Below are 57,671 nucleotides of genomic sequence, written 5' to 3'. Positions count from 1 at the left end.
AGTTTAGAATCTGATAGCAGATTACCAACATCACTTTCTAAAAATGTAACAACAGATTTATTACAACACAAATTGGGTTTTAACGGGTTGATTATTACCGACGGATTAAATATGAAAGGTGCTACCAATTATGCTACCTCTGCAGAAATAGATTTGGCAGCGATACAGGCAGGAAATGATTTATTGTTAATACCACAAGATGTTCCGGCTACGGTAAATTTAATTAAAAAAGCAATAAAACTAAAAACGTTATCAACTCAACGAATAGATATTTCTGTTAGAAAAATATTAAAAGCAAAGTATTGGGCAGGTTTAAACAATTATAAACCTATTAAAACCGAAAACTTACAACAAGATTTAAATAAGCCTGCAGATGAGTTACTACATAGAAAATTGATTAAAAATTCATTAACAGTAATAAAAAATAGAAAAGCAGATATACCTGTTAGTAATTTGGAAAAAAGAAATATTGCGTATGTAAAATTAGGTGATGCTTCAGGGAATCATTTTGTAAAAATGATGAGAAATTATACTAAGATAAATGTTGTTTCCGATAAAAATTTGGATGGTTTGTTAAAAAAGTTAAAACCTTATAATTTGGTGATTATTGGTTTTCATAAGTCAAATGCACACCCATGGAAAAGTTATAAATTTAAAGATAAAGACTTAGTTTGGTTGCAAGAAATTGCTCGAGAAAAAAGAGTGATTTTAGATGTTTTTGCAAGCCCATATAGTTTGTTGCAAGTAAAAACTTTTGCAAATATAGAGGGTTTAATAGTGTCTTATCAAAACAGTAAATTGGCCCAGGAAATTTCTGCACAACTTATTTTTGGAGCATTTAAAGCCAATGGTAAATTACCTGTATCGATTAAAAATTTTTTTCCAGAAGGTTCAGGTTTATTAACCACAAATTTAAGTCGATTTGAATATACTATACCTGAAGCTGCAAATGTGTCTTCAGAAAAACTAAAAAAAATAGACTCGATAGCAAATGTTATTCTAAAGGAAAAAATGGCTCCTGGTTTTCAAATTTTTATAGCAAGAAACGGAAAAGTTCTTTTAAAAGAAAGTTATGGTTATCATACAGAAAAAAAAATAAGAAGAGTCAGAGATTCAGATCTTTATGATTTAGCATCGCTTACAAAAATTTTAGCCTCTTTACCTTTAATTATGAAAGCTGAGGAAGAAAAAAAGATGTCTTTAAATACTAGGTTAAAAGATATTTTACCAAGCTTTAAAAAATCGAACAAAGCTGCAGTTTCAGTAAAACAAATTTTATCTCATTATGGTCGTTTAAAAGCTTGGATTCCATTTTATAAAAGTACTCAAGATAGTATTACTGGAGAGAATCTATCAGAGTTTTACAATACAAAAAAATCAGGAAAATATACTATCAAGGTAGCTAAGAACTTATACCTTAATAAGAATTACAAAGACAGTATTTACAAATACATTAAAGAAGTAGATCAAAGAGAAAGAGCTGGTTATAAGTATAGTGATTTGGGGTATTATATTTTTAAAAAAATAATAGAAAATAAATATGAGAAACCTTTACATAAATTGGTTGATGAAGAGTTTTACCAATCTTTAGGTGCAAATAGAACAACTTATTTGCCTCTTCAAAAATTTTCTAAAAGAGAAATTGTTCCAACTGAAAAAGATGATTATTATAGAAACCAATTATTACACGGTTACGTGCATGATATGGGAGCTGCTATGTTAGGTGGTGTTGGTGGTCATGCAGGTTTATTTGCCAATGCAAATGATGTCGGTAAAATAATGCAAATGTACTTGCAAAAAGGGTTTTATGGAGGTAAACGTTATTTAAAGACTAAAACTGTAGAAAAATTTAATAAAAGATATTACTCTAATAAAAAAGTTCGTAGAGGTTTAGGTTTTGATAAACCGCAGCTTAACGAGCGTGTAAAAGCTACTTGTGGTTGTGTTTCTGATGAAAGTTTTGGGCATTCGGGCTTTACCGGTACTTATGCGTGGGCAGATCCCAAAAGTGGCTTGGTTTACGTGTTTCTCTCTAATAGAGTATATCCTACTATGGAAAATAGGGGTTTGATAAAAAGTAATATGCGTACAGAAATTCAGCAAATTATACAAAATGCTATTATAGATTAGAAGCTGTTTTTTTTCTATTCGCACTCGCTTTTTATTTATACAGAATAAAAGAGATCAAACAATTGCTGTTATCTAAATTAAGCTTATTTGCCAACTTTAAACTTCTGAGTTTGTGACAGAAAATTTACTATGTATTAAGATTAGTAAAAGTGAAATAAAAAAATAAACTCCTGCAATTCTCCATCCCCAAAAAGATTGAATAATCAAAGATTGAAATATATAAAACACAGGAAAAGTTACAGCATTTAATCCAAATCGAAAAGTATCAATAAATTCAATTTCATCAATTTTTTTAGAGGTAATTTTCCAAATTATATATGGCAATAAGCTATTAATAATTATCAAGTAAAATAAAGGTTTTAAGTAATGGGTAGTTTTAGGTTTTAATTCAAGAAAACTTTGGTTTACAATCATTTTATTGACAGATTCTACTTGTGTAAAATCCACATTAGCTTTGTTGAGTTTTGCTAAAACTTCTTTATAGGATTCATCATCAGGAATATGAACACTCAATTTTTTTAACTGAAAACTCACCTCGTTTTTTAATTGAACCACAGAAATATTTGTTTTTTTGGGATTGTAAAAATCATTTACTAAAATTGGTGTTCCATAATTAATTGCAACTTTAGCTGGGTATTGAGATGCATTTTGATAGGTTAATCCTACAGGGATAATAGTAATCTTTAAATCTTTATATTTATCTAAAGCTCCAAAAACGATTCTTGTAAAACCTTTACTTAAAGGTCTTATGGTTCTTTTTCGATTGTGACTTCCTTCTGGGAAAATCATCAAGGTTTGTCCTTTTTTAAAAATTTCAAAACAATTTTCGAAAATTTCTTGGTTTTTACCTAGTTGACTTGCTCCATCTCGAATTCTGTATATTGGCATTAGGTTTAAGGTACCCAAAAACTTTTTTATCAAAGGTTTTTTAAAAACAGCAGCTCTAACTAAATAATGATTTATTCTTGGCAAATGTGTGGTTACCATTAATGGATCTATTAATCCATTGGGATGATTTACCATAAATAAAACGGCTCCTTTTTTAGGGATTTGCTCTTTACCAGAAACTATTATTTTTTTGGAATAAAAATGTAGGCCTATTTTTAAAAATAATTTCCAAAAGTAATACCAAATTGTTTTCAAAATTATGTGGTTATTTATCTGAATTAGAGATAGCGATTTTAGCTTCATTTTTTGCTTTATTTCCCCAGTATGTAGCCAAAGCCATACCAGAAAAAACATCCCAAATTCCCCAAAATGCAGCTAATAAAGCCATTCCTCCTAAGCCTTCAAAGAAGCCAAAAATTAATAATAAACCTAAACCACCATTCTGAATTCCAGTTTCGATTGCAATAGTTTTTCTATCTTTTTTATCTAAGCCAAAAATTCTTGCTGTATAAAACCCTAAGATAAAAGCAAAAATATTATGAAAAATGACTAAAAATAAAACATGATGAATATGATTTACAAAAACATCTAAGTTTTGAGAAAAAGCAATAAAAATAAGCGCAATAAAAACCAACATAGAAAGTGGTTTTAATACTTTTTCAATTTTACCGGCCATTTCAGAATGGTAATTTTTAATAAGCATGCCTAAGATTAAGGGGATTCCTAAAATTAAAGAAACTAGTTTAAATAAATCATATGGATTTAAAGAAACTGTTTTTAGAATATCGTTGGTTGGTTCATATAAGCTTCCCCAAAACTGTAAGTTAAAAGGTGTCATAAAAATGCAAATCAATGTAGCAAAAGCGGTTAAACTAACTGATAATGCTGCATTTCCTCCAGCCATTTTGCTGAAAAAATTAGATACATTTCCTCCAGGACAAGCCGCAATCATCATCATTCCTAAAGCAAAACTAGGATGAGGTTTTAGAATTAAAATCGCTAAAAAAGTTGCAGCTGGCAATAAAAAAAATTGAGATAAAACCCCAACAAAAACAATTTTAGGATTTTTAAACAATCGCTTAAAATCATCGGTGGTAATACCCAAAGCCACACCAAACATAATAATGGCAATAGCAATGTTTAAAACCCATAAACCTTCTGTATCAAAGTTTATTTTAATGTCATCAATATCTATATATGGACTAATTTTTAAAAGCATATTCAATAATGTTTGCACCCATTTTTAGTGCTTTTTCGCGAACACTTTTTGGATTGTTGTGTATAATTTCATCTTCCCAACCATCACTTAAATCGGTTTGGTAGTCATAAAAAACAACAAGTCTACCTTGGTAAAATAAACCAAAACCTTGTGCAGGCTTTTTGTCGTGCTCATGAATTTTTGGCATTCCGTTAGGGAATTTAAATGTCTGATTATAAATAGGATGATTCGTTGGGATTTCTTTAAACTCAAGAGTAGGAAATACCTTTTTGAGTTCTCTTCTAATAAATTTATCCAAACCATAATTATCAGAAATGTGTAAAAATCCGCCAGAAATTAAATAGTTTCTAAGGTTATTTACTTCGTCATCAGAAAATAATACATTTCCATGACCTGTCATAAATAATAGTGGAAAGTTAAAAATGTCTTCACTACCCACTGTTACAGATTGTGGATTTTTAGAAATATTTGTTTTAATGTTTTTATTTGCAAACTCAACTAAGTTCGGAATTGCAGTTGGGTTTGCATACCAATCTCCACCACCATTGTATTTTAAAATGGCAACATCTTGGGCGTAACTAAAAATAGAAAATAATATAAAAAGTAGAAATAAGATTTGCTTCATTTATTATTCTGAATAAGAATTGAAAGCAAGATAAGGAAAAGTTACTGATTGATAAAAGAAACTATATTAACAGCAACTAAGCCAGCAGTTTCTGTGCGTAATCTACTTTCGCCTAAAGAAATAGGAGTGAAGTCTTTTTCTAAACATTTTTTTATCTCTTCAGAAGAAAAGTCACCTTCTGGACCAATTAAAATTGTTATTTTTTCTGATGGTTTTAAAACAGATTTTATTAAGTTTTTATCTTTACCTTCTTCACAATGTGCAATACAAACTTTTCCATCAAACTCTTGATTTATAAATTGACTCAACTTTATTGGTTTATTTAATTTTGGTAATGTAAATTTTAAAGATTGTTTCATTGCAGACTGAATAATTTTTTCAAATCGTTCTAATTTTATAATTCTTCGTTCAGAATTTTGGCAAATTATAGGTGATATTTCATCAATACCAATTTCTGTGGCTTTTTCTAAAAACCATTCAATTCTGTCATTATTTTTAGTTGGAGCAATAGCAATGTGTAAATAATAGTTCCAAGGTTTTTGTTTTTCTTTAAAATTGATAATTTCTGCCAAACATTTTTTGTCGCTTGCAATTACAATTTTCGCATCAAACAAAAACCCTTTTCCGTTGGTAATTTTTAGAATATTATTTTCTTTTTTACGTAAAACACGAACAATATGCCTACTTTCTATTTTATCGAAAGTAATTTGTTTAGTTTTTAAAGAAATATCAGCATTATAAAATAGTTGCATTTATTTATTAGTTGCAAAGTTTTTAAAGTTTCAAATGTACAAAGTTTTAAAGTTGAGAGTTCTCTATCGTTTAAAAAAAAATATTTCGAAATGACATTTTTTGGTAGCGTTTTTCATTTTTGTAAACTTCCAACTTCCAACTTCCAACTTCCAACTTCCAACTTCCAACTTCCAACTTCCAACTTCCAACTTCTACTGAATTACTGAATACTCATTCTATAAGTTCTTCTTCTTTTGTGTGTAACAGGATTAAAATCTTTCCAAAGTTTATTTATAGCTTCATTGTCTTCTAGTTCAGGGGTTCTTATACAGTTGTCTATTCCTAGTGGCTTAAAAGTTTTTGTGTATTGATCAAAAATAATAGCATGAACACCTTTGTTTTGGTAATCTGGATGAACACCAATTAGGTAAAAAGTAACATCTTTAGCGTGTTTTCTAGCTTTTAACAAATGAAATAATCCAAAGGGAAATAATTTTCCGTTTGCTTTTTGTAATGCTTCAGAAAAAGAGGGCATCACAATAGCAAAAGCAACTAGTTTTTGGTTTTCATTAACCACAAACTTTATGTATTCTGGATTGATAAATGAAATGTATTTTTTCTTGAAAAAAGCAATTTGGGCGTCAGAAATAGGAACGTAAGTAGATAGTTTTGAGTAGGTTTTGTCAAAAACTTCAAACATTTCATCTACATAAGGCATAATGTCTTTAGTTTTTGTGAAATCTAAGGCTTTTAGTTTAAAACGTCTTTTAATGATGTTGCTAATTCTATCAAAATAAACATCATCTACATTTTTAAATTTAAACTTATTTTCTAAATATTCTTTCTCTTTTACAAAGCCTAATTCTTCTAAATGATCTTTATAATAAGGATGATTATACCAAGTAATCATGGTTCCTAAATGATCAAACCCATCAATTAGAACACCTGTTTTGTCTAAATTATTAAAACCAACAGGACCTTCTATATATTTAAGATTATTCTCAAGGCCTATTTCTTTTACTTTGTTTAAAAGAACTTTTGTGACTTCAATATCATCAATTACATCAAACCAACCAAAGCGCATTTTTTTAATTTGTTGTTTTTCAACTTCAAACCAATTGATAATTGCCACAACACGACCAACAATTCTTTTATCTTTAATAGCTACAAAAAATTGTGCATCAGCATTTTCGAAAACAGGATTTATTGTCGGATCAAAATTATCAATTTCGTCTTTTATAATTGGAGGTACCCAATATTTATTATTCTTGTATAAAGAAAAAGGAAAGCGAACAAAATCTTTCATTTCTTTTCTAGAAGTAACTTTTTTTAGTGTAATCATAAATTATACAAGTTAATTTCTTTTTCTCTTCCTTTTAGGCCTTTTTCTATTTCTTTTCTTCTTAAAAATACTAAAAAGCCGTGAGAAAAAACCAGCTTTTTGTTTTTTATTGTACCTCGTTATTGGTGTATCTTTTATTTGTTTACCTTTTTCATCTAAGTTGATAAAAGAGTCTTGATGTTTGTCTACTCGATAAGATACGCCTAATCCACCATAAAAACCTTTAGCATTTCCTTCAATTAGATATCTTCCAGAGGCATTAATTTGAAGGTTTTCCGTGAACAAATATGCTAAACCTGTACCTAAATTATTAGCAGTTAGGAGTTTTTGATAAATACCTTGATTTTCTAAAAAAGCAGACCATCTATCACTAAAATTTTGAGTAGCTGTTACGATATAAGAAAACGAAGCAAAATCTGTCCCAGCATTATCATAGTAAAAATTGGTTATTATATTCAAATCATTACTTAGGTTATTTTGTAATAGAATTCCGATTTTTGGTGTAATACTACCAGTTTTGTAAACTTCGGAAACAAAATCTGTATTCATGCCCAAATAAAGAGCCACAGAGGGTATTAATCGTTTTTTATCAAAAGCATTTCTTCTTTTCCAACTTCTTACCTCTTTTGTTTTATCGGTGTATTCTTGTTGATAAAGTAAATATTTTGCTCCGATAGTAAATCGACTAAAACCCGATGAAAAATAATGAGAAGTAAAAATATTTTTAAAAGCAATTTTATCTCTTTGGTAAGTAACTTGAGCATTAAATTCTAGTTTTTCTAACAAAAAACTTGTTCTAAATAAAAAATCTGCACCAAAAGACTGTGGTCTCGAAAAAGTAGGTTCAATCGAAGTGTTTCTAAATAAAAAATTACTTTCTAACTGGTAAATACCTTTACCAACACTATAAGGGCTCTCAGAAAAACCAGGTTTGTTAGAGTTGATTACATCTGTATATTGTGCTTGTATAGATGAAAATCCGAATAAACAAAAAGTAAAAAAGAGATTTAAAAAAAAATGCTTCATAAATTTATGATACGTTTTTGTAAAATGCTTATCATTTGTCACAAACATAGTTTAAAAATGCTATTTTTTAAAAGCAAAACATACTTTTTTCGGTTTGTGAAAGTTTTATAGATTGATAACGCATCAATTGCGTTCAAAATTGTTATTTTTGATTGATTTTTATAAATAAGATTATGTTGGCAGGATTATTTAAAACGATTCTTTATATTTTTATATTTTATTATGCTTTTAAGTTTTTAGCTAGATTATTTGCACCTTTCTTAATGAAAAAAGCAGCAGAAACTATTCAGAAAAAAGCGCAACAACAATATAGAGGGCAGCAACAAAAATCTTCTGTACCAGAAGGAGAAACCGTAATAGATAAAAAACCAAGAAATCAGCAACAAAGTAAAGATTCTGTTGGAGAATACGTTGATTTTGAGGAAATTGATTAACTATGAAATTCACTAAATTTATACCTTATATAGTTGCTATAACAGTTTTTGTTTTGGCTTCTGTAATTTACTTTCATCCTATTTTAAAAGGACAACAATTAAATCAGTCCGACATCACTCAGTTTAAAGGAATGGTGAAAGATATTAATGATTATAGAGCAGAAAATAATAAAGAACCTTACTGGACAGGGGCTTCTTTTAGCGGGATGCCAGCTTATCAGATAAGCGCTTATTACCCAAATGATTTTGTTCGAATTATAGACAGGTCATTACGTTTTTTACCAAGACCAGCAGATTATACATTTCTTTATTTTTTAAGCTTTTTTGTGTTAATGATTGCTTTAAAAATTGAATGGAGGTTAGCAATACTAGGCTCATTGGCTTTTGGTTTTTCTACATATTTAATCATCATTTTTATTCCTGGTCATAATGCAAAAGCACACGCAATTGCATATATGCCTTTAGTTTTAGCTGGTGTTTTATGGGTTTTTCAACGGAAATATATATTAGGGTTTATTGTTACAGGATTAGCAATGGCTTTAGAAATCTATACTAATCACCCACAGATGACATATTATCTAGGGTTTTGTTTGTTAATTTTAGGAATTGTAGAATTAATATATGCGATTAAAGAAAAGAATACATCGGTTTTTGTAAAGCAAGCTGTTGTTATAATTGCTGCAGTTGTTTTGGGTATAGGGGCTAATGCACCTCGATTAATGGCAATGAAAGAATATGCTGACAATAGTACTCGAGGAAAATCTGAATTAACAATCAATCCGGACGGGAGTAAAAAGAAAGCTACAAAAGGGTTAAATAAAGCATATATTACCGAATATAGTTATGCAAAATTAGAAACATTTAATTTGTTTGTACCGCGTTACATGGGAGGAGGTACTATAGAACAATTAGATGAAAACTCTAATTTCTACAAATCTATAGAGAAGAAAGCAGGAAAAAAAGCGGCTAAAGATTATTCTAAACAGGTATTTACTTATTGGGGAGATCAAACAATTGTAGAAGCTCCTGCATATATTGGTGCTGTAGTTTTCTTCTTATTTTTCTTAGGAATTTTTTTAATAAAAGGACGATTAAAACAATGGTTAGTATCTGCTACTATTTTTTCGATATTAATGAGTTGGGGACGTAATTTTGATGTGTTAACCAATTTTTTTATTGATTATTTTCCTTTATACAATAAATTTAGAGCAGTTTCATCGATACAAATTATTGCCGAATTATGTGTGCCAGTTTTAGGAATTTTGGCATTAAAAGCATTTTTTTCATCAAATGTTACTTCTGCTGAAAAGCAAGAAGGATTAAAAAAAGCAGTTTATGCTTTTGGAGGGGTAATTATCTTAGGATTTTTATTAGCTCATGGTTTTTCAACTTTTGAAGGTATTAGAGATACTCAATACGGCCAGTTATTAGGGCTAAAAAATGCTATAATTGCTGACAGAAAATCGATGTTGTTTGCAGATACTATTCGTTCTTTAATTTTAATGTTACTCTCTGCAGGTATTTTGTGGATGTTATTAAAAAATAAATTAAAACAACATTATGCAATATTTGCTTTAGCAGTTATTCTTTTGTTTGATTTAATATCAGTGAATAAAAAATATTTAAACGAAGATGATTTTAAATTATCTAGAAAAGTAGAAAAACCTTTTGTAGCTTCTCAAGCTGATAAAGTTATAATGCAAGATAAAACACACTTTAGAGTGGGTAATTTTACAGTAAATCCTATGAATGATGGAAGTACTTCTTATTTTCATAATTCTATTGGAGGTTATCATGCAGCGAAGTTAGGTAGGTATCAAGAATTGTACGACCATCAAATATTAAAAAATAATATGGAGGTTTTAAATATGTTAAATACCAAGTATTATATTGTTCCAGATAAAGGAGGTAAGGTAAAAGCTCAGTTAAATACTGATGCAAATGGTAATGCATGGTTTGTAGAGCGTGTTCATGTGGTTAAATCTGCTAATGATGAAATACAAGCTTTAGATACTCTAGAAACTAAAGATATCGCAGTTTTAGATAAAAGTAAAATCAAAAGAAAAATTCAATTTAATATTTCTAAAGACTCAACTGCATCAATAAAATTAACAGATTATAAAATTACCTCATTAACTTACCAATCAAAAACTCAAAAAGAACAGTTTGCTGTTTTCTCTGAAATTTATTACAAAGATGGTTGGAATGCCTATTTAGATGGAAAATTGACACCACATTTTAGAGTGAATTATGTTTTAAGAGGAATGAAAATTCCTGCTGGAGAACATAAAATTGAGTTTAAATTTGAGCCAAAAGTGATTCAGAAAGGAAAGTGGATTTCATTATTTTCTTACACCTTATTGTTTTTAGGTTACATTTTATCTATTTATCTTTGGCGAAAAAAAATAGTTTAAATAAAAATTATGAAAAAGATTATTTTAATTTTAGTGGTTTTATTTTTGAGTTATAATACTATTTCTCAAAATAATATAACCGACGGACTTTTATTGCACTATAAGTTTAATAATAATGTAAAAGATTCAAGTCTTAATAATCATGATGGAAATGATAATGAAATAATTTATGTCAAAGATAGAAAAGGAAATGATAATTCATCAGCCTATTTTAATGGTATAAATTCGTTTATAGATTTACCCAACTTATCTGAATTAAAACCAGAATTACCCCTTTCTGTTGCTTTGTGGATTAAATTTGATAATTTGAGTAACGAAGAATCTGTCTCTTTTACTACTGACTTTGCAGAAGATAATCATACTGGTGTATGGTCAAGCTTATCGGGAGGTAAAATTGCTATTTCTTATGGTGATAATACAGGGAATACTACAAGTGTGAATAGGAGAAGTAAAGTTGGATCTTCACAATTGATGGCAAATTTATGGTATCACTTTGTCTTCGTAATAAAAGATAAGCATGATATGGAAATTTATATTAACGGTGTAAATGATCAAGGTCATTATAGTGGATATAGTAATTATGGATTAAGGTATTCTAAGAATTCGGGAAGTTTGGGAAGAAAGGATTCTAATACGAATTTATCTCCTTACTTTTTTAAAGGAATGTTGGATGATTTCATTTACTGGAATAGAGCTTTGACAGAAAAAGATGTTAAATCATTATATAATTTACAAACTTTATCGAAAGTTTCTCTTTCTTTACAAAAAGATAATAATATTTCAATATTTCCAAATCCAGTAAGAAATAAATTTCAAATCGAAACGTCTAAAGTTATTCATCACCTAAATCTTTATGATATGAATGGAAAGAAATATCGGTTAGATTATCAAATGAATCAGAAAGAATTTGATGTTAAAAAATTATCTAAAGGAATTTATATTTTAAATCTTATTACGAGTTCAGGAATCGTTAATAAAAGACTAATTATTGAATAGAAATAAAATTTATTGATTTAAGCCCTTAATAAACTCTGAAGGAGTAATGCCTTTATACTTTTTAAAAGCTCTTGTAAATGCTGAAGCATTAGTGTAACCAACTTCTTCAGCTAAAGATTTAATGGTGAATTTTTTATACTCTTTATTAGTTTTTAATTTCTCAATGAGGTATTCAATTCTAAGTTGTATTAGATATTCTTTAAAAGATTTATTGAATTCCTTATTAATAATATAAGATAAGTATGATGTATTTGTATTCAATTGATTGGCTAAATTTTGAATATTAAAGCCTGTCTCCAAAAAATAGTTGTTTCTCTTTAAATCTATTATCCCTTTTAGTATTTCTTTTTCTAGTTGATTGTCAATATTGTATTCTTTTTTTTGAGTAGAGTTCTGCTTTTTTATAGCATTTAAATTTTTAGAGATTACTCTATTTTTTTTTAACATAAAAGAAAAAAACAACACGAAAATTAATATAATAATGGAGATAATAAAAATAGATGTATTAAAACTATTCTTCTCTTTTTCTAGAATACTTCTATTCAGCTTTTTAATATCATTGTAATTATGCAAATAGTGAGATTTATTGATTTCATTTTTGCTTTTATCTAAAAGTTTTAATTCAGCTATAGTTAATTCAGAATATTTAAAAGCACTATCTAATTGTTTTCCTATATAGTATTGATTTGATAGGATATTATAGATCGCAATTAACCTTTTTTTATTATTGTTTTTTTTGTCAAAATTTTGAAGGTATAATTTTGAATAATGAAGTGTAGAATCTTTTACTTGTAAATTAAAAAAACAAATTGCTTTTAAAGAATTTATGTTCTGAGAAGTATTAAATTCTTTAGAATTTTTACTATACTTTTGAATAAGATTTAGAGATTTTCGATATTCTTTTTTTGCGATGAAAACTTCAGCTTCTCTAAGATAATAAAGTGTTTCAGTATTTTTATGAGGAGGTACAAATGTTTTAGCGACTTCAAAAGCTTTTCTAAAATAATAACTAGCTGAGTCAAGGTATTTAAAATTATTAATGCTTGATTTTAAATATGACTCTGCAATTAGATTAAATGTTGAAGATTTAAATAATTTATGGTAATAATCTCCATTATTTAAATTACTATATATTTTAGGTAATAAAGGAATCATATCCTTTAATATTTTTCTCGATTCAACATGAAACCCCAATACAGATTTAATAATTGCTAAGTTGTTTTGAGTTGAAAGATAATTTGCGTGATAATAATTGTCTTTTATGTCAAGACTTTCTAAAACATTGATTTTTTTTATTATTGCATCAAATGCTTTTTGATACTGTTTTTTATTTTTATAAATCCAAAATAACCTAGTTAAAGCTGTGATTTTATTCTTCTTAAAGCAATATTCATTCTTGTGGTCTATTTCATTTAATACCAAATTAACTTTTTTTTCGGCCAGAACTATTAAACCTTTTTGGTAAAATGCCTTAGCTTCCATGTTTAAAGCATGATAAAAGTTGCAAGGTTTTTTAGATTTCTTAAGTTTTTTAGCGTAAAACAAGATACTATCATTATTTGTATCTGTAAAAAAAGATAATTTATCTAAGTGAAATTGATCTATTTTATTTGTTTGGTTATAACTAGACTGTATATAAATAAAAAAGAAAAATAATGCAGAATTCTTTCCTAAAAATCTAATTATGTATTTAAACGTAGTCATTTCTACAATGATAATTAAAAAAGGTGATTATAGAATATTTTTTATTGATAAAAGTATGCTTTTTATAAAAAGAACAATACAATAAATGTATTCTTTAATAAATGTTAACTTTATTAACTATCTTTGAATAGTAACAGGAAATAGTTGTTATGAAAAAGAAAACTTATTTAAAAAAGAGAGCCTTGTAGGCTCTCTTTTTTATTGTTTTTTATTCTATTCTTCAATTTACTTTTTCTATATTTACTTTGGTTATGAAGATAGGTATGATACTTGACGCTACTTTTCCAACAGATCCTCGAGTAGAAAATGAAGCGATTTCTTTAATAGACAAAGGGCATGAAGTTTACCTCTTTTGTTTAAAATATTTTGATGAATTAGATTCGGAAATAATTAATAAAATAAAAGTTAAGAGATATTTATCTAACAAATTTGAGTATAAACTATCTGCTTTATCATATACAATACCTTTATACGGTTGGTTTATGAAAAAAAAGATTCATCAATTTATTGAAGATACTAAAGTTGAAGTAATACACATTCATGACATTAGAATAGGAGCAGCTGTTTTTAGCGTTAATAAAAAATTTAAATTACCTGTTGTTTTAGATTTACACGATAATATGCCAGAGGTAATGAAGCTATATCCTCATCTTCAAAAATTCCCTGGAAAATATATTATTTCTCCTAAAAAATGGAAAATGAAAGAAGAGGAGTTTATTGAGAAATCAGACAAGGTAATAACTGTTTCTCCAGAATTTTTAGAAACTATAAAAAAAAGAATTCCTTCTTCCGTTAATAAGCTAGTTTTAGTTCCTAACACAATTAGAGAGTCTTTTTACAAAAATTACAGATTAGAAGAATCTATATTAAAAAAATATAAAAACAAGTTTGTTATTCTTTATTTAGGAGATACCCATTTAAGAAGAGGTTTGCAAACAGCTATTTCTGCTATCGTAAATTTAAAAAATAACATTAAAAATATAAAATTAGTTATTGTTGGCAAAAATACTACAGATGTTTTTTTAAAAAAACAAGTGCAAGAGCAAAGTTTAGAAGAGTTTGTAGATTTTGAAGGTTGGCAAGATGTTTCTTTATTTCAATCTTACATAAAAGCAAGCCAAATTTGCATCTCTCCCCTGCATAGAAACAAACAGCATGATGTCGCATACGCTAACAAAATTTTTCAATATATGAGTTTTGGGAAACCTTTGTTAGTAAGTAATGCAATTGCTCAAAAAAAAATAGTAGAAGACAACAAAACTGGGCTTGTTCATAAAGAAAAAGATATTGAGGATTTTTCAGAAAAAATAATGATGCTTTACAATAATAAAAAATTGAGTGAAGAATTAGGTGAAAATGGTAAAAATTTCATAGAAAATAAGTTTTCATGGAAGCATACATCAAAAAATCTCCTACATTTATACGATAATTTATCTTCTTGAAAGTTTTAATCATTACATATTATTGGCCACCAGCGGGTGGGTCTGGAGTTCAGCGTTGGTTGAAGTTTGCAAAATACTTAAAAGCGTATGGTGTTGAGCCAATTATTTATACAATAGATAATCCAAATTATCCTAAGACTGATGATTCTTTATTAAAAGAAATTCCAAAAGATATAATGGTTTTAAAAAAATCTATTTGGGAACCAACAGATCTATTGTTTTGGAAGAAAAATAAAATAGATGATAAAGGAATTTCTAACGTTAGTAAAGGAGGTTTACTTTCATTTATTAGAGGTAATTTTTTTATTCCTGATCCAAAAATATTTTGGGTAAAACCATCAGTAAAATTTTTACAGAGCTTTTTAAAATCTAGTGAAATTGATGTAATTATATCTACAGGACCACCACATAGTATGCATTTAATTGCGCAAAAATTACATCAAAAGAGTAAGATTAAATGGATTGCGGATTTCAGAGACCCATGGTCAGATTTGTATTATAATAAAGATTTTAACCAGTTTTCTTTTACTAAAAAAAGAAATAGAAAACTAGAAAAATCAGTTTTACAAAGTTCAGATTGTATATTAACTGTTAGCAATACATTAAAAAATGAGTTTTCTAAAATTGCCAATAGAGTTGAGGTTATTACAAATGGTTTTGATAATGAAGTATTAAGTTTAAAACCAAATTTTTTAGATAACGAATTTTCTATTTCTTATATTGGTTTATTGCCCCAACAAAGTAACCCTAAAACTTTTTTAAATGTTCTAAAAGAGATTTGTTTGGAAAACACTGCTTTTAAAAAGGACTTAAGATTGAATTTGATTGGAGATATTTCTGATGAAGTAAAAAGAGAAATTCAAAATAACAATTTAATAGAAAACTCTAATTTCATCGGTTATGTTCATCATCAAAAAGCAATTAAATACCAGAAAAAAGCACAAGTATTATTATTGTTAATACCAAATGTAGAAAAATCAGAAGGCATTTTAACAGGTAAATTATTCGAGTATTTAACTGCAAATAGACCTATTTTGGCTTTGGCACCAACTCAAGGAGATGTCTCAAAAGTTTTAAAAGATACCAATACTGGAGAAGTTATTCATTTTGATGATAAAGTAAATTTAAAAACAAAAGTTTTAGAACTCTATCAACAATATAAATCAGGAAAATTAGTTGTAAAATCAAATAACATTCAACAATTTCATAGAAAAGAATTAACAAAGCAATTGGCAACAATAATTAAAAGTTTACATTCGTAACATGGGAATTGTATTAAAACAATCGTTTAGAAATACCATCATAATCTATGGTGCTTTTTTAATAGGAGGTATTAACACGATTGTGTTTTATCCAAGAATTCTAGAATCTGAATTCTATGGGATGGTAACTTTTTTACTATCAGCCTCTAATTTAATAATGCCGCTAACTGCTTTTGGTGTTCAATATACTATTGTAAAGTTTTTCTCATCTTATCAAACAAAAGAAGAAAAAGATAAATTTTTATCCTCAGTAATTTTTATCCCACTTTTTATTGCATTACCGCTTGGTTTTTTATGGGACTATGTTCACGATTGGATAATGAATAGAATTACAGAAGAAAATAAAATTATTGAAGACTATACATTTTCTATCTATTTAATAGCAATAGCTTGTGCTTATTTTGAGCTTTTTTATTCTTGGACAAAAGTACAGTTACAAACCGTATTTGGAAATATATTAAAAGAACTATGGAATAGAGTTGTTGTTATGCTACTCTTATTAGCAGTTTTTTTGGGTTTAATAACTAAATCTGGTTTTATCTTTTATCTAACGGGTGCCTATCTTTTAAGGGTTTTGGTAATGATGTGTTATGCATTTTATATGTATTTTCCAAAATTCTATTTCAAACTACCCAATAATTTTAATGAAATTCTAAAATATTCTCTTTACATCATTTTAGCTGGAAGTGCAGGTGCAATTTTGTTAGATATTGATAAAATAATGATACCAGGAAAAGATACTATCGAGAAAGCTGCTTATTATTCAGTAGCAGTTTTTATTGGTTCTTTTATTGAAGCACCTAGTAGGGCAATGACACAAATCTTACAACCTTTAACTTCTAAATCGCTTAATGAGTTTAAAAACAAAGAAGTTGAGAATCTTTACAAAAAAAGCTCGATAAATTTATTTTTAGTTGGTGGTTTGTTTTTTTTATTGGTGAATTGTGGTGTGACCGAATTATTTAAAATAATGCCAGAAAAAGGTTATGCAGGGGGTGAATGGGTTGTTTTAATGATTTCTGCCGCAAAATTATATACTATGTTTTTAGGAAGTAATGGAGCAATTATAAGCAACTCTAAATTCTATAAAATAACTTTACCATTAGCAGTTGGTATGTCATTAACGGTTTATCTTTTAAACAAATTGTTTTACTTTAATCTTGGTTTTGGTACAGATGGTTTGGCTTTAGCAACATTAATAACAATTTTATCATTTAATACTATAAAATTGTGGTTTGTGCATTATAAATTTAAAATTACACCTTTTACACCAAAATCTTTAAAGATGTTTTTCATCATCTTAATTTTATTCTTTTGTTTTTACTTTTGGGATTTTAATTTACCAATACTTAAAATTGCCGATTTTTCTATTACACCAATCATTAATATTATTTTAAAAAGTATTATTATTTTGATATTATATGTGTTTTTGGTCTTAAAACTAAAAATTTCCAATGAGTTCGATAGCTTATTAAAAAGGTTTTATAGATAACAGTCTATATAGTCTGTAATCATATGAAAAAGTAAAGCAGAACATAAGATTCTTGTTTTTCTAAAAAATAATCCTAAAAAATAGATTCCGATTGCTATGTATGAATGTAGAGGATGAAAATTAAGACTACATCTGTTTTTATCAAAAATTGGGTTTGCTAATAAATGATCCAAATCCACTAACATCGAAAAAAGAAAAATCAGATATACAGTTTTCCATTTGTCTTTAAATAAATAAAAAGCAATAAAAAAAGGAATTACAAAATGTAATCCATAATGAATAATAAACTTAGTTGTCATAAAATAAAAAAAAGGCTTATTAAAAATAAGCCTTTATATAAATTGTTAGTATAACAATAAATTGGGGGAAATAATATGTAGCAAAAATAGTACTTTATTTATTGTTAGAAATTAACATATGTTAATTGAATAATTTATTTAGAATATATTTCTTTACGTATTCTACTTAATTGAACTGGTGTAATATTTAAATAAGAAGCAATATGATATTGAGGTATTAAGTTTTCTATATCCGGAATTTGATTTTTTAATTTTAAATATCTTTCTGTAGCATTTAAAACTGATAAATTATAGATTTTTGATTCTAAAGTAAGAAAAATGATTTCTAAAACAGAACAGTATAAGTTAGAAATTTCTTTATCTTTTTGGGTTAGTTCTTTAAATTTTTTAAAATTTATTGCATACAATTCACAATTAGAAAGACAATCGTAAGATAATCTTGAGGGTTTGTCTAAAATTAATGCTCCAAGAGCCCCGGTTGCTCTAAAGGATGTAAATATATGTCTGATGTATTCTTTTCCTTTTTCATCAGTATAAAATGATCTTACTATACCTTCTTTTAATATGTAAATATCTTTTGGGATTTCACCAATTTTAGCAATAGAATCTCCTTTCTTTAACTCTATAATTCGAATTAAGGAGAATAATTTGTCGGTAGACTTTTTGGGAATACCTCCAACAGAGTCTATAAAATCAGTTAAAAACTTCATAAAAAACGTTTTACTCTTTACAGAGTGTTTTTTAAGGGGGGATATTGAGTATAAAGTTAGTGATTTTTTATTAGAGATAACTTATCGCATTTGGACCTTCCATAAAAAGTAGATCTAAAATAGATAAATTAGGAATAAATCCATATTTATTGTCAAACATTTGAATGTAAGGATTCACTAATTTTTCAGGTTGTTTTTTTACATCTGATAAATTCCTGAAATCGTTTTTAGAATTCATTAAGTATTCTTCTGTTCGATTGTAATTTTGGTTAATTTGTAGGGCATCAGTAATAAATAAATACGTGTCAATATTTACATCTTGTAAAAAAGTATATTTTTTTGAAAAAATTGGAAGCAAATCATCTTCATAAAACTCATAAAAAGGAGAATTTCTATAGGCGTTTTGTAAAGATTTTAGATGATGATCTTGCCAAGAAACATCATTTTCTACCAACATGTCTTTAGTTTTTTTTCTTTTAGAACTACCTTTGGTTTTATCTTTTACAGGTATGTTTAACAATTGTTTTCCATTAGAATTATAGATATAACAACGATTTCTATAACTCTGTTTCTGAAAATTGTCTTCCATTTCAAAAATTACTTCTTCATTTTTTACTATTTCAGAGTATTGAGAAATAGGAGAGAAGTAAGTAGGAATAAATAAGGACATCTCTATTTCTTAGCAGATTTCTTTTTTCCTTTAAAGAAACTATAACCAATGTAAATCGCAATTAATGCAAAAACCAAATATCTATAAGAAACAGGTTTTCCATCACCATGAACAGTGGTAAACATTCTATCCCAACGGATTGATTTTAATTTTGCACCAAAAGAAGGTGCATCAGCATCCCAACTAAACCAAACCATTACAGGTTTTCCTAAAACGTGATCAAAAGGAACATAACCCCAATAACGAGCGTCTAAAGAGTTGTGTCTATTGTCTCCAATTAAGTAAAAATAATCCTGCTTAAAAGTATAAGAATCTACTTTTTCTCCATTGATAAAAATATTATCACCTACAACCTGTAAATCATTGTTTTCATAATTCTTAATGATTTGCTCATAGAAAGGTAAAGATTTTGAGTCTAAATTTACAGTTGCACCCGCTTCTGGAATATAAATAGGACCAAAATTATCTTGACTCCAACCTAGTGCTTTAACATGCGGGAATATGGCATTATCTGCTCCATGATTAACTTTTATAACAGATTTTGTTAAAGGATATTTCTTTAAGCGACTAACTTCTTCATCTGTTAAGTTAATGTTGATTTTATTATCAACAGAAATCATTTTTAAACGTCTTGCAAAACTTGGGTTAACTCCTCCAACAACTTCGGTATATAAAGAGTCAGATCCTATTTTAGATAAACTTCCATTTTGTTTAATAGCATCTTGTACTTTTGGATTATCCCAATATTCGCTTAAAATTTTATAAACACCAGTTCTTTCTTTATCCATTAAAAACTTAGGATAAGTATTTTGATTGATAGGTTTTTTAGATTCATAAGTATAGTAAAACTGTAATTTAGCTCTATCTGGTAGGATATTCTTTTTACCATTTATGTAAAAATACCCATCTATCATTTGTATAGAATCTCCAGCAATACCCACACAACGCTTTACATAGTTGGTTTTCTTATCTACTGGCTTGTAAGTAAATTTTCCTGAGGTATCACCCCACATGGTGGCTAAAGTATCAGCAGGCCAATTAAAACAAACGATATCGTTATTTTTAATTTTTTGTAAACCAGGTAAACGTGTGTAAGGTAGTTGAGGTTTTTTTAAGTAAGATGCTGTTCCTGTATAAGGTAATGAATCATGTACCATCGGTGCAGCAATTACTGTTGATGGAACTCTTGCTCCATAATGAAATTTACTCACAAATAAGTAATCACCAACCAATAGTGATTTTTCTAAAGAAGATGTTGGTATGGTAAAAGGTTGCATAAAGTAAGTATGTACTAAAGTTGCAGCAATAATAGCAAATGCAATAGAACTTACCCATTCACCTAATTCAGAACGAGGTTTTAAACTTCTTTCTGCATTGTATTTTGTGTCAGTTGCGTAATTGATGTAAAAAATATACAAACCTAAAGTAGCAATTACTAAAAGTGAATCTAACTTCTTGTAAAAACCAAAAGTCCTAAGGGTTTCAATCCAAATAACTGGAAACATCAAAAGATTTACGATAGGAATAAATAATAAGACAATCCACCATTTAGGACGATTTATTATTTTCATTAATACCATTCCATTATATATTGGAATTGCAGCTTCCCAAGATTTTCTACCTGCTTTTACGTACAGTTTCCAAGTTCCCAAAAAATGAATTACTTGAACTACTATAAAAAATATAAACCATTGTGTAAATGTCATAATCTTATACTTTAATTTTCTCTAAAAGAGAGGGATATTAATTTCTGTAAGACGGTAAATCGTCTAATTGTTACTTTTTTTAACGGATGTTTAACACATCTTTCATCGAGAAAACACCTTCTTTTCCAACAATCCATTCTGCTGCAACAACAGCACCCAAAGCAAACCCTTTTCTATTATGTGCCGTATGTTTTATTTCAATAGAATCTACTTCAGAATCATACCAAACTGTGTGAGTTCCTGGCACGTCAGGAATTCTTTTGGCTACAATTGGGATATTCTCCTTAGATGTTTTATCTCCTAATTCCCAGCCACCTTTGGTTGTGTTTTCTATAACACCTTTAGCAAGTGTAATTGCTGTTCCACTTGGTGCATCTAATTTTTTGGTATGATGAATTTCTTCCATAGAAATATTGTAGTCTTCTAGGTTACTCATCATTTTAGCGAGCTGTTTATTTAATTCAAAGAATATATTTACACCCAAACTATAGTTAGAAGCGTAAATAAAAGCGCTATTTTTTTCTATACAAAGATTTACAGCTTCATCATACTTATCTAACCAACCGGTAGTCCCAGAAATAACAGGAACATTATTATTTATACAATTGGTAATATTATCAAAAGCAGAAGAAGGAACACTAAAATCGATAGCCACATCGGCTAAATTAATGTCAATAATATCATCAACATCTTTTCTAATTACAATTTCGTGTCCGCGAGATATAGCAATCTTTTCGATTTCTTTTCCCATTCTTCCGTAACCAAGTAAGGCAATTTTCATTTTAAAAAGTGTATTTTATTGTTAGACCAACTTTAGGAGCATCAAATTGAATTGGATCTTGAACTAAAGTAGGCTTAAATGTTAAATTATCGTCAGTATTAAATTGGAGTAAATGTGCATTAACACTTGCTTCAACTATTTGCAAAACATATAAAATAGTTGCAGATAATAAAGACATATCTCTATTTTCTTTTAATTGCTCCTGAGCCCTTTCTAATGTGGCTAAAGAGGCAATCTCAGTTCCGTTGTCAAGAGTAAATTCATCTTGCAAACCTTGTTTTCTTAGTTTATATGCTCTTCTGTATCGCTTGTATTCACTGTTGCTATCTAAATAGTAATAAATACTTGTACCTATTGCACCCCAAACAATCGGTGCTTTCCAGTATTTTCTATTATAAATTTGCCCCATTCCAGGAAAAATAGCAGAGTAAAATGCAGCTTTAGATGGAGCTAAAGGGTTGTATACTCCTTTTTTATTTTTCGTAAATCTACCTTTCACCTTTACATCTTTTACCGCAGTAGAATCTTTTTGAGAAAAAAGGATTGCAGATGAAAAAGCAAAAATAAAAACAAGTATAATTTTTTTGAAAAGCACTTATTTTAATAAGTTTTTTATTCTATTAAAATCTTCTTCAGAATGAAAAGGAATCGAGATTTTCCCTTTACCATTATTACTTACAGTAACGTCTATTTTATGGCCAAAGTATTCACTAAAACTTTGAATACTATTTTTGATATAACTCGGAATTGGTTTCTTTTTGGTTTTGGGTGCTTTACCAGTTTTCAAGATTTTTACCAAATCTTCAGTTTGTCTAACCGATAATTTTTCTCGTAAAATCTTCTCGTAAATTGCTAATTGATCTTCTGTATTTTCTACATTTATCATAGCCCGACCATGTCCCATAGAAATAAATCCATCACGCATACCTGTTTGTAAAATTGGATCGAGCTTTAGTAATCGTAAATAGTTAGTTACAGTAGAACGTTTTTTACCCACTCTTGTACTCAATTCTTCTTGAGTTAATTGAATTTCTTCAATTAAACGTTGATAAGACAAAGCAACTTCGATAGGGTCTAAATTTTTACGCTGAATATTTTCAACCAATGCCATTTCTAGCATTTCTTGGTCGTTTGCAATTCTAATATATGCAGGTATGGTTGTGTTGCCAATTAATTTTGATGCTCTAAAACGGCGTTCACCAGAAACCAATTGAAATTTATTTCCTTCTAATTTACGAACAGTAATAGGTTGAATTACCCCCAATTCTTTAATAGAACTTGCTAATTCTCTTAATGCTTCCTCATCAAAATAAGTTCTTGGTTGATAGGGGTTTACATCAATACTGTTAAGGTTTATTTCTATTATACTACCAACAACTTTGTCTGCATTTTTATCTGATACAGAATTGATGTTGGAAGATTCTTGTAACAAAGCAGATAATCCTCTTCCTAAAGCCTGTTTCTTAGTAGCTTTTGCCATTTTACGAATTCTTTTTTAATAATTCTTGCGCCAAATTTAAGTAATTTACAGCACCTTTCGAGGTTGCATCGTAAGCAATTATACTTTCACCATAACTTGGAGCTTCTCCTAAACGAGTATTTCTTCGAATAATTGTATCAAAAACCATTGTAGAAAAGTGCTTTCTAACTTCGTCAACTACTTGATTAGAAAGGCGTAATCTAGAATCGAACATGGTTAAGAGTAATCCTTCTATGTCTAATTCTGAGTTGTGAATATTTTGAACACTTTTAATTGTATTTAGCAATTTACCTAAACCTTCTAATGCAAAATATTCACATTGTATCGGAATTATTACTGAATCTGCAGCTACTAAAGAATTTAAAGTGATTAAACCTAACGAAGGCGCGCAATCTATTAAAATATAATCGTAATTGTTTTTTACATCAACTAACGATTTTTGTAGCATATATTCTCTGTTTTGTTTGTCAACCAATTCAATTTCAATGGCCACTAAATCTATATGAGCAGGAATAATATCTACATTTGGAGAATCTGTTTTAACAATCGCATCCTTAGCTGAAACCGTGTGTTCTAAAACTTGGTACGTACCATATTCAACAGCTTCAACATCTATTCCTAATCCAGAAGATGCATTTGCTTGAGGATCAGCATCAATAAGTAATACTTTTTTCTCTAAAACACCCAAAGAAGCTGCTAAATTTACACTTGTAGTTGTTTTACCAACACCACCTTTTTGATTCGCTATTGCAATTATTTTCCCCATTATAAGTGACTATCATTATAATTAGTAAAATTACATTTTTTTCTGTTTTTAGAAAGTGAAAGATGTTAACAATAGGGATGTGAGTTAACTTGTTGTTTTAAAGTTGGTTGCGTTTATTTTGTTAAACCTTTTAAACAAATTTGAATACAAAGAATCGAAGGTTGTATCATGGTTTTAGACAATTGCTAATTTCTTACTTTTTTGGAATATTTTTTAAAATCTCAACTAAAAACTTCCAAAATTTTTGGGTAGATGATATTTGAGCTCTTTCATCAGGAGAATGTGCTCCTTTTATATTTGGGCCAAAAGAAACCATATCCATTTTAGGGTAGTTTTGCCCTAAAATTCCACATTCTAGACCTGCGTGACAAGCAGCAACATTAGCCTTTTCTCCATGAAGTTTTTCATATAAATTGGCAACAATGTCTAAGATTTCTGATTTTACGTTTGGTTGCCAACCTGGATATTCACCAGAAAATTCAACATCAAAACCTGCTAATTCAAATGCTGATTTTAAAGAATTGGCTAAATCTAGTTTATTACTTTTCGAAGATGAGCGTGTTAAACATCCAATTTTAATTACGCCATCTTTTACAATTACTCTTGCGATGTTGTTCGAAGTTTCCACTAGACCGTCAATATCAGGACTCATTCTGTAAACTCCGTTTAAAGCAGCGTAAATGGATTTGATTAAACTCTTACTAGTTGATAGATTAAGTGATTTTTTGGGAACTTGAGTAGAGGAAAATATAATTTCTAAATTAGGTTCAAGAGTTATAAATTCTGCCTTAATTTTTTCGATTTCTGATAAAAAAGAAAACTCAACAAAGCGATCATTTTTTTTATCTGTTGTTATTATTGAAGTACTTTCTCTAGGAATAGCATTTCTTAAACTACCACCATCAATTTCACAAATTTGAATTGCATTTATGGCTGAGAAATGAATTCGATTCATAAGTTTATTTGCATTTCCTAATCCTTTGATAATATCCATTCCAGAATGTCCTCCATTAAGTCCTTTTACTTGTATTTTATAAGCTATCGAATTTTCAGAAACATTTTCTTCTATATATTTTCTAGTAGCAGTAACATCAATACCACCCGCACATCCCATTCCAATTTCATCATCTTCCTCAGTGTCTAAATTTAAAAGAATATCACCTTTTAAAATTCCGCCTTCTAAACCCATTGCTCCCGTCATTCCTGTTTCTTCATCAATTGTAAAAAGGGCTTCTATATTTGGGTGTTGTATATCATCAGAAGATAAAATAGCCATAATAGCTGCAACGCCTAAACCGTTGTCTGCACCTAGAGTTGTTCCATCTGCTTTAACCCAATCTCTATCAACTAACATTTTAATACCTTCTTTGTCAAAGTCAAAAACAGTATCATTATTCTTTTGATGAACCATATCTAAATGACTCTGTAAAACCAAAGTTTTTCTGTTTTCAAAACCATTTGTTGCTGGTTTTTTAATGATGACATTACCAACTTTATCAACTAAAGTATCTAAGTTTAGTTTTTTTCCAAAATCGACCATAAACTGAATTACTCTTTCTTCTTTTTTAGAAGGACGAGGAACTGCATTTAAATCAGCAAAGTGATTCCATACTATTTTGGGTTCCAAATTTCTTACTGCTTCACTCATTTTATAAAATTTAAGAAATAAATTTAATTGATTTCTATGACACTTTGGTTCGTTTCTTTTCTAACTTTAGGCAAGTCTTTCATATAATCATCATTTGCTCTAAAGCCAACAGGTAATGCTAAAATCGATTTTAGGTTTTGTGCTTTTAAGTTTAAAACTTTATCATATTCTTCAGGAATAAAACCTTCCATTGGACAAGCATCAATTTTCTCGGTAGCGCAAACTGTCATTAAGTTTCCTAGAGCAATGTATGCTTGGTTTTTATTCCATAAAAATAATTCTTCCTGTGTTTTTTTCTCAATTTCTGCGGTTAGAAACTCTTTAAAAGGTTGAATTACAGAATCTGGAGTATTTCTTATTTTTTGAACCAAGTTGAAATAGTTTTTTACTTCATGAGTGGTGTAATTGTCTTTTGTGCAAATTACTAAAAGGTGAGAAGCTTCTAATACTTGAGGTTGGTTCCAAGAATGTGCAACCAATTCTTTTTGTATCTCTTTGTTTTTAATAACAACCAACTTTAAGGGTTGTAATCCGTAAGAAGTTGCGGTTAGATTAAACGCCTCTTTTAATGTATCTATTTGTGATTGAGAAAGTTGTTTTTCGGTATCAAATTTTTTAACAGCATAACGCCATTTTAAACTATCTATAATATTCATCTTTATCTTTTAAAGCGCAAAAATAGGGCATTCTTTAGAATGAATTCTGTTAAGGCAATTATAAAAATTGATACTTCTATAAATGTTTTTGTATCTTGAAAACAAAAAAGCTATGAATGAAGATTTTCTCCATTATGTATGGAAATATCAGTTGTTTTCTATAGAAAATTTAAAAACTTCTATAAAAGAACCTATTGTTGTTTCTAAAGTAGGTTTACACAATAATAATGCTGGACCAGATTTTTTAAATGCTCAAATTCATATCAATAATCAGCATTGGATTGGTAATGTTGAGATTCATTTAAAATCATCAGATTGGTATTTGCATAATCACGAAATGGATGCTAATTATGATGCTGTAATTTTACATGTAGTTTGGGAAGAAGATGCAACTGTTTTTATGAAAGACAATACACCTTTGCCAACGTTAATTTTAAAAGATTATGTGCTGAATTCTGCACTCAAAAATTATCAAAATTTGTTTTCTTCCGAACAACGTTGGATTCCTTGTGAAAAAGAAATTAATACTATAGACGGATTTATTTTAGAGAATTGGAAAGAGAGATTATTTTTTGAGCGATTAGAACGAAAATCGACAGCAATGAAATTGCTTTTAGAAACAAATAAAAATGATTTTGAAGCAGTTTTATTTCAATTATTAGCAAAGAATTTTGGTCTAAAAGTAAATGGAGATGCTTTTTTACAATTGTCAAGTTCTTTTGATTTTTCAATTTTAAGGAAAGTTAGATTTGATGAAAATAAATTGGCTGCTTTGTTATTTGGTCAAGCAGGGTTTTTAGAAGAAAGCATCGAAGAGGTCTATCATCAAAAACTAAAAGCAGAATACCAATATTTGAAGCATAAATATCAAATAGAACCTATTGCAAAAAATGTATTTTCTTTTTTTAGAATGAGACCTAATAATTTTCCAACAATTCGGATTGCACAATTGAGTTCTTTGTATCATTTACATCAAAATTTATTTTCTAAAATTATAGAAATTAAAGATTTACAAGGTTTTTATAATCTGTTTTCGATTCAAGTGAATTTGTTCTGGAAAACACATTACAATTTTGAAAAAGAATCCAAATTATCACCTAAAAAATTGACTAAATCCTTTGTCGATTTATTAATTATCAATACAATTCTGCCCCTGAAATTTTTATACCAAAAGAATAGAGGAGGGGTTCAAGAAAGCGATTTTTTAGACTTACTTAAAAATATAAAATCAGAGAAAAATAGTATCATTACTCGATTTGATACAATTGGAGTAAAATCTAAAAATAGTTATGAAACTCAATCCTTTTTAGAGCTTAAAAACAACTATTGCGCAAAGAAACGTTGTTTGCAGTGCGCAATAGGTAAATCTATTTTAGGGAGATAAAACTTTTTAATCAGCTTAAAATTATTGTTGAGAGTTGTTTTTAAGTTATTTTTTGTTTTCCAAAAAATTATCGATTCTAGAGACAATATCTTTATAATGATATTTAGTAATTGTATCCACACCTCTTTTACTTGCGTTATTAACTAAATATCTTAAAGTTGATAATTCTCCTTTTACGATAGAAATTATATCAGAATTTTTTGCTGATTTGTCTTCCAATAATGAACCAATTCTATCAATAAAAGCTTTTTGTAGATTCCTTCTATTTACATCTAGATTTTTTGTAATGTTAACCTCACTAAAGATGCCTCTACGTAAATCACGCATCATTTCAAAAGCGGTGTATGATTTTTCATTTAAGGTTTCTGTATCAATCATTCTTTTGATTTTATTAGTGTTAATTAATTGAGATAAGAACCTGTTTTGATAACGTAACATAAAATCAGCATAACCTGCCTCATCAATTTTATTTAAAATATTCTTATCTAATAACCAATTTTGAGTTTCAAAAGCATTTTTATGTAACCAAGCTATTGATTCTTTTTGTTTGTTTTTTGACATTGGTATATATACTGCGCCAGTTTGACTTGGTTTTTTGTTGTATTCGAAAACACCACCAACATTACTAACTACATGACCAACATATCTACTCCAGACACTCATCATTTCGCCATACAATTCGCTTAAATCTTCATAGTTATTGGTTTGGTTTGAAGTCCAATTAGGCAGGTTTTTCGCGACAATTTTTAAATTTTTAAGTCCGTAAGAACTGGCTTTTACGTGGTCGTTACCAATATCTTCGGTTTGCGACTCAGGATCAAATCCGCCTCTTCTTTGAAAACCAAATTTATAGATGGGGTTACCTGCTTTGTCTTCAATCCACTTGTTTAATGTTTTTACCTCACCTTCAGGTGTATTTGAATTTGGAATTACACGATATCCCCAATTAATAGCATAATGGTCGTAAGGACCTAATTGACGTACAAAGCGAATGTTTTTATCACCTGGTTGGGCTACATAATTGTAACGGGCATAATCCATAATGGTGGCAGCAATTCCATATTTCTGAGTAAAACTTCCAGAACGAAGAGAGTCTACAGGATACGCATAACTTGCAGCCATATTATGAGGTAAGCCTAATGCATGACCAATTTCGTGAGAAATAACCATTCGCATCATTTCTCCAATTTCTTCAGCTGGAGTATCTAATGTTCTAGCTGATGGATTTGCAGCTCCAGTTTCTAATAAATACCGATTTCTATAAGAGCGCAAATGGTTGTGATACCAAATAATATCGCTTTCAATAATTTCTCCCGAACGAGGGTCAGAAACACTGGGCCCCATTGCATTTCTAGTGGTGCTAGCAACATACCTAATGGAAGAATAACGAATATCCTCCATACTAAACTCAGGATCTTCTTCTTTAGTGGGTGGCATTTTTGCCATAATAGCATTTTTAAAACCTGCAGTTTCAAACACTTTAGCCCAATCATCTACTCCTTGTTTTATAAATTTTCTTAACTTCTTTGGAGTTGCTGGATCTAAATAATATACAATTGGCTTTTTGGGCTCAACTAATTCGCCTCTTTTATAAGCTTCCATATTTTTAGGTTCTAATCTCCAACGTCTAATATATCTTTTATCATCTGCTTTTAAAGCTTCTGAACTATAATCTACATTACCAACTGAAAAATAGCCAACTCTTTTATCGTAAATTCTCGGCATCATTGGTTGTTCTGGTAATAAAATCATAGACTGATTGATACGCATTGTAATTGTATTTGTACTTTGATTGCTCGGAGGAGCGTCAGCATCAAACGTAAAATCTTGTACAACTTCGATGTTTTTTGGGTAACTTTTTATAGTATTAATAAAACTTCTCGAAGCATCTAACCTTCTAACTTTATAATTTCTTCTGAAGTAAGAAGGTAAACCAGAAATTGCTTTAACATCCGAAGAAAAGAATTTAGTAACATCAACTAAAACAGCTGTAGAATCTGTATTTTGAGTTTTAACATCAAAAGAATAAATAATCGGCTCTAAATTATTAGATTTTACAGATTTAAAAATTGGTAAAGAATCATTTGCAACTGCATTATAAGACTTTACTTTCAGTAAAATTTTATTTTTAAAATGTTCCCAAACAACAACTTGAGTATTAATTTTAGAACCAGCATTGACATAACCTCCACCTAAACCAGATGGAATATCTTTAAGTCTTGTAACCAACAACATTTCTTTACCCAAATACGATTTAGGAATTTCATAGATGTATTTGTCTTTTAAATAGTGTACTTTAAATAAACCTTCATCGGTTTTAGTATTTTTAGTAACAAAATCGGAATACTTTGGGGCTTTACTTTTTTTTGATTTTGGTGTAGTTTTTTCAGTTTGTTTAGCTTTTGATTTTCTTCTTTGGGCTTCTAAAGTAGTAGAAAAAGTTACTGATAATAGTAATGAAAAGAGTAATAGTTTTTTCATAATAATAAGACGTTGATTAGTTTGCCTCTAAATTATTGAAAGTGTTTTTATTACTTCTTATTGTTTTGTTAAAAGGTTGTTAATAGAAAAGCCTAAGAATTTATTTCTTAGGCTTTTTATAATTTATTAAAAAAAGTTGATTTACATTTCCATCGAATGATAAACGTTTTGAACATCATCATCTTCTTCTAAACGCTCTAGTAGTTTTTCAACATCAGCTTGTTGTTCTTCACTTAATTTTGTGGTGGTCGTTGGAATTCTCTCAAAACCAGAAGATAAAATTTCTACGTTATTTTCTTCAAAGAAAGATTGAATAGCTCCAAATTGCTCAAAAGGAGCATAAATGATAACACCTTCTTCATCGTCAAAAACTTCTTCTACTTCGAAATCTATTAATTCTAATTCTAACTCTTCCATATCCATAGTAATATCTTCCTTTTTAACAGTGAAATTACACGTATGGTCAAACATAAAAACAACAGAACCAGAGGTTCCTAAATTTCCATCACATTTATTAAAAGCTGCTCTAACATTGGCTACAGTTCTGTTATTATTATCGGTAGCAGTTTCTAGAAGTACAGCAATTCCATGAGGCGCATAACCTTCAAAAAGTACTTCTTTATAATTGGCAGTATCTTTGTCGGTTGCTTTTTTTATGGCACGTTCTACATTGTCCTTGGGCATGTTTGCAGCTTTTGCATTTTGCATAACTGCTCTTAATCTTGAGTTAGAATCTGGATTTGGACCACCTTCTTTTACAGCCATCACAATATCTTTACCAATTCTGGTAAATGTTTTTGCCATTGCCGACCAACGTTTCATTTTTCTTGCTTTCCTGAACTCAAATGCTCTACCCATTTCTGAAAATTGTTTTAGTAAGTTTATATCATCGCAAATGTAAAAATTAGCAAGTTGTTTTGCAATTATAAACCTGATTAAGTCGTAAGACTTATTTTAAAACTTGATAAGACTGTTTTGCTATCTCAATTTCTTCATTGGTTGGAATTACTAAAATTTTAACTTTAGCATTTTCTTTTTGAATTTCACGAATCTCTTTAGATCGGATTTTGTTCTTTTTTGCATCTAAATCAATCCCTAAAAAATCTAAATTATCACAAGTTAATTTTCGCATTAAATCTGAGTTCTCTCCAATTCCTGCAGTAAAAACAATGGCGTCTATACCATTTAAAGCAGCAACAAAAGACCCAATGAATTTTTGAATTCGATACGCAGCTAGTTGAAGCGCATTTTTACAATTTTCATCTCCATTAGCTGCTTTTTCAGAAATCTCTCTTAAATCAGAATGCCCAGTTAAACCTAACATTCCTGATTCTTTTTGTAATAGTTTATTGATTTCTTCTACGTTTTTATCGAACTTTTTCATTAAAAAGAAAATCACTGATGGGTCTATATCTCCAGAACGAGTTCCCATAATCAATCCATTCATTGGTCCAAAACCCATTGAAGTATCAATTGTTTTTCCGTCTTTAATAGCAGCCATACTGCATCCGTTACCAAGATGAATGGTAATAATTTTTGAAGTCTTTTTGTTTAAAAATTCTGTAGCTTTTTCTGAAACATATTTATGACTTGTACCATGAAAACCATAAGCTCTTATATGATGTTGGTGTAAATACATATTAGGTATTGCAAATTGATATGCTTTTTTAGGCATAGTTTGATGAAAAGCAGTATCAAATATGGCGATTTGTTTTGCAGATGTAAAAATAGTTTCTGCAATTTCTATTCCAGTTAAATTTGCAGGATTATGTAACGGTGCTAAATCGAACAACTCTCGAATATTATCTTTAACTTCTCGGTTTACAATTACAGTTTTGCTAAATTTATTTCCACCATGAACAACTCTATGTCCTACAGCTTCGATTTCATCAACAGAATTAATAACACCAATTTTATCATCCATTAAGGTTTTAGCAATTTTTTTTAAACCTATTTCATGATTTAAAATTGGTAAAACTTCAGAATATTCTTGACTCCCTTTTTCATGTGTAAAAATGGCATCATTCATACCAATTCTTTCTACAATTCCTATACATTTTACTCTTTCTGAAGGCATCTCGATTAATTGATATTTTAAAGAAGAAGAACCTGCATTTAAAACTAAAATATTCATAATTATTTTTGATTTGCTTGTATAGCAGTTAATAAAACGGTGTTAAAAATATCATCTACAGTACAACCTCTACTTAGGTCATTTACTGGTTTATTTAAACCTTGCAACATTGGTCCAATAGCAAGTGCACCAGTTTCTCTTTGAATCGCTTTATAGGTGTTATTTCCAGTATTTAAATCTGGGAAAATTAAAACTGAGGCTTGTCCTGCAACTTCAGAATCTGGCATTTTTGTTTTTGCAACAGACATATCTACAGCTGCATCATATTGAATTGGACCTTCTATTTTTAAATCAGGGTTTTTAGCTTTTACAATTTCTGTAGCTTTTCTTACTTTTTCCACTTCTTCTCCTTTACCAGAACTTCCTGAAGAATAAGAAAGCATTGCTACTTTAGGCTCAATACCAAAAGAAGCTGCTGAAGCAGCAGAAGATAAAGCAATTTCTGCTAATTGTTCTGCATTAGGATTAGGGTTTACAGCGCAATCTCCCATCACGGAAACTCTGTCTGATAAACACATGAAAAATACAGATGAAACTACCGATACTCCTGGTTTTGTTTTTATAATTTGTAATGATGGCTTTATGGTGTGCATGGTGGTATGTACTGCACCAGAAACCATACCATCTGCTAACCCGTTTAAAATCATTAAAGTACCATAGTAAGAAACATCTCTAGCCAAATCGTTAGCAGTGGCTTCTGTCATACCTTTATGTTTACGGGCTTCGTATAAAGTTTTACCAAAAGTTTCATTATGAATAGAATCTTCAGGGTTTAAAATATTTATCTTTTCTAAATCTATTTGTAAACCAAGTTGGTCTGCTTTATGTTGAATTTGTTTTTTATCACCTAAAAGAGTTAAATCAACAATGTTTAAAAGTTGTAAACGTGCTGCAGCTTTTATAATTCTGTTATCATTACCTTCGGGTAAAACAATGTGTTTTCTATTGGCTTTTGCTCTTTGTAGTAAGCTGTATTGAAACATGCTTGGTGTTAAACGCTCAGAATGAAATGTAGATAATATATTTGTTAAACGCTCTACATTAACATAGTTATCAAATGTATCTAAAGCCAATAATATTTTACGATTATTAGTGGCATAGATTTTTGGTTTTACTGCTCCAATTTTATTTGATATACTAAAAGTTCCACCATCAACAGAAATAATAGGAATGGTAGATTGAACACCCTCTATTAATTTTAAAATGGAATCTTCTGGGACAATACTACCTGTTAAAATAATACCAGAAATTTTAGGGTAATTACTTGATGCGTTAGCTTGCAAAGCACCTAAAATAACATCTGCTCTATCTCCAGGAGTAACTACCAAAGCATTTTCGCGAATTCGGGTTAAATAGTTTCTCAATTGCATAGCACCAATACTATAGCTTCCGATAGCATTATCAATAAATTGTTCTCCAAATAGAATTTTACCATCTAATGCCTCTACGACTTCTTTGACAGTGGGGTATGCTAAAAAGTTTACTTTGGGTATAATATCTATAGAAACGGTTGAAGGAATAATTTTATTTAGCTCGTTTTTGATGAAACCAACTTCATCTACCTCTATTTTATTTGCTATTACCCCAACTACATCTACTTCTTTTTGAGTAAAAGAGTTGTAAGTTATTTGCATGGTATTGATAAAATCTTTTTTCTTTTTACCATTTCCAGCACCTACAATTAATACAGGAATTCCTAAGTTTTTAGCAATCATTAAATTTACATCAACTTCGGTAAAACCACCTTCTCCAGAAAAATCAGTTCCCTCAACTAAAACATAATCGAATTTTTCTTCTAATTCTTTATATTTTTTGATAACATTATGGATAATTTCATCTTCTTTCCCTTCGCTTAATAACTCTACAACTTCGTATTGATGATAAGCATAACACTCATCGTGATTTGTATCTAAGTTAAAAAAGTTAATAGCGGTGTTGGTGTGGTTGTCAAACACATCATTTTTACTCGTATTGATAATGGGTCTAAAATAACCAACTTTAGACGATCTTGTTAACATCATTCTTAATAAACCAAGAGAAACTAAAGATTTTCCACTATTAGATTCTATGGTTGTAACATAAATTGCTTTACTCATTTTGTTTTTATAATTATAGGACAAAAATAAATCATAAAAAAATGACTAAATGTGATATTAGTCATTTTAATCTAATTATTTGCGCTTAAGTATTATACTTGCAATATACCTAAATTAAATTTTTTCCTAATAGGTGCATGATTTGCAGCTTCAATACCCATAGAAATCCAGTTTCTCGTTTCTAATGGGTTGATTACCGCATCTGTCCATATTCTTGCAGCTGCGTAATAAGGGGAGATTTGTTTGTCATAGCGCGATTTTATTTTGTCAAATAATTCAGCTTCTTTTTCTGGAGTAATTTTTTCTCCTTGTTTTTTCAGTGAAGAGGTTTCTATTTGTAATAGAACTTTAGCTGCAGAATTTCCACTCATAACAGCTAATTCAGCACTTGGCCAAGAAACAATTAATCTTGGGTCGTAAGCTTTTCCGCACATTGCGTAATTACCAGCTCCGTAAGAGTTTCCTATGATAATTGTAAATTTAGGAACGACAGAATTACTAACAGCATTAACCATTTTTGCACCGTCTTTTATAATTCCGCCATGTTCAGATTTAGATCCGACCATAAAACCTGTAACATCTTGTAAGAATACTAAAGGTATTTTTTTTTGATTACAATTAGCAATAAAACGAGTTGCTTTGTCGGCAGAATCATTATATATTACTCCTCCAAATTGCATTTCTGTAGGTTTGGTTTTTGAGGCTGTAGTTTTTACTAACTTACGTTGATTAGCAACGATACCCACTGCCCAACCATCTATTCTTGCATAACCAGTAAGTATGGTTTGTCCGTAACCTTCTTTATATTGTTCAAATTCAGAATTATCTACTAAACGCTTGATAATTTCTAACATATCATATTGTTCGTTTCTTGCCTTTGGTAGAATCCCAAAAATATCTTCTTCATTTTCTTTAGGCGGAAAAGTTTCCGTTTTACTAAATCCAGCTTTATCGAAATCCCCAATTTTATCAACAATAAACTTTATTTTATCTAAAGCATCTTTATCATCTTTAGCTTTATAGTCAGTAACACCAGAAACTTCACAATGGGTTGTTGCACCCCCTAATGTTTCATTGTCAATATTCTCGCCAATTGCAGCTTTTACTAAGTAACTCCCTGCCAAAAAAATACTTGCTGTTTTATCAACAATCATTGCTTCATCGCTCATAATAGGCAAATATGCACCACCTGCTACACAACTTCCCATTACTGCAGAAATTTGAGTAATTCCAATACTACTCATAATTGCATTATTTCTAAATATGCGTCCAAAATGCTCTTTATCTGGAAAAATTTCATCCTGCATAGGTAAGTACACACCAGCAGAATCTACTAAATAAATGATAGGAAGGTTATTTTCTATAGCTATTTCTTGAGCACGTAAATTCTTTTTTCCAGTAATAGGAAACCAAGCACCTGCTTTTACTGTTGCATCATTAGCAACTACAATACATTGTTTACCCTTTATGTAACCAATTTTTACAACTACACCACCAGAAGGACATCCACCATGTTCTAAATACATATCCTCACCTGCAAAAGCTCCAATTTCTAAAGATTTAGAATTGTGGTCAAGTAAATAATCAATTCTTTCTCTGGCAGTTAATTTACCTTTTTGATGAAGTTTATCAATTCTTTTTTGCCCACCACCTAATTTTACTTTCATTAATCTTTTGCGTAAATCTGATAACAAAAGTTTGTTGTAATCTTCGTTTTTATTGAAGTTAATATCCATAGAAATTGATTTCTTATTTTACGCTAAATTAAGAAATATTATTCTGAAAGAAATCATAAAAAAACAGCAGTTAATAGAAAATTATTACTGCTGTTTTTTATTTGATTTATATTACCTTCTCACTAATGAGAAGTTTCCTTTTTTAGAAATTGTTGGTTTACTGGTATCTGCAGGAATTAATTGTATGCTATACCAATAATCATCAGGTGGTAATGTCTTTCCTTGATAAGTACCATTCCAACCATGTCCGTCTATAGGAACTTTAGCTATTAATTTACCATATCTATTAAAAATATTAATGCTACTGTTTGGGTAAAAAGTTCTGTTAGCTCCTTTAACAACCCAAGAATCGTTTTTTCCATCTCCATTTGGTGTAAAGAATTTTGGGAATTGAATTACGGATATTTGTAACTCGGTCTCAGGAGAACATCCATTTTTATCATTAACAATAACTGTATAAATTCCTCCTTCTAAATTCTCGAAAAGTGGCTCATCTTGATAACCTATAATAGGTGTTCTTTCTCCATTATCATTATTTCTTAGTGCAAATTGATATTTTCCAGCTCCTAGATTATTTGTAATTGTATCTATTTGTACTGATATTTTATCCTCGTTACCTATATTATTCGATTCATCAATAATGGTGATAAAACTTGGTTCTAAAGTAGCAATATTTGATTCTTTAACTACAATAGTTCTTGTTCTCGAACAAGCAATACTTGTAGGAGATTGATCTGTTGCAGTAACGGTGTACTTTCCTCCAGATATTATATCTTGAGTTTGATTCATGCCTATGGTAGTTCCATTTTGATCTTTCCATTCGTAATTATAATTAGCTACAGGATTTTCTGCTTCTAAAGTTAGCGGTAAATCATTTAGACAAATGATTTGAGGAACATCTACATTTTCTTCTCCCATAACCATAAAACTTGGTAATGAATTTATGTTAATCTTAAAAGATAGTTTAGTATTTACACAAATTGTAGGCATATTTTTGATGTCTTCTACACGCACAAAAATAGTTTCATTATTGCTTTTGTTTTCATACATATTCTCATCGATAGCCAAGGTTTTATTTCCAGATTCAGCATCAGCTAATGAGGTATAGAAAGTTACTGAAAAATTGCTAAATTCAGTAGGTTGATAATTGGCTAGTATCTCTGGAATCTTATTTTTTAAAGAAATATCTCCGTTAATTCCATTAGAATCATCAGCATTAGAATCAGTAGTGTTGTCACAATCTGTATAATCTGATATATTTAAAGGAATATTAGGTTCTGGAATTACAAATATCGTTATAGTTGCTTGGTTAAAGACACAACCAGTATTTTTATTTACAATTCTTGCTAATAAAGTTTCTTCACTAATACCAGAACTTGCATTAACGGTAATTCTATTGGGATCTGATTCATAACTTGTTTTATCAATTCCTGTAGAATTTAAATCTTCTAAATCTGTTTGTGTTTTATGATAAGTAATAATAAAATTAGTAACATTTGCAGCTCCAACCAATTCATCGTCTTTAACACTAACATTAATATTTTGTGCTAAACCATTTCGTGTAGTTCCGTCTTTTGCACCAATATCGCATACTTGTAAAGGTTGAATTACATTAGATACTGTAGGTGCAGGGTTGATGATTACGTCGAAACTAGAATGTGGATTTGCACAACCAGTTGCTGTGTTTTGTACTCGAACATAAATTGTTTGAGTAACAATATCTCCAGGAGAAAACCCTGTAGGAACATCATTTTTAAATTTAGTTGGGTTACTAATGTAATCAGTACTATTTATATCACCAATAGAAGCAGCAGTTTCAGTTTTGTAATACGATACAGAATAGTTGTTTTGATTTTGCCCTGTTCCAGAAAATAAATCATTTTCTCTAACAGTCAAATCTATTTCTTGATTACTTCCGTTAGTTTGGTTTCCATCTATATTTCCGGTATCACACTCAGAAATTGGAGCTAAAGTAGTAGCGCTAATCGAAGGAACTTCGTTTATTTGCAACATGAACTGGCCTAAACCTTGACAGTTATTGTTAACTGTACTCACAATCTTATAATAAATAGGGAATTGAATTCCTCTATTAATATTAGTAACATCATTTTTTGTAATATCGTTTCTGAAATTTGTAATATCAATATTGTTTAAGGTGTTTGCTCTATCTTGAATATTTTCAAAGTATAAAATTTCAGTATTTGAGGGTGGAGCTATACCGTTTTCTATGGTCGTTTTATCTAACATAAAAGTGGTAATTTTATCTGTGTCACTATTTATTGTGCCATCAAAATCATCACAAACAGGAGGTTGTAAATTATTATATCCATTATCAGCAACTTGTCCAACATTAATATTTAATTCAACGATACTATCAAAACAACCTTTGTTAGAAATTACTCTCACAAAAACGATTTCTTGTGTATTTACTTGAACAGGGTACGATGTTGGGTTGGCTATTCTTGTTGTTGCATTTATATCTTCATAATACTCAAATTTAAGATTTGTAGTATTTGAAATACTAATTTCTGCATTGGTTAAATTAACCGTTGGATTTGTGTTACTAACACTAATACACTGATCTAAAGTTGCAGGATTACTTAGAATATTTGGTAAAGGATATACTGTAAGTGTTATTGGGTTTGATGTTTTAGAACAACTATTACCAGTTCTTGTTAACACCACCCGATATTGATAATTATTATTTGTTAAAGGAGTGTTGGTAATTTGTAACGAACTGGTTGAAGTTCCACTATAGACTCCATTATCAGTTAAAGGAGACCAGTTAGTTCCATTTGTAGATTCTTCCCACTGAAAACCATCAGCTGTAGACTGAATTGTTATTGTATCGGTGGTATTTTCACAGATAAAAGCATTTTCGAACTTTGTAACTACAACAGGAGCGTCTGAACTGTAATTTGAATTTGGTGTAGTGTATCCATCAGAATTATTGACAAGTCCATTAGCATTTATATCTAAAGGATTTGGAGCTATTAAACCAGCACCATTTCCTGTAAAACCAGCTTCAATAACGTCAAAACAATCATCTCCATCAGCATCTAAATCAACAAAGTCAAAAAGATTATCTCTATTTGCTACTACTTCTGCATTGGCATCTAAATTTCTAACAGCTGTTAATGTTAAACCAGAATCTGGAGCAGTTTCTAAAGAATTAAAATAACCATTAGTACCAACATTTGCGGCATTTGCATTGTCAATTATACCATCGTTGTTCGCATCAGTTGCGGTGAATCCAGATTCTGCTAAATCGTAAATTCCGTCGTTATCAGAATCTAAATCTAAATAGTTAGGTATCCCATCGTTATCAGAATCAGTATTAGAAGCAACGGTATCAAAAACATCATCTAAACCATCTAAATTAGTATCGTTATTTGTAAGTGAAGTTCCAGCAAGAGCAACAGATTCATAAAAATCAGGAATTCCATCATTGTCAGAATCAATGTCTAAAGAATTTTCGATTCCATCACCATCAGAATCTAATGCAAAACAAGTTATTTCGATGTTCCCATTATAGGTTGATGGTGAAGTGAGTCCTGTAGATTTATGCTCAAAAGTAATTTGATTAACTTGATTTGCTAAAAATTTGAAAGTACTATTACCAGCATTAATATCGGCTTTATATTTAAACCAAATTTCTGAACCTGAAAAATTTGTAACACCACTTACAAAATCTTGATCTAGATCAAAACTAGTATTTACCAATAATTGATCATCTGGATCTAATAAAGTAACGTTCTTGTTATTGGGGCCAATTTTGATAATAAAATATTCACTGTTATTAACGGTGTGATTTTCAGAATCATTTTGTTTAAAAATAAAATTTATATTTTGACTGAAACTTAAATCATATTTTGCATTTGAGTTTGTTGCAGAATTTACAGTAGAAGTAAAATTTCCATTGGCATCACCAATCAAAGAATTCGAAGCTTCTACAGATGTATAGCTACTAGTAGTTATAATATTGTTATTGTTTAATGGGTTTAATGCAGAAGCAGCGTTAACGTTAGTCAGATTAATGTTAATATTACCCTGAGACTCATCGCAATTTAAAATACCATCATTATCTAAATCAGCATCTAAATTATCGATGATTAAATCACCATCTATATCATCAGGACAAATGCTTACTGGTATTTCTGTTGATATAAAATCTTCACCAGGTTTACATACTACTTTCCCAACTAAACGATATCTTCCTGGTTCAGATTCTACTGGGATATATGTGTTTTGATTTGGAGTACCTCTTAGTTCCCAAGTAGCTGTGTTTTCATTATAATATTCCCACTTAAAACCATCATCGTATAATGAAGTATTAGCAGCTGATAGTGTTACATTTGGAATACAATTACCTAAAGAGTTAACAGTTGTATTAAAGTTAATTTCTGGAGCAGATAAGAAACCAGAATAAAAACTACCAGATGTGGCAGCTCCATTTCTATTAAAATAAGCACAATATAATTCTCCATCACTTGTAACGCTGATGTTACCTGTTAAACCAGTAACTTTGTAAGTAACATACTGAGGCTTATTGGATGGAATTCCGCTTACATTATTTGGACCAGTGGTAACAAAGCTAGAACTTGTAATATCTTGTCCGTTGATTTTTACACTTGAACCAGCATTTGTTACAACTGTTATTCCGCCATCAAAAACATCAGAACCAATATTTTGGATTTCAGAAATATTATCAACATCTCCTTTGCTATCACAACTTAAAGGAGGGACAAAAAAAAGTCCTTGATTTGCAGCATTTGTTCCAAAACCTACACCTTGATAGGCAAAAGCAGGTTTAGACGTTTTTACATACATATTACCAGAGGTATATGAATCACCTTCGATGACATGCCATTCTCCTTTGTTTAAAACTAGAGGTGTATTACTAACGTCAGTAACTGCTGTACCATTTACTTCTATAGTTGTGTTATTCTCATGCGCTACAATTAAAATATTTTCCCAATCATTTTGTCCATCACCTTTTACAAAAATATATTCGGTCCCAATTTTATCAGCACCTACAATTTGATCCATACCGTAATCTCTTGTATTGCTTCCGCCAAAAAAGCTACCTGTAGCAGATCCAGAGTTTACTACAATTTCTTTTGTTGATTTTACTAAAGTACCCAATAAATGGTTTGGGTTTCCACCTAAATCATTAGAAACCGCTACAATATAACTTTCTCCTTCATTTAAATTTACTGTAAAATTTGTGCCAGTTAAAGTGTAATTATCAATGGCAATTCCTGTGGTAAGATCATCAAAAGTAACATCTGTATTATCTTCAGTTGCCATTACAGAGATAAAATTTAAATGCCCACCTCTAGGGTTGTCATTGGCGTATGCTCCCATTCTAAATTCAGTACCTTTGGCAGAAATTCCTTTACTTACTAATGAAGCAGCTTGATTTTTATTACCGCTGTTTCCAGCAGGAACAGAAATCATTCTAACAGAAACATAAATAACATCATCAGCTTCAATAATATATCCTTTATCTCTAATAATGCTTGATGTTAGAAGTTGACTTTGATACAGTTGAATACCTATTGCATTTGATGAAGTTGAAAATGGATTAGCATTTGAAACTACTCCAGAAATAACTTGATTTGCAGGTTGTCCTATGGGTGTTATTTTAAAAGCTACGTTAGTTCTTTTCGGTGTTGAAATGTATATGTATTGGTTTTCTATTAGTTCATCACTTGTAATGGGAGGTAAGTAATGAGTTTTACTCAATTGAGCATTTACTTTAAAGAAAGAAGAAAAACTTAATAAAATAACTATTATAAAGTAAAACTTAGATTTAATCATAAATTTAAATACTATTTAGCTGCTAAAAATACCAAGAATTTAGTAGAATATTTAGATTCTAATAAATTATTAGACCATGTGTAACAAAAATAGTTTAAATGCTACATATATTTAAACGGGTTTTTGTTATAATTCAAAAAAAATAACGAAATTGCTTGTCTAAAAATTGTTCAACTTAAAAACACAAAAATAACTATGTCTGATGATTTTGATTTATTAGAAACAAATGCTAACCAAAAAAATGAAAAAGTAGATGTAAATTGGGGGAAAGCGATAGATACAATGAAGTCTAAATTAGCACAAGAAGATGATCCTGAGTCTCGCCAAAAAATATTAAATGCTACTTTAGATGATGTTGTTCATATGGCAGAAAAAGATAGAACTACACTTTTAGATGCTATTAAAGATTTAACAGATTATCAAGACGAAGTTGGTATTAAGTTCGAGAGTTTTTCAGCACTAAATGCAGAAGAGCAAAAAGTAATTGATGATGCGCAAAAAGCATTGGAAAGAGCAAGAATCGAATTAGAAGATGCTCAAAATAAGCCAGATACTTGGTGGAATAACCTTTGGGGAAGAAAATCCAGAATTAGAAGAGAAGAAGCTGAGTTTAAAGAAGCAGAAAAAGTACGCGCAGGAGCTGATAACAAAGCAAAAGCAATGTTTCAAACACGTATAGAAAGTGCAGATATTCAAACCTTATTAGATGAGCTTTCATTCAAATCTCAAGCAGCTGTTACACGTTTAAAAAACAGAGAAGTAGAGATTAAAGAAGTAGAGGAGAAGTTGAAAGATGCTATTGTAGAAGCCTCTAAAAATCATACGAAAGCTTTAGAAAAAAAGAAAGAAATAGAAGATAAATTAGAAGAGCAATATGCGTTGTTAAAACAATCTCGTCAAGAATTAGATGAAATTGCAGACAAACAATCTACTGAATATTCTGAAGCTATTGGTAAAGTAACTACCATTGAGCAAAAAGTTGAGGAATTAGAAGGTCTTAAAAATGCCTACACAACTTTAGCGGCTAGTAAAGATAGTTTTGTGCATAAACACAATTTAACGATTAAAGTATTGACCTCTTTACGTTCTAACTTGCAAACGCATAGAGCAAAATTAAAGTCTGATACTGAAGAAAGATTGAAGTATTATGATGGTTATGTTGTGGCTTTAAAAGCAAGAACAGACCAAGAATTTGCAGCGATTTTAGAGCATTTAGGTGTAAAAACGGATGAACATATTGGTGAGACCTTAGCTTCAATGCATTCTGCAAGTGCTAGAGCTCGTCAAGAAATGATGGATAATATTCCTGTTCATGAAAAAGTGATGAAAGGTGTGTATAGTACCTATGCTGAGGCTTTACAGGAAATTCGTGAGAAAGATGTTGATATTCAAAAGAACTTTGCGGATAGATATGGAATTGATATGAAAGAGATTTTTGAAGATTATTACAAAGCGGATGCGAATGCTCCTTCTGGAAATGATGACGAACCTACTTCTTCTCCAAAAAAGGAATCTTCTAACGACGATATGTTATCATAAGAAAGTCAGCAGTAAGCAGTCTTCAGTTGGCAGTCATTTTTTGACTTAATAACGGTGACTGCCAACTGCCTACTGAAAAACTGCCTACTGAAAATATGATTACTACTCCATTAGATTCAGCTGAATTAAACTCGAAAGAGCAATACGTTTTTTATCATAAAATGGTCGATTTTGTGTTGAAAGAACTCATTGTTAGAGTGCAACAACAAGGTCTATGCAATCATCAAGAATTATTAATTTTTAAACAATATTCAGATTTATTATTGTATTCAATAGAAGCAATGCGTATTAAATATATGTATGATGATGAAGACAATATGAAAGTCGATTTAACTGATTCTGGTTTTCCTAATTATTTGGAGTTCCGATATTTGTTCAACGATTTAGAGTTAAGAAATCAATATTTAGATAAATTAACTGATACGCATACTTTAAAAGAAGAATTTTTAGATACGCTTCTAAAAAAGAAACAACCTGTTAAAAGAGATAGACTGTTTCAAGCATCATCAATTGTGTATTATAAATCTGTCAATCAACAGTATATTTTTAACAAGTTTGTGCAAGGTAAAATTGTTGAAGCTCCTAAGAATAGCAATGGAGAGCATTTAACCAGTTGGAGTTTTTACGATGTAAGTACAAACAGACCTTATATCTGTTATATGTACTTTAATTACGAAGGCAACCGTATAATGGATCAAAAAGAAAAGATTTATCAAGTTTTAAAAGAAAGTGCAGATAGAGAAATGTCTTTAGATACAATGGCATATCATATCGATAGAAAACTACCAGAAATAGAACCTAAACATATAAAAAGAATTGATTTAGGGCCTTTTCATAATGTTTTTGCCAAAGATGAAAATGAAATCACACATGCTATTTTAAGTGGAATCGCACAAAAAGACATTCCTTTAGAATCTTACGCTTTTTCTGTTAAGATTGATGAAGTTTTTTCTGGAGATACATTTAGAGAGGGTAATTTCTTTTCAAAGCAAACGCTACAAAAATGGAGTGAAGTTATCAAACAAAAATATGTTTTTGCACCTCATAGAATTATTCAGTTGTTACACAATCAAGTACCAGAAGTTTTACACAAACTTGCAAAACAACCGATACAACTGGCAGATTTTAATTCGCCTTTAAAATAATTACAGTTTTTCGATTCACTTAAAACTAAAAAAAATTATGGAACACAACTCAACTTTTCCTATCAAAAAAAATGAATTAGATGTGCTTCGCGATGAAGCTTCAGGATATTTAAAATCTGTACAATGGGAGCAAAGTAATAGAGCAAAAAATAAAGAAAAAGACACTAAGGACGATTCCATTTTATTGTATTTGTCTAGAGCAAATAACGGAAGCAATGTCGAAATAACTTCGGTTTCTAAAACAATTTTGGCTTTAAAAAAGAGATTGTTGCCAGATTCTATTGCCATTCCTGTGCTTTTAAATCAAACTTTATATGCAGTTCAAGAAGGAATTACGTTAGGAATTTGGATCAAAGACAATTATTACGATGCCTCAGGTTTATCCTCTTTAAATGAGCGTAAATCAGCATTAGATTCTCAAGGAAGACGTGAATATGAAAGCAAAATGCAAACAGCAACTGCTTTTCAGTTATTTGCAACATCCTATAAAATTTTACACGATTTAAAGCCTCACGCCTCTGATGATTTATCCGTAATGAAACAAAAATTTGCGGGTATTCCTGAAGTTTCTTTGCTGTCACCTTTAAAAGGAATTGCGTGTGCTTTGTTTTATTATGATAAATATTTAGGGCATCCAGAAATTATAAAATCAGACAAAGATGTCATCGATTTTACCGTTGTTTTTTATGAAGCCTTATTGGATGAAATTCAACTAAGAAAAAGCAGTTTAGAATACACAGAAACCATTTTAGACAGAACGTATAAATTAGAAAATTCTGATTTTGCCGTCTCTGGTTGGGAAAACGTTTTTGCGGGAACTGCTAAAAGTGTGGAGTTCAATAAAATTCAGTTTGAACAAATTGTAGGAAATAAAGATGCGAAACATTTTGCACGTAGATTAACAGAAAGAATGTTGAGCTACGATTTTGATGCGCAAAAAAACCCGTTTCAAGAATTAGGCGGATTTATGCCTGTTTTTATGGGATATGGAATTCCAGGAACAGGAAAATCAATGTTAATTGCAGCCATTGCCACACGTTTAAAAGAACATTGTGATAATTTAGACATTCCGTTTTTGTTTCATCCAATGCCAGATACTTTAATTTCTACGTTTCAAGGAGGAAGTGCAGAAAAAATGGTAGAGTGGATGAAGCCAATGCAAGATCCAACTCGATTAATTTTTGCACCAATTGATGATGCAGAAAATAATTTACAAGAAAGAACTGCACAAGGCGTTTCTGCGGGTGTAAAAGAAGTTATCGGAGTTTTCTTGCGTTATACAGAAGGTGCATATGCTGTAAACTACGGAAATTCATCCATAGGATTGTTTACCAATCTTCCAGAAATGTTAGATAAAGCTGTGATTTCTCGTGTGCAAGGTCGTTTTAAAATTGATGGAGCAAGAACAGAAAACGACTTTTTAGATCAAGATTATATTTGGTGGAAAAAGCTTGAAAAGACTATGCCCGATTTTGTGAATATGCAAAATCCGTCGCATTATGAGTTTTTAAAAGACCAAGGTTTGGCAAAAAGTATGGGCGATATTTTAAGCGCTGTAGAAAAACCATCAGAAGAACGGGTTTTAGAAGTTTATGATAGAGCAGAAAGAAATCATAAATCGAATGAACATTTATTCTTTGCCATTTTATATAAAGAAATTCAGAAGATTTTTCCATTCTTTTCATCAAGAGATGTGCGTAACATTCAGTCTGCAATTTCTTTGCGATTAACAGATTTTGATTTAGAACAAGATTGGTTTGAAAATCCTGAAATTTATTTCAAAAAAGATTACGAAACCAAGTTTAATATGTTGCAAGAATTGATGAAAGCCAATATGAAAGGCTTGGATTTTTCTGAAATTAGAAGACAAGAAGTGGTGCGTTATTTAGACAATGTGGCAACCATAGCAGATACCGATTTTAAACGTAAAGTAGATGCAAGAGTTAATCAAATGAATATCGATTTAGAAGCAAGAAAACAGTTTAAAAATGAGTAATCGAATCAAAAATGTATCCTCAAAAGTAATTTCCAATTTCTGGGCAAAATTAGAACAAGTCAGTTTCGATTTTGTTTTTAAAAACGGAAAAACAGAACGACTAACGCACGAAGTCTATGGGAAAAATGATGGAGTAGCAGTGTTGTTGTACAATCCATCAACAAAAAATGTAATACTTTCCAAACAGTTTCGAATTCCGATGTATGTTGCTGGGGTAAAAAACGGGTTTTCAATTGAAGTTGTAGGTGGAGCCATAGACCCAAGTGAATCTCCAGAAACTTCGGTAATTAGAGAAACCAAAGAAGAGGTGGGGTACAATATCAATCAACTACAAAAAGTGGCGACTATTTTTCTATCACCAGGATTAATGAAAGAACAAGTGCACTTGTATGTTGCAGCGTATAAAGATGAAGATAAAATTGAAAAGGGTGGAGGTTTAGCTTCAGAAAGCGAAGAAATTGAAGTCTTAGAAACTAATTTTTTGGATGCTTTACAAATGATAGAAAACGAAGAAATTATCGATGCAAGAACCATTATGTTGTTGCAATATCTACAGATTCATAAATTAATATAACAAAACTGTCATTCCTGCACAGGCAGGAATCTATGAATAGTAAAAAAGTAAATGGATAAACTCATAAAAGCAAATTTATACAGAAGCGAATCAATTTCTATTAGCGGAAAATTGGTAGAACGTTATAATAAGTGCTTGTTAAAATTAGGATTTACAAAAACCAAACTCAAAAAGTTTACTATTGATGGTTTAGGCTGGAGTCCGGAAATTGCAGAAGAAAAAGGAGAGAAATTCTATTTAAATAATGGTGAAGCAAACACACACGCCATTATTATTACTCCCAAGCAAAAGGGGTTGCCTGTGTATAATCCTTTTCATTCTTTTGATGCTGAATTAATGAAAGCAGTGTTTAAAAAGCACGAAAAAACCATTAACGATATCACAAGAGATTCTGCTATTTGTATCGATTTTGATCAAAAAATAGATGTGTTTTATGAGCCTTTAGATGTGTTAAGGTATAAAGACATCGTTATTAAATTTCATTTGATTGATAATTTAAACAAAGCAAAAAAGGAGCAATTAAAGTTGATAGAAACGTTTAATTACGAAAACAATTTTATTGATGAAAAAGTGCATCAACAGTTGTTAGCCTCTGCAAAAAAATATGGAGATTTAAGAACAAGAAACCTTACTTTAGAAGATATTGTTTTTACAACAGAATCTTTTTATACCAAAGCTTTTGGGGGAATTTACTTATTAAGAGATTTAGCAATTCCTGTTTTAATTTTTGAAGACGAAGAAGCTTACAAAGAGGCTATTAATGATACCACTTATGATGTGTTAATGTATCATATTTCGCACTCTGAAATGATTGAAAAGTTGATTAGTTACAACGTCATCGAATTAGAATTAGAGGAAGAAAACACCAAGAAAAGATATCAGAGAATTCAGAAATTTATTTTTTCATCTTATTTAAAAGAAACCAGACATCCAATAAAAGAGATTTTACAAGACGGAATTTTATTCAAGAGTTATTTGAATAAGATGGATATTTCTTCGAGAAAAAAAATAATGAGTTTAGAGCGTTTTTTAGACAAAAAGAAAGTTTCAAAAAACATAGAACCCAAAGAAATTATAGAAGAAGAAATTTATATTGCGTTGCACAAACCTCATTCGTCGTTAAAACCAAATGACCAAGATTTAATTTGGAGTTTGTTGGTAAACATTGCACCCAAAGACGTGTTGTTTTTATATTGGTATGATAAAGAGCAATTTTATGAGAGTTTTAAAAACTATGACGATTCGTTACAAGATTGGATAATTGAGACGATTTTGAGTGGGTTTTAGGTTTGAAGAGTGAAGAGTGCAGAAGGAAGTAGGAAGCGTGCAGGGTGAAGAAGGAAGAAGGAAGTAGGAGGTAGGAAGTAGGATAGTAGGAAGTTTGGAGTTTGGAGTTATTAGAGTAAAGAAGAGATATTTAGAAAAATGCTATATTTATAAAAAAAGAAAAAGAATGAGTTTTAAATTTGAAAATTTACTGATATGGCAAAAATCTATGGATTTAGGAGAGCAGATGAATATTTTGTCAAAAGGCCTTCCTAAAGAAGAAATTTATAATTTGTCGTCTCAATTAAGAAGAGTATCAGATTCTGTAGCTTTGAATATTTCAGAAGGTTCAATTTTACAATCTAACGCTGAATATAGAAAGTTTTTAGGGTATTCAATACGTTCTTTAGCCGAAGTTGTTACTTGTTTACACAAAGCAATTAGAAGAAAATATTTATCACAAAACGACTTTGAAATGCATTATAAAAATTGTTTCGATTTAATGAATATGACAATTGCATACAGAAATAAAATAAAAAAATAATAAAGTATGAAGAGAGAAGTGCGAAGTTTGAAGACCAATAAAAGTCAGATAGGAAACTCCTAACTTCAAACTCCCAACTTCCAACTTAATTCAACTTCCAACCCATAAAACTATGACACTAGAACTAATTATATTTATTGCATCTATTTTATTTGGCGCCCTAATTTATTGGCGTGAATCACAAAAGAATGGGGTGTATCGTTTTTTTAATAAGCTGATGAATTCTAAAGAACTACAAATGAAAGTCTCAGATAAAAAAGGGTTCGTATATCAACAACCATTTTTCTTAAGACTCATTTTTATCACTGCATTATTTTTAATAGGAATTGTAATTGTTCGTTTTTTAATTCCTATTGATCTAGCGACAATTTCCCTATTCGCTTCAATGATATTCGGAACAATCCTAGGAACCTATTTAGCAGGATTTATTTTCAAATCCTCAGAGGTTATTGAAGAGCAATCAGAATCTTTAGAAGACAAGTTGCAAGAAGTGATTGAAAAAGGAAAGGACTTTATCGAAGAAATCAAAACGAAAGAAGCAGAAGTTGTAGAAGAACCTAAAGAGGTAAAGTCAGAAGCAAAACCAGAAGAAAAAAGCGCTAGAGAACGTTTAAAAGATAAAGGGTTTTTAAAGTAATATTAGTTTGAAGTTGGAAGAATGAAGTTGGAAGAAAAACAAAGGATAAAATAATTAAGTATGAGTGAGAAACTTCAAACTTCCCACTTCATACTTCAATCTCATAAATATGTTAAAAAGTTATTGGCAAAAAGGAAGTAAGCAAAAAAGAAATTTAATAGTACTAGGAATTCTCCTTATAGGATTGTTATTCTTTTTACGTGATGATTATCAACCTGCATTATTGTTTGTAAGAAAATTTATTTTCATCATTTTGTTATGTTTTACCATTTTGTTTTTTGGGTTAAGAAATTTCAGAAAATCAGCTAGCACAGGCAAAAGAATCGGAATTTTAGTCTTTCTATTCGCTTTTTTTGGAATCTTATATTACGTAGGGTGGAATCTTAAATTCTACGATTATATGAAAACCTACAACGTTTTTAACGATTTAAATAAAATCGAAATCCAAGAATTGCCATTAACTCAAAACGAACGAATTCAGCCACTAAGAAACATTTTTTCAATGGCAAACGAATCTGTGGGAGAAACCAAAGATGTTTCCTTGCCACATTTGGTAAGAGTAGATGGCAACAATCAATGGACAATGGCAATTCAGCCAACAGAAAAATACTATTGGCAAGGATTAAAAGACAATACAGAAGAGGTGTTTTCAGTATCCAGTACAACTCCTTTTCCGCGTTTTTCGAGCGAAAATAGAATTCCGGTTACTTTCTCAATTGGCGAATCATTAAAGTTCAGTAGAAACACCTACAATGCTGTTGTGCAGCGTTTAAATCCCTGGATGTTATTCAATTACGAACCCAGTGATACCTATTATATGAAAAACGATAAAGGTGCTTGGGTACAAGTGGTGAGTTTAATAAAATGGAGAGGTTTCTTTTTTCCATATCCAACTTTTGGAGGCGTAATGATTGTAGAAAATGGCGAACACAATTGGAAAGATTATCTAGAGAGAATCACCATTGGTAAAGGAACTTTTATCGCTCCAGAAGAAATGAAAAATCACCAATACTTAACCAAGCAAAATACCTTGGCAGAAAAAGTATCGCGTTTGCAAGCAGAAAGTTTAAAGTTTTTAGCTGGCTTTTCAGACCCTTTACCTTGGAATATGAAAACCGCAGTAAAAATTCCAGATTTACCAGACGATCAAAATCAACAACCTTTTGTAACCGATTTCGATTTTTCGGATACTAAAGTAGGTGCCTACAGTGGTTTGTATCATTGGTTTGGTTTAGAACCTGTTGGCGATGAAAGAACCAGTTTAACCTTTAGCGTGTTTATTCCTGCAGATGGTTCAGACACCTTGTATTATTACGATCACGCGTCTAAAAAACAAGGATATGCAGGCGTTTCTGCAATGCCTTTAAAAGTCATAGAATCTCGAAAAGAATACGATTGGTCTGTAAACAAACCCGTAGAATTTAGACCCTATATTAAGAATATTGCAGGTAGAAAACGGATGTTTTTCTTAAGTACCATTTCTGCGATTAAAAAAGAAAATGCGCAATTCGATGGTTCTGCAACACCAGATTTGGCGCTTATTGACAGCGAATACAGAGATGTGGTTTGGATAGACGCAAAACACCCAAGCAAGTGGAATGAAGAAGTGTACAAACAACTCAATGAAGCTTGGAGAACTAGCGAAAACCAGAATATCTATTTCGAAAAAGAGCAAAGCATTTTAGAAACCAATCGTCAGATTTTAGATTCTATCAAGCTCATTTCTAAACAAGCCAAAGACATCAAAGAAATTCAACGATTGCAAAAGCAAATCGATTCTATTAAAATGAATCAATAGCGTCATTGCGAGTTTACGAAGCAATCTTTTTATATAGGTTGTGTGTTTTTTTTGAAGCTATTTCCTGCTTTTCATTATATCTTTTTTTCGTTTCTCAAAAAAGGATGCCATTTCAATCAGGGCTAGACTTGTTTGCTGGCTATTAGATGTAAGACAGTTTTGTGTTATTTTGTTATTGGGTTTATACAACCAAAGGTGTATTTTATACCTTATTTTTGCTGAAAACAGCTAGTGTTAGAAAAATTACTCTTTTGCACTTTAAACTTTTTTCTTGATTGAAGTGAATTGCAAATGTGTAGGGCTTTTAGGGTTGGCTAATTAATTTAATCTTATAATTTTCAACTTGTTTGTCCCAATTTTCATTATTTAAAACACTCTCTATTGGATTTTGTTTCATAATGGGTTCATAATCTTTATTATTCATTTCCGATCTATTAACTAAATATATCCAATACTTTTCTAATTTTCGTTTTGCGACATTAACTTCATTTCTCGACCAATAAAAGTAGGGTATTTTTCCCTCATAAGATTTGACTTCTATAAATCTATTATATTCTATATCATCTATCTTATTATAGGAAGCAATATCATACCCTTCATTTACAATATACTGCGCGACCCAATCAATTTGTTTTTCGCCTAATCTTTTATTTTCAAATGCCAATACAAATTTTTCTGCTTCAATCCCATTAATTCGTTTTTGCTCTTGTTCCTTTTCAAATTCTTCTGGGGAAATTTTTTTTAAAGGCCTTCCCAAAAACTTTTTTGCTAAAGCATAATTTTTAATAATCACTATTCCTTTGTTGTCAGTTTTTATAAGTAGCCCTAAATTTTGAAGTATTGTGAAAAATACTCTATACTTAATTTGAACCGAAAAAATGTCAATTGAGATTTCATCTTCATTAATTGTGAATTTTGAATTAACAAACAAAGCATTGTTTAATTGTCTATTGTTTGTTAAAATAGAATAATAAAAAAAAATTAATTCATCTATAATTGTATTGGACTCAAACTGTATTCGTTTAGTAATTTTGTCATTGTTGTATTCTATATGTCTTGTCTTTGAAAGAAATGTAAGAATGAATTTTATATCAAGATCTTTTAAACTTGTAGTACGAGTAAGATTATAAAAAATATTTTTTGTGTTCTCTGATTTAATTTTAGAGAAATATTCAAGTCCCTTTTTTAGAGTTACTCTATTTGATTTGAGTAATAAATTATCAGTGTTATCTAGATCTATAATCATCAATAATATTTTGAATTAATATGGATCTTTCACTATCAATGTTTTCATCAAAAAAAGGAATATCGTGCTCAATAACGTCCATCATACGTCTAAACTTAGATTGTACACGATTATGGATGTCACTATCCGTTCTTCTATTTGAAATAATATGATAATAATTCGTTTCATAAGAGATTTGATTCATATCATCATCTAGCCATACTCTATGAATTCTATCTCTAGATTGAACATATGGAGCTGCGGCATACCATTGTTCAAAATAAATTGCATTATGACAAACTTTGTGCAAGGATATTGACTCACCTAATACTACAGGATTTGAAATAATATAATCTAATTCCGAATTCTTGAAGCTATTGATTATATTTTCTCTTGTTATATCATCTTCATTATTATTTTTAGATTTCTTCTTAGTTTCACCAATTACATAACCGCCTTTCAAACCACACGATTCCAGAAATTTATGAAGACGTTTAATTGAGTCGATAAAAATACCCCATAAAATTACTTTACCGTTATTTCTCACAATCTCCAAAACAAGGTTTTTCACTAAAATGTGTTTTGATGGTATATATTGAAAATTAAGATTTTTTACTTTGTTGGACAAAAAACTACCTAGTACATCTTCTAGCATTAATTTAGAATCAAATAATTCAAAGTTCTCTTCTTCAAAACTTAATAACGATTTATTTAATAAGTTTAAATTATTACAACTTTGAATCATTCGAAAATGTAAACTTTGCTTATTTCCATCACTTGTATTATTAGCAATAGCAGTTTCTAATCTATCATATACTTCAGATTCAAGTTTAGATAATTGATTTTCAATAATTGGATGATTAGTGAAATCAGGTAAATTTAAATTTGATTTTTTAATCCTAACGAAAAAGGGTTTAATATTGTCGATCAATTGATTAATGTTTGATTGAACTGGGTTCTGTGTTAGTCCTCTTAAAAAATCAGGTCTAAAACCAGTTACATTTCTTTCAGGATATATAAATTTAAAAATATTATAAAGATCCTCATATCCATTTGGAACAGGTGTACCAGTAAGAATTATTCTCGATTTTGCCCAATTTGCTAAGTTGAGAATATTACTAGCCCAAACTCCATCTAAACCCTTAAATTTATGAGCTTCATCGCAAACAAGCATTACATCATTCGCTTCTTTCTTTAAAAATATTAATAATTCGTCAAATAAAGAAGGAACAGATTGGTATGTAATCAAATACAATTCAAAGTCTTCATTTGTGATTCCTTTTAATGTATCTTTTTTTTTATTCACAGGAACTTCTCCGTTAATTCTAAAAGATTTTACTTTTTCCCCAAAACATTCCTCATATTCATCTTCCCAGGGTTTAAATGATGATGGAGGACCAATTATTAATAGTTTATTAACAAATTTATTTGAGTTCTCTTTTAGACTGTTTAAGTAAGCATATGCAGAATAAACAATAGATGTTTTTCCAGCACCTGGGACTGAAAAATTACAAGAATTTTGCGAAAAAGACATATGATAACCGCTTAATGCTTGTAATTTATAAAGTCTCCTATTTGAAAGCCTTTGTTCTATTACGTTACAAAATTTACCAAAGTCTTCAATATCATAATTATTTTCCCAGATTTTTTGCGCTTCCTCAGAAAAGTCTATGAAATTTTGCTGAATATTAATCTCCTTTTCTATAACATCATTAAATGCAGAATCAAATTTTATATCAAAAGTTTTTAATTTTTTAGTAATGGATTTCTGAAATTTATAGAGAAAATCACTATCAGAAAATTCTTCTTTTATTAATACAATTTTAGAATTGTCAGAAAGGTCTCTTTCAAAACTTGTCTTTAACCAATGTCTTAGTTTTGGTTTATTAAAAATATCTAATTCACCTGATATCTCAACTTTAGTTCCATAATAAGAGATTTTTAAATTAGACATTATTTAAGTGATTTCTTAAGGGATTCAGAGATTTTCCTAATTTTATTCACATAATTATAATTTCTTTGAATATTATCTTCTTCTATTAGGAGGTTTAACAGGTCTTCTTTAAGTTCTACTTTACCAGTCGACTCAAATAAATCTTCATCTATTAAATTATATAGTTTACCTAAAGCGTCACGTAAAAATTCTTCAGGCTTATTTTTATTTTCATTGTCAAGTAATTTTGACTCAGCTTTTCCTAAAGCTTCTTTAAAAAAAGGAGAAGCTTTTTTAGCCCAAATATTGTCTATTTTTTTAGCAGCATCTGAATGTGATAAACCTTCTTCGTTGACTACTGACTTTAAATCAGGTACTTCAATGTCATCAATTGATTCTAGATTTTCATTAAACTCTTCCCAGATTCTTTTTTTACTGAATATTGCTTTCTCCTTACTGTTTTTAAAGTACTTTTCCCTTATCTTCTTAGAATCCCATCCATTTTTTAACTTAGAATCTGCATTATAATTCCACCTTATTAAATCAAAGCCTAAATACTTATATTTTTCAAGATCATCATCATCTCTCTCCCAACCAGCAATTCCTTTACCATCAGAATATAGTTTATTCATATATTCAAGTTTGATAAATAAGTCTTCAGTATTTTCAAGTCGACTCCACATTTTATCAAAACCAATATATTCTAAATACTCGAGCATAAGTTTTCCAATTCTATACATTGTTTTAGCTTTCTTGCCATCTTTTTTTGGATCCTTGATGTTCATTACTTTACATAACTCTTCATATTTCATTTTGGGTGATGAAATATTAATAAAATTATCGACAAAGTCCATCACTCTTATATAAGGTTCAATAGCGCCATATTTAACTTTTTCATCTTGACCCATTTGAATTTCAGCTTCAAGACGTTTTATTTGGTATTCTTTTTCACCACCATCGCTATAGGTATCATCGAGTATTATTGTTTTAAACTGTCTGTTTAACCCTTCTTTATTTAATATCCTAGAAATCATAAAACGTCGATTCCCATCTACTACTATACCGTCTCTTGTAATTACACCTGGTGTTATTTGTTCCTTGTCACGTATATCATTTAAAGTTTTTTTATTGTCACTTAACGACTTTTCCCAAATCCAGTTATGAATTTTATCGTTAATATCATCGATGCTAAGTGTTGATAATTCTGTACCATTAATTTGAGTAAATTCACTTACTTCAGTTCCAATTCTACCATTTAAATAGTTAAATCTTAATAGGTTTGGCGGCACCTCATACACTTTTGCCTGTCTTAATTTGCCTAAATAAAAAATTGGGTATGTCCCTATTGGTTTTTTTTTATTTTTAATGTCTTTTATCTCTTTTTCAATATTAATGTTATTCATTATTAAGATTTCTTATTAGCGATTGATGATATTTTATTGATTGCATAAAGAGCGAACAGTTGTTTTACTGGAATTCTTTTTTTATACTTAAAAACATTGGTGCCACTTTGCTCAAACTCACTTTGTTCAAATGATAATTGATTTAAAATAGCACTTACTTCTTCCACTAATTCTGTTGGAATTGAAATTTTACTATCAGAAACTTGAAGTTCATAATATTTTTGCAATTCTGTAGAAGATCCAATTTTATCAGTGAAGCCATTATTGATTATGTTAAGGAACTGTTTACCTTCTTTAAATTTTAAAATAATTGGCTCTATTTCTTTATAAAAATTATTTCTAATATTTTGTGTTGGGAAACCTTCTCCAGTCCCATATTGTATAGAAGTAAACCATTTGTTTTTTGGTTGATTATTTTTAACTATATCATAGTTTGATAATGTTACAGTCAAATTCCCTTCTTTTAATGGCTGTCTTCTAAATCTTGAATTTTTATTTCTTTTTGGCTGATTATTAAACACTTTTTCAGAGAATGTATTTAGATTTGGAACATCATTTAGGTTTGGTTTTTTCTCTAAAAATAAACCGTCAATTTGAGGAATCTCTAATAGGGATATTAAGTTACGAGCGAAAGCTCTACTAACTGAAGGACAAACCGCATTCCCGACAAGACGCCATTTACTATTTTCACTTCCCAAAAATTGATATGTATATGGAAAACCCATTACACTAGCAATCTCTCGAATTGTAGGATTCCTATATTCGCCATTACCTAATCTACTATATTCAGATTTATAAATCAAAGCTTCTCTAGATGTACCAGATTTAGTTGCTGTAACTGTTCTACTTGGATTATTTAGGTTTTCGGGAAATGACATTTTTCCCATATATGGATGATTTGTTTTTAAATATTCCGATTGTTTCCACTCACTTTTATATAAACCAGAATCATAGAAATGATCAGTTAATTTTGAAACAGTTAATTTGATTTCATTGTAAATAGGATCTGTTATTCTTTTCTTCAAATTCTGTTCAGTAGGAGAAGGCATTTTTTTAAGAAGTTCGCCTAGTGACCTCCATTTTGGTAAATTACTTGAATTTTCTTTAGAGTTTGTTGGTTTTGGAATAACTAACTTTTGAAGCTTAATTATTTCACCAGAAATTGCTCTTTTTCTTGCTTGATAAGAACCATAATCAGCAGAGTTGATTAATGGTTGATTATCTTTTAAAATTATTGCTTTTTTTTTAGGACTTAAACGATGTTTTTTAGCCCATTCTCCAAGTCCTAAATCATTGAAAGTGTAATAGTCAGCTAAATAATTTCTTGAATTTGCTACATTTTCCATATACCAAGCTTTAAGAGTTGAATTTGGCTGGAATTTTTTAACAGCTACAATTCTCAAAAATACTTTGGTAAGTAGGACTCCAGATTCTTTATCTGCTTTCCCCGAAATATTAGAACTTGAAAATGAAACACAAGGAGGTGATCCAATAATGACATCTGTATTCGGTAATTTATCAATTTTTTCAATAGA

General features: G+C 29.8%; 43 protein-coding genes (2 of these 43 cut by a window edge). 16 read left to right on the top strand and 27 right to left on the bottom strand.

All coding sequences use genetic code 11. From position 1 onward, the window contains the following. Window positions 1–2,130, top strand: partial view of a glycoside hydrolase family 3 N-terminal domain-containing protein gene (locus DIS07_RS00505; protein WP_109403261.1) — the 3' portion only. 789 nt of this gene lie to the left of the window's left edge; only the last 2,130 of its 2,919 coding nucleotides appear in the window; its start codon lies beyond the left edge, outside the window; its stop codon occupies window positions 2,128–2,130. 96 nt (window positions 2,131–2,226) lie between these two features. On the opposite strand, the gene DIS07_RS00500 is transcribed toward DIS07_RS00505, so the two are convergent. The 6 genes from DIS07_RS00500 to DIS07_RS00475 all read right to left on the bottom strand — a co-directional run bounded on the left by DIS07_RS00500 (window position 2,227) and on the right by DIS07_RS00475 (window position 7,962). Further along, window positions 2,227–3,273, bottom strand: a complete 1,047-nt coding sequence (locus DIS07_RS00500) for a lysophospholipid acyltransferase family protein (RefSeq protein WP_235869066.1) — start codon at window positions 3,271–3,273, stop codon at window positions 2,227–2,229. Window positions 3,274–3,283: 10 nt separating this feature from the next. Beyond that, on the bottom strand, window positions 3,284–4,237 hold the full coding sequence (locus tag DIS07_RS00495) for a bile acid:sodium symporter family protein (protein ID WP_109403835.1): 954 nt from the start codon (window positions 4,235–4,237) through the stop codon (window positions 3,284–3,286). Then, entirely contained in the window at window positions 4,221–4,862 is a 642-nt protein-coding gene (locus DIS07_RS00490) for a DUF4159 domain-containing protein (RefSeq protein ID WP_109403259.1), read from the bottom strand. Before DIS07_RS00490 ends, DIS07_RS00495 begins: the two co-directional genes overlap by 17 nt. A gap of 41 nt (window positions 4,863–4,903) precedes the next feature. Continuing rightward, on the bottom strand, window positions 4,904–5,614 hold the full coding sequence (locus DIS07_RS00485) for a 16S rRNA (uracil(1498)-N(3))-methyltransferase (RefSeq protein ID WP_109403258.1): 711 nt from the start codon (window positions 5,612–5,614) through the stop codon (window positions 4,904–4,906). Between the two features lie 200 nt (window positions 5,615–5,814). Next, complete coding sequence (locus DIS07_RS00480) at window positions 5,815–6,936, bottom strand: GTP cyclohydrolase (protein ID WP_109403257.1); 1,122 nt, start codon at window positions 6,934–6,936, stop codon at window positions 5,815–5,817. Between the two features lie 12 nt (window positions 6,937–6,948). Then, window positions 6,949–7,962, bottom strand: a complete 1,014-nt coding sequence (locus DIS07_RS00475) for a transporter (RefSeq protein WP_109403834.1) — start codon at window positions 7,960–7,962, stop codon at window positions 6,949–6,951. Between the two features lie 173 nt (window positions 7,963–8,135). Here DIS07_RS00475 and DIS07_RS00470 point away from each other — a divergent pair, with 173 nt between their 5' ends. The 3 genes from DIS07_RS00470 to DIS07_RS00460 are packed head-to-tail and all read left to right on the top strand — an operon-like array spanning window position 8,136 to window position 11,806. Beyond that, window positions 8,136–8,396 (top strand): DUF4834 family protein, encoded by a 261-nt coding sequence (locus tag DIS07_RS00470; protein WP_109403256.1) that lies wholly within the window; start codon window positions 8,136–8,138, stop codon window positions 8,394–8,396. 2 nt (window positions 8,397–8,398) lie between these two features. Beyond that, entirely contained in the window at window positions 8,399–10,810 is a 2,412-nt protein-coding gene (locus DIS07_RS00465) for a YfhO family protein (protein WP_109403255.1), read from the top strand. A gap of 9 nt (window positions 10,811–10,819) precedes the next feature. Continuing rightward, complete coding sequence (locus tag DIS07_RS00460) at window positions 10,820–11,806, top strand: LamG-like jellyroll fold domain-containing protein (RefSeq protein ID WP_109403254.1); 987 nt, start codon at window positions 10,820–10,822, stop codon at window positions 11,804–11,806. Window positions 11,807–11,815: 9 nt separating this feature from the next. On the opposite strand, the gene DIS07_RS00455 is transcribed toward DIS07_RS00460, so the two are convergent. Continuing rightward, window positions 11,816–13,510, bottom strand: coding sequence for a helix-turn-helix domain-containing protein (locus DIS07_RS00455; protein WP_109403253.1), 1,695 nt, complete (start codon window positions 13,508–13,510; stop codon window positions 11,816–11,818). Between the two features lie 251 nt (window positions 13,511–13,761). Here DIS07_RS00455 and DIS07_RS00450 point away from each other — a divergent pair, with 251 nt between their 5' ends. Genes DIS07_RS00450 through DIS07_RS00440 form a run of 3 tightly spaced genes read left to right on the top strand, consistent with a single transcriptional unit; the run spans window position 13,762 to window position 17,706 of the window. Beyond that, complete coding sequence (locus tag DIS07_RS00450) at window positions 13,762–14,952, top strand: glycosyltransferase family 4 protein (RefSeq protein WP_109403252.1); 1,191 nt, start codon at window positions 13,762–13,764, stop codon at window positions 14,950–14,952. Further along, a complete protein-coding gene (locus DIS07_RS00445; protein ID WP_109403251.1) occupies window positions 14,949–16,214 on the top strand; it encodes a glycosyltransferase family 4 protein in 1,266 nt (421 codons plus the stop codon). Before DIS07_RS00450 ends, DIS07_RS00445 begins: the two co-directional genes overlap by 4 nt. A 1-nt stretch (window position 16,215) precedes the next feature. Continuing rightward, the gene (locus tag DIS07_RS00440; RefSeq protein WP_109403250.1) at window positions 16,216–17,706 is read left to right on the top strand and encodes a lipopolysaccharide biosynthesis protein; all 1,491 of its coding nucleotides are present in this window, start codon (window positions 16,216–16,218) and stop codon (window positions 17,704–17,706) included. Here the strand turns inward: DIS07_RS00440 and DIS07_RS00435 are convergent. The 10 genes from DIS07_RS00435 to DIS07_RS00390 form a co-directional block, all read right to left on the bottom strand. Further along, window positions 17,697–18,005, bottom strand: coding sequence for a DUF6122 family protein (locus DIS07_RS00435; RefSeq protein WP_109403249.1), 309 nt, complete (start codon window positions 18,003–18,005; stop codon window positions 17,697–17,699). The two genes, DIS07_RS00440 and DIS07_RS00435, sit on opposite strands and share 10 nt — an antisense overlap. A 134-nt stretch (window positions 18,006–18,139) precedes the next feature. Further along, entirely contained in the window at window positions 18,140–18,715 is a 576-nt protein-coding gene (locus DIS07_RS00430; protein ID WP_109403248.1) for a Crp/Fnr family transcriptional regulator, read from the bottom strand. 70 nt (window positions 18,716–18,785) lie between these two features. Then, window positions 18,786–19,385 (bottom strand): WbqC family protein, encoded by a 600-nt coding sequence (locus tag DIS07_RS00425; protein WP_109403247.1) that lies wholly within the window; start codon window positions 19,383–19,385, stop codon window positions 18,786–18,788. 2 nt (window positions 19,386–19,387) lie between these two features. Next, complete coding sequence (gene lepB / locus DIS07_RS00420; protein WP_109403246.1) at window positions 19,388–21,091, bottom strand: signal peptidase I; 1,704 nt, start codon at window positions 21,089–21,091, stop codon at window positions 19,388–19,390. A 79-nt stretch (window positions 21,092–21,170) separates the two neighbouring features. Next, window positions 21,171–21,872, bottom strand: coding sequence for a 4-hydroxy-tetrahydrodipicolinate reductase (gene dapB / locus DIS07_RS00415; RefSeq protein ID WP_109403245.1), 702 nt, complete (start codon window positions 21,870–21,872; stop codon window positions 21,171–21,173). Window position 21,873: 1 nt separating this feature from the next. Next, a complete protein-coding gene (locus DIS07_RS00410) occupies window positions 21,874–22,467 on the bottom strand; it encodes a DUF5683 domain-containing protein (protein ID WP_109403244.1) in 594 nt (197 codons plus the stop codon). Further along, window positions 22,468–23,352: a ParB/RepB/Spo0J family partition protein gene (locus tag DIS07_RS00405; protein WP_109403243.1), complete on the bottom strand. Its 885-nt coding sequence runs from the start codon at window positions 23,350–23,352 to the stop codon at window positions 22,468–22,470. It lies immediately after the preceding gene. A 1-nt stretch (window position 23,353) separates the two neighbouring features. Further along, entirely contained in the window at window positions 23,354–24,118 is a 765-nt protein-coding gene (locus tag DIS07_RS00400; protein WP_109403242.1) for a ParA family protein, read from the bottom strand. 193 nt (window positions 24,119–24,311) lie between these two features. Continuing rightward, a complete protein-coding gene (locus DIS07_RS00395) occupies window positions 24,312–25,766 on the bottom strand; it encodes an aminoacyl-histidine dipeptidase (protein WP_109403241.1) in 1,455 nt (484 codons plus the stop codon). 23 nt (window positions 25,767–25,789) lie between these two features. Next, window positions 25,790–26,422 (bottom strand): NAD(P)H-dependent oxidoreductase, encoded by a 633-nt coding sequence (locus DIS07_RS00390; protein ID WP_109403240.1) that lies wholly within the window; start codon window positions 26,420–26,422, stop codon window positions 25,790–25,792. 112 nt (window positions 26,423–26,534) lie between these two features. On the opposite strand from DIS07_RS00390, the gene DIS07_RS00385 reads away from it, so the two are divergent. Further along, a complete protein-coding gene (locus DIS07_RS00385) occupies window positions 26,535–27,806 on the top strand; it encodes a DUF2851 family protein (RefSeq protein ID WP_109403239.1) in 1,272 nt (423 codons plus the stop codon). 45 nt (window positions 27,807–27,851) lie between these two features. Here the strand turns inward: DIS07_RS00385 and DIS07_RS00380 are convergent, their stop codons facing one another. The 6 genes from DIS07_RS00380 to DIS07_RS00355 form a co-directional block, all read right to left on the bottom strand. Next, on the bottom strand, window positions 27,852–30,287 hold the full coding sequence (locus tag DIS07_RS00380; protein WP_109403238.1) for a zinc-dependent metalloprotease: 2,436 nt from the start codon (window positions 30,285–30,287) through the stop codon (window positions 27,852–27,854). 141 nt (window positions 30,288–30,428) lie between these two features. Next, complete coding sequence (locus tag DIS07_RS00375; protein WP_109403237.1) at window positions 30,429–31,145, bottom strand: YebC/PmpR family DNA-binding transcriptional regulator; 717 nt, start codon at window positions 31,143–31,145, stop codon at window positions 30,429–30,431. Between the two features lie 91 nt (window positions 31,146–31,236). After that, window positions 31,237–32,421 carry an acetate/propionate family kinase gene (locus tag DIS07_RS00370; protein ID WP_109403236.1) on the bottom strand — a complete coding sequence of 395 codons (1,185 nt, stop codon included), beginning with the start codon at window positions 32,419–32,421 and terminating at the stop codon, window positions 31,237–31,239. 2 nt (window positions 32,422–32,423) lie between these two features. Next, on the bottom strand, window positions 32,424–34,517 hold the full coding sequence (pta, locus tag DIS07_RS00365) for a phosphate acetyltransferase (RefSeq protein WP_109403235.1): 2,094 nt from the start codon (window positions 34,515–34,517) through the stop codon (window positions 32,424–32,426). Between the two features lie 92 nt (window positions 34,518–34,609). Continuing rightward, complete coding sequence (locus tag DIS07_RS00360) at window positions 34,610–36,253, bottom strand: acyl-CoA carboxylase subunit beta (RefSeq protein ID WP_109403234.1); 1,644 nt, start codon at window positions 36,251–36,253, stop codon at window positions 34,610–34,612. A gap of 111 nt (window positions 36,254–36,364) precedes the next feature. Beyond that, window positions 36,365–42,076, bottom strand: a complete 5,712-nt coding sequence (locus DIS07_RS00355) for a T9SS type B sorting domain-containing protein (protein ID WP_109403233.1) — start codon at window positions 42,074–42,076, stop codon at window positions 36,365–36,367. Window positions 42,077–42,271: 195 nt separating this feature from the next. Between DIS07_RS00355 and DIS07_RS00350 the strand changes: the two genes are divergently transcribed. The 8 genes from DIS07_RS00350 to DIS07_RS00315 all read left to right on the top strand — a co-directional run bounded on the left by DIS07_RS00350 (window position 42,272) and on the right by DIS07_RS00315 (window position 51,575). Beyond that, window positions 42,272–43,615, top strand: a complete 1,344-nt coding sequence (locus DIS07_RS00350) for a coiled-coil domain-containing protein (RefSeq protein WP_109403232.1) — start codon at window positions 42,272–42,274, stop codon at window positions 43,613–43,615. A 95-nt stretch (window positions 43,616–43,710) separates the two neighbouring features. Next, window positions 43,711–44,760 carry a hypothetical protein gene (locus tag DIS07_RS00345; RefSeq protein WP_109403231.1) on the top strand — a complete coding sequence of 350 codons (1,050 nt, stop codon included), beginning with the start codon at window positions 43,711–43,713 and terminating at the stop codon, window positions 44,758–44,760. 37 nt (window positions 44,761–44,797) lie between these two features. Continuing rightward, complete coding sequence (locus tag DIS07_RS00340; protein WP_109403230.1) at window positions 44,798–46,756, top strand: AAA family ATPase; 1,959 nt, start codon at window positions 44,798–44,800, stop codon at window positions 46,754–46,756. Continuing rightward, window positions 46,749–47,330, top strand: a complete 582-nt coding sequence (locus DIS07_RS00335) for an NUDIX domain-containing protein (RefSeq protein WP_109403229.1) — start codon at window positions 46,749–46,751, stop codon at window positions 47,328–47,330. Before DIS07_RS00340 ends, DIS07_RS00335 begins: the two co-directional genes overlap by 8 nt. Window positions 47,331–47,381: 51 nt before the next feature. Beyond that, window positions 47,382–48,617: a DUF6638 family protein gene (locus DIS07_RS00330; protein WP_109403228.1), complete on the top strand. Its 1,236-nt coding sequence runs from the start codon at window positions 47,382–47,384 to the stop codon at window positions 48,615–48,617. 166 nt (window positions 48,618–48,783) lie between these two features. Then, complete coding sequence (locus DIS07_RS00325; protein WP_109403227.1) at window positions 48,784–49,140, top strand: four helix bundle protein; 357 nt, start codon at window positions 48,784–48,786, stop codon at window positions 49,138–49,140. 112 nt (window positions 49,141–49,252) lie between these two features. Further along, a complete protein-coding gene (locus DIS07_RS00320; RefSeq protein ID WP_109403226.1) occupies window positions 49,253–49,777 on the top strand; it encodes a hypothetical protein in 525 nt (174 codons plus the stop codon). Between the two features lie 109 nt (window positions 49,778–49,886). Next, on the top strand, window positions 49,887–51,575 hold the full coding sequence (locus tag DIS07_RS00315) for a DUF2909 domain-containing protein (RefSeq protein ID WP_109403225.1): 1,689 nt from the start codon (window positions 49,887–49,889) through the stop codon (window positions 51,573–51,575). A 304-nt stretch (window positions 51,576–51,879) separates the two neighbouring features. Here the strand turns inward: DIS07_RS00315 and DIS07_RS00310 are convergent, their stop codons facing one another. The 4 genes in view from DIS07_RS00310 to DIS07_RS00295 are tightly spaced (at most 2 nt apart) and all read right to left on the bottom strand, a layout consistent with a single transcriptional unit that may run on beyond the window. Beyond that, window positions 51,880–52,821 carry a DUF3883 domain-containing protein gene (locus tag DIS07_RS00310; protein WP_109403224.1) on the bottom strand — a complete coding sequence of 314 codons (942 nt, stop codon included), beginning with the start codon at window positions 52,819–52,821 and terminating at the stop codon, window positions 51,880–51,882. After that, window positions 52,802–54,754 (bottom strand): SNF2-related protein, encoded by a 1,953-nt coding sequence (locus DIS07_RS00305; RefSeq protein WP_109403223.1) that lies wholly within the window; start codon window positions 54,752–54,754, stop codon window positions 52,802–52,804. Before DIS07_RS00305 ends, DIS07_RS00310 begins: the two co-directional genes overlap by 20 nt. Further along, window positions 54,754–56,136 (bottom strand): hypothetical protein, encoded by a 1,383-nt coding sequence (locus DIS07_RS00300; protein ID WP_109403222.1) that lies wholly within the window; start codon window positions 56,134–56,136, stop codon window positions 54,754–54,756. Before DIS07_RS00300 ends, DIS07_RS00305 begins: the two co-directional genes overlap by 1 nt. Before the next feature lie 2 nt (window positions 56,137–56,138). After that, window positions 56,139–57,671 carry the 3' portion of a DNA cytosine methyltransferase gene (locus tag DIS07_RS00295; RefSeq protein WP_109403833.1) on the bottom strand. Its footprint extends 177 nt past the window's final position, so the window shows 1,533 of its 1,710 coding nt (coding positions 178–1,710); its start codon lies off the right edge, out of view — the gene reads right to left on this strand; its stop codon occupies window positions 56,139–56,141.

Source organism: Polaribacter aquimarinus, assembly GCF_003129485.1.
Taxonomy (GTDB): Bacteria; Bacteroidota; Bacteroidia; order Flavobacteriales; family Flavobacteriaceae; genus Polaribacter; species Polaribacter aquimarinus.
The sequence above is the reverse complement of the archived record's forward strand: the minus strand, read 5'-3'. Positions and strand labels throughout refer to the sequence as shown.

Coding starts and splice junctions, on each gene's coding strand:
- DIS07_RS00495 (WP_109403835.1), bottom strand. CDS start 4,237: ATGCTTTTAAAAATTAGTCCATATATAGATATTGATGACATTAAAATA.
- DIS07_RS00490 (WP_109403259.1), bottom strand. CDS start 4,862: ATGAAGCAAATCTTATTTCTACTTTTTATATTATTTTCTATTTTTAGT.
- DIS07_RS00485 (WP_109403258.1), bottom strand. CDS start 5,614: ATGCAACTATTTTATAATGCTGATATTTCTTTAAAAACTAAACAAATT.
- DIS07_RS00480 (WP_109403257.1), bottom strand. CDS start 6,936: ATGATTACACTAAAAAAAGTTACTTCTAGAAAAGAAATGAAAGATTTT.
- DIS07_RS00475 (WP_109403834.1), bottom strand. CDS start 7,962: ATGAAGCATTTTTTTTTAAATCTCTTTTTTACTTTTTGTTTATTCGGA.
- DIS07_RS00470 (WP_109403256.1), top strand. CDS start 8,136: ATGTTGGCAGGATTATTTAAAACGATTCTTTATATTTTTATATTTTAT.
- DIS07_RS00465 (WP_109403255.1), top strand. CDS start 8,399: ATGAAATTCACTAAATTTATACCTTATATAGTTGCTATAACAGTTTTT.
- DIS07_RS00460 (WP_109403254.1), top strand. CDS start 10,820: ATGAAAAAGATTATTTTAATTTTAGTGGTTTTATTTTTGAGTTATAAT.
- DIS07_RS00455 (WP_109403253.1), bottom strand. CDS start 13,510: ATGACTACGTTTAAATACATAATTAGATTTTTAGGAAAGAATTCTGCA.
- DIS07_RS00450 (WP_109403252.1), top strand. CDS start 13,762: ATGAAGATAGGTATGATACTTGACGCTACTTTTCCAACAGATCCTCGA.
- DIS07_RS00440 (WP_109403250.1), top strand. CDS start 16,216: ATGGGAATTGTATTAAAACAATCGTTTAGAAATACCATCATAATCTAT.
- DIS07_RS00435 (WP_109403249.1), bottom strand. CDS start 18,005: ATGACAACTAAGTTTATTATTCATTATGGATTACATTTTGTAATTCCT.
- DIS07_RS00430 (WP_109403248.1), bottom strand. CDS start 18,715: ATGAAGTTTTTAACTGATTTTATAGACTCTGTTGGAGGTATTCCCAAA.
- DIS07_RS00425 (WP_109403247.1), bottom strand. CDS start 19,385: ATGTCCTTATTTATTCCTACTTACTTCTCTCCTATTTCTCAATACTCT.
- lepB (WP_109403246.1), bottom strand. CDS start 21,091: ATGACATTTACACAATGGTTTATATTTTTTATAGTAGTTCAAGTAATT.
- dapB (WP_109403245.1), bottom strand. CDS start 21,872: ATGAAAATTGCCTTACTTGGTTACGGAAGAATGGGAAAAGAAATCGAA.
- DIS07_RS00405 (WP_109403243.1), bottom strand. CDS start 23,352: ATGGCAAAAGCTACTAAGAAACAGGCTTTAGGAAGAGGATTATCTGCT.
- DIS07_RS00400 (WP_109403242.1), bottom strand. CDS start 24,118: ATGGGGAAAATAATTGCAATAGCGAATCAAAAAGGTGGTGTTGGTAAA.
- DIS07_RS00395 (WP_109403241.1), bottom strand. CDS start 25,766: ATGAGTGAAGCAGTAAGAAATTTGGAACCCAAAATAGTATGGAATCAC.
- DIS07_RS00390 (WP_109403240.1), bottom strand. CDS start 26,422: ATGAATATTATAGATAGTTTAAAATGGCGTTATGCTGTTAAAAAATTT.
- DIS07_RS00385 (WP_109403239.1), top strand. CDS start 26,535: ATGAATGAAGATTTTCTCCATTATGTATGGAAATATCAGTTGTTTTCT.
- DIS07_RS00380 (WP_109403238.1), bottom strand. CDS start 30,287: ATGAAAAAACTATTACTCTTTTCATTACTATTATCAGTAACTTTTTCT.
- DIS07_RS00375 (WP_109403237.1), bottom strand. CDS start 31,145: ATGGGTAGAGCATTTGAGTTCAGGAAAGCAAGAAAAATGAAACGTTGG.
- DIS07_RS00370 (WP_109403236.1), bottom strand. CDS start 32,421: ATGAATATTTTAGTTTTAAATGCAGGTTCTTCTTCTTTAAAATATCAA.
- pta (WP_109403235.1), bottom strand. CDS start 34,517: ATGAGTAAAGCAATTTATGTTACAACCATAGAATCTAATAGTGGAAAA.
- DIS07_RS00360 (WP_109403234.1), bottom strand. CDS start 36,253: ATGGATATTAACTTCAATAAAAACGAAGATTACAACAAACTTTTGTTA.
- DIS07_RS00355 (WP_109403233.1), bottom strand. CDS start 42,076: ATGATTAAATCTAAGTTTTACTTTATAATAGTTATTTTATTAAGTTTT.
- DIS07_RS00350 (WP_109403232.1), top strand. CDS start 42,272: ATGTCTGATGATTTTGATTTATTAGAAACAAATGCTAACCAAAAAAAT.
- DIS07_RS00345 (WP_109403231.1), top strand. CDS start 43,711: ATGATTACTACTCCATTAGATTCAGCTGAATTAAACTCGAAAGAGCAA.
- DIS07_RS00340 (WP_109403230.1), top strand. CDS start 44,798: ATGGAACACAACTCAACTTTTCCTATCAAAAAAAATGAATTAGATGTG.
- DIS07_RS00335 (WP_109403229.1), top strand. CDS start 46,749: ATGAGTAATCGAATCAAAAATGTATCCTCAAAAGTAATTTCCAATTTC.
- DIS07_RS00330 (WP_109403228.1), top strand. CDS start 47,382: ATGGATAAACTCATAAAAGCAAATTTATACAGAAGCGAATCAATTTCT.
- DIS07_RS00325 (WP_109403227.1), top strand. CDS start 48,784: ATGAGTTTTAAATTTGAAAATTTACTGATATGGCAAAAATCTATGGAT.
- DIS07_RS00320 (WP_109403226.1), top strand. CDS start 49,253: ATGACACTAGAACTAATTATATTTATTGCATCTATTTTATTTGGCGCC.
- DIS07_RS00315 (WP_109403225.1), top strand. CDS start 49,887: ATGTTAAAAAGTTATTGGCAAAAAGGAAGTAAGCAAAAAAGAAATTTA.
- DIS07_RS00310 (WP_109403224.1), bottom strand. CDS start 52,821: ATGATTATAGATCTAGATAACACTGATAATTTATTACTCAAATCAAAT.
- DIS07_RS00305 (WP_109403223.1), bottom strand. CDS start 54,754: ATGTCTAATTTAAAAATCTCTTATTATGGAACTAAAGTTGAGATATCA.
- DIS07_RS00300 (WP_109403222.1), bottom strand. CDS start 56,136: ATGAATAACATTAATATTGAAAAAGAGATAAAAGACATTAAAAATAAA.